We start from the raw sequence: 57,671 nt of genomic DNA on the forward strand, positions 1-57,671 counted from the left end.
GGCCGGGCAAGCGCGCCATCCATCTGGCCTGGATCTTCCACCTCGTAGGGGACGTCCACCAGCCCCTTCACGCCGCGTCCCGGGTCACGGAGCGGCGCGACGAACGGGAAGGCGATCGTGGCGGCAACGGTTTCGGTCTTGACCAGTGGAACCGCAACCTCCACGCCTTCTGGGATGGCGCCCTCGACGGCCGGTTCAGGGCTGAATACAGGGATCGGGCCCTGGCTCGACTCGACGCGCCTACCGACGGGCCGCCGCCCGAGCAGTTCTGGAGGTTCTTCGGAGAGGCCCGCGACCGAGAGTACGAGGCTCACAAGGACCGGGTCGCAGCCGAGGCTCGCGCGCGCCACCCACTCGACGACGCCGTCCGGGCGAACCTCAAGTCAGGCGATTTCGAAGCCTGGGCAGCGGAGTCCAACCGGATCGTCCGGAACGCCCTCTATCCTCCCGACCTCAAGCGGGGCGAAGCACCGTCCGGCGCCTACGCCGACCGCGCCTATGACATCTCCCTGCAGCGGGCCGCCCTCGCCGGCTATCGCCTGGCCGACCTGCTTACCACCCTCCTGGCGCCGTAGGCGCATCCCACGATCGCTTCCGTGCGCTGCCGTGCTACTACGGGCTGCGGGGAGTAGACGCGCGTTGCCCCGTCTGTTCGTTGCCCTCGACCTGCCTCCTGAGTTGAAGGCGGCTGCCCGCAGCCTGCAGTCCGGCCTGCGCAATGCCCGCTGGCTGGACGACGCCGGTCTGCATCTCACGCTGGCGTTCATCGGCGAGGTCGACGGTTCGGCTGTGGAGCGGGTCGAAGATGCTCTGGCCGAGGTCGAGGCCGAGCCGATCCATGTCGAGCTTCACGGCCTTGGTTGCTTTCCCGGGCGCGGCGCCCCACGGGTGCTCTGGACGGGCGCGGCGCCGAAGGCCGAGCTTGCAGACCTTGCCAGTGCCGTTACGCGGGGCCTACGGCGCGCCGGCGTGACTCTGAAGCGCCGGAGGTTCGCTCCCCACGTCAGCCTGGTACGATTCCGCTGGCCGCCTCCGCCCATTGACCTGGAGAGGTACCTGGCCGCCCACTCCCTGTTCCGGAGCCCGGTCTGCGAAGTCGCGTCGTTTCATCTTTACTCCAGCATCCTGCACCCGTCGGGGGCGCGCCACACGATCGAGGCGACCTTTCCTCTCGAGCGAAACGGCTGGTGAACCGCGCTACGCGGCCGGCAGTCGATTCAGGAAGCGGCGGATCGACCCGACGAGGCGGTCCGGAGCGTCGTAGTGGACCATGTGGCCGGCGCCCTCGATCTCTTCGTGCCGGCCGCGGCGAAAGAGGGCGACGCGGCGGGCGATCTCTTCGGGTTCGGGGGTGGCGTGCTGTTCGTCGATGCCGCGGCGGCTGCTCCAGAACTCGTTGGCGAGGGCCGCGGTGAGGATGAGGGTGGGGCAGGTGACCCAGCTCCAGCGTTCCTCGGAGGCTTCCGGCACGTTCGACATCCAGGTCGTCACGACCTGGGGATCCCACTTCCACTCCAGGCCGCCGGAAGCCAGAGGGCGGGTGCCCAGGTCCACGAACTCGTGCGCGCGGTCCGGGTCGAGGCGGGGATGCACGCGCTTCAGCAGGTCCCAGGCGTGGTCCTTGGAGGAAACCATCCGGTGCTTGCGCGGGTGGGTCAGCGACTCGACTCCCATCCTGGCCCGTTTCTGCTTGACCTCTTCGGGGAAGCGGTTCAGGGCGTAGGGCGGACCGAGACCCTCGATCAACACGATGGCCCGTGGCAGCTCGGAGAAGATCCCCGCCCACTGGGCCACGACCTGGCCTCCGAGGCTGTGGCCGATGACGATCGGTCGCTCGAGTTCGCAGTCGAGGAACACGGCGTGCAGGTCCGCGATGTGGTGCGCCATCGTGTAGATGCCGGGATGCGCGCTCTCGCCGTGGCCGCGCAGGTCGTAGGCGATGACCCGGTGGTCGGCGGCCAGGGCCTCGGCGACCGGCGCGAGCGTGAGCGCGAAGTCCTGGATGCCGTGCGCCAGCAGGATCGGGGGGCCAGAGGCCTGACCCCACTCGTAGATCTCGAGTTCGGTGCCGCTGGCCTCGATGCGTCGCTGCCGGTGGGTCGCCGGCTCGAACCGGTGCGGCGGTTGGGATGCGGTCAGGGTCAAGGAGGGGCCACCAGCAGGAAACCGCTGTCGGCGAGCGTCCGGTTCAGCTCCGCCAGCGGGCCGGCAAGAGTAGCGTTGAAACGGTCCTCCTGCGCGGCCAGTTCGTCGCTGAGCATCCGCCACACCGCGGCCTGCTGATCCGTGGGCCGGGCGTCGGCCTGGCCGACCGAGCGCGCCAGGTAGGTGAGTCGGGCGTAGAGCCGGCGCGGCCAGCGCAGGGCGTCCTGGCCGGTGCCGGTCATCCGGAGGTCGAAGAACTCCCCCTCGGTCGCCCGGAGCTCCTCGCGCAGCGAGCCGGCCTGGTTGGTGGCTCTGAAGACGTCGATGTCGCCCCCGCTCTCCGACAGGCGATCTTCGAGTTGTCGCAGGTCGCGGCGAAGGCGCTCGGCTTCGTTGATGAGGTGGACGGCTCGCTCGATGCCGTCGTGGATCTGGGCGAGCAGGGCGTGCTGCGCCTCCAGGTCGCTGGGCGACGCGGTGGAGTCCGGGTCGAGCAGGAGGTCCATGTCGACCGTTGACGCCGGCTCGCTGTCGTCCGGCTCGCCGTCGTCGGTCGGGAGGACCAGTTCGAGCAGGTAGTTGCCCGGAGCGGCCAGCATCGAGAATCGGCCGCCGTCGGGCAGCGGCCGCCAGCCTCGGTCAGGCATCTCCCAGTCGGGCCGCTCGTCGGGCTTCGAGCGCAGCCGGACCTCGGCCGTCGGGGCGTGGCGCAGGTCCCAGGTCACGCGGTGAAGACCCGCCGCCGCGGGCAGGTCTTCCAGGGTGCGGACGAGGTCGCCGCCGGCGTCGCGGACGCGGATCGTGGCGATGTCACCGGCGTCGGTTGACGTCGGGATCCAGTAGTGGAGCAGGGCGCCGTACGGCGGGTTCGTTCCGGTCGCCGGCACGTCGGGTTGGGCCATCGGCGCGCCGCGGGTGCGGAAACGGTAGGTAACACGTGGCGCCAGCAGCGTCGGCCCGCGGCTCGCCAGACCGCGCGCGACCTCGCGCAGTGCCGTCAGGTCGTCGAGGACCCAGATGCCGCGGCCGTAGGTGGCGACCACCAGGTCGTCGAAGTGCTCCTGCACCTCGATCCAGTGGACGGGCGCCGGCGGCAGGTTCGGCTCACCGTTGCTGCGCCGCGAGAGGCTCCGCCAGTTCGTTCCATCGTCGAAGGAAACGTGGAGCGCGTTCTCGGTGCCCAGGAACAGGAGCCCGGCCTGCTCCGGATCCTCGCGGACGGCGTGGACGTTCGCGAGCGGTCCGCGCGGCAGGCCGGCCGCGAGGTCGGTCCACGTCGCGCCGTAGTCGTTCGTCCGGAACACGTAGGGCGTCGTGTCGCCCTCCTGGTGACGGTCGACCGCCACATAGGCGGCGCCGGCGGCGAAGTCCGACGGGTCGATGTTGCGCACGGTGCCGAGGGGCGGCAGGCCGGGGAGGTTCGCGGTCACGTTGGTCCAGGTCGCACCGCCGTTCCGGGTCAACTGGACCTGGCCGTCGTTCGTGCCGGCCCAGAGCAGCCCGGGCTCGAGCGGGCTCTCGGCGATCGCGAACACGACCGGCGCGATCGTCGGTCCGGCGTCGTCGAGGGTCAGGCCGCCCGTGCGGCGCATGAGAGCCGGGTCGGCGGTGGTGAGATCGGGCGAGATCCGCTCCCAGCTCTGGCCGCGGTCGCGGCTCCGGTGGACGTACTGGCTTCCGGCGTAGACGGCCTCCGGATCGTGCGGCGAGGTGGCAAAGGGGGCAGTCCACTGGAAGCGGTACTCGAGTTCCGAGGCCGGCGAGCTCTCGATGGCCAACGGCCAGACGCTGACGTCGCGGGACTGGCCCGAGCGCAGGTCGTAGAGCTCGAGCTGTCCGTCGTAGCAGCCGGTCCAGACCAGGTTCGGGTCGGCGCGGTGGACCATCGAGAAGCCGACCTCGCAGCCGCCGACGGAGTGCCACTCGCCGACCGGGATGCCCTGGGTGCGTCCTCCGTAGAGGACGCGGCTCGGCCCGCGCATCGAGGGTCCGTCCTGGCGGTTGCCGTAGACGAAGTAGGGCCGGCGGTCGTCGGTCGATACGTGGTACATCTGCGCGATCGGCAACTGGGGCCGGTACCAGGAGCGCCCGCGGTCGTTCGTGACGCTCACGCCGCCGTCGTGACCGACGATCCGCCGGTCGGGATCGAGCGGGTCGATCCAGATATCGTGGTGGTCCCAACCGGGCTGTTCAAAGCCCTCGCTTTCGACCGTGCGGCCGCCGTCGAGCGAGATGGACTGCCGGGTGGCGACGAACGTGACCTCGTCCGCGCGGTCGGGCGCCGCGGCCATGCGCGTGTAGTAGAGCGGCCGGGTGATCAGGTTCAGGTCGCGGCTGATCAATCGCCACGAGTCGCCGCGGTCGTCCGAGCGCCAGAGGACGCCGGCGAAGGGATCGGAAGGAGCGAAGTCGCGGTTCGAACTCGTCTCGATCAGGGCGTAGACGCGGTCCGGATCGTCGGCCGACGTGGCGAGTCCGATCTTCCCGAGCGGCGGCTCGGGCAGGCCCGCTCCCTCGAGGCGCGTCCAGGTGTCGCCGCCGTCCTTCGAGCGGTAGATGCCGCTGCCCGGGCCGCCGCTGGTGCGGCCGGAGGTCCGGATCTCGATCTGCCAGGCCGCGGCATAGACGAACCGCGGGTTGTCGGGCGCGAAGGCGAGATCGACGACGCCGGTGTCCGCGTCGATGAACAGGACGTGCTCCCAGGTGACGCCGCCGTCGGTGGTGCGGAAGACGCCCCGGGCCTCCTCGTCCTGCTCCTGCGGGCCGTAGGCGTGGCCGAGCGCGGCGACCAGGGCGGTGTCGGGATCGTCCGGGTGGACCAGGATGCGGCCGATCCTGCCGCTGGCGTCGAGCCCCAGGTGTTCAAAGCTGTCGCCGCGGTCGGTCGAGCGGTAGACACCGTTGCCGATCGAGATGTTGCTGCGGATGAAGCTCTCGCCGGTCCCCACCCAGATCACGTTGGGGTCGGACGGGGCGACGGTGACCGAGCCGATCGAAGCCGCCTCCTGGCGGTCGAAGATGGGTTCCCAGCCGACGCCGCCATCGTTGCTGCGCCAGAGCCCGCCCGAAGCGGCGCCGGCGTAGTAGACGTTGCTCTCGCCGGGCACTCCGGCGACGGCCGAAACCCGGTTGCCGATCGGCCCGACGTGGCGGAACGCGAACGGATCGAGAAGCTGCGGCAGAGCGTCCGCAGCCGGTTGGGCGGCCGCGGCGGCGGCGCCGAGCAGGAGGGCGAGAAACGCCCTGTGACGGATAGGCGTCTTAGTAGCCGACCTGCTTGTTGACCACGTTGCGCAGCGGCCTGCCGGTCGCGAAGCGCGTGATGTTGTCGCGCAGGAGCTGCGTTCGACGCTCTTCCAGCCGGTCGGAGATCGTCGCCAGGTGCGGGGTGATCGTCACGTTCGACATCGTCCACAGCGGGTGACCGGTCGGCAGCGGCTCGGGATCGGTCACGTCGAGGCCGGCGGCGCGGACCTTGCCGCTTTCAAGCGCCGCGACCAGGGCGTCCGTGTCGACGATCTTGCCGCGCGAGATGTTGATGAAGTAGACGTCCTGCTTCATCAGCTCGAACTGGCGGGCGCCGATCATGCCCTCCGTGGCGGGCGTGTGCGGCACGGAGGAGAAGACGACGTCGGCCCGCGGCAGCAGGTCGTCGAGTTCGTCGGGCTTGCCGACGTAGGCGACATCGCGGTGGATCGGGATGTCCTTCGGATCGACGCCGATCACGGTCATGCCGAAGGCCGCGGCCCGCTGCGCGATCTGGGTGCCGATGCCGCCGAGGCCGATGACCAGGGCAGTCTTGCCCCGGAGCTCGATCATCGGCAGCGCGCGGTCCGTGTTCCAGCCTTCCGGCATCTGGGCGTTGAACGCCTTGATGTTGCGGGTGAAGTTCAGGAGCAGGGCAAAGGCGTGGTCGGCGATCTCCGGGCCCTGGATGATCTTCGCGTTGGTCAGGGTGATGTCGCTGTCGCGCAGGTCGGGAATCTCGAGGAAGCCCTCGACACCGGCGGAGTTGCTCTGGATCCAGCGCAGCTTGCTGTCGGCCGTCAGGAAGTTCTCGATGCCGCGGTAGCCCGCGATCAGGCCGTTGCAGACGTTCGGGTCGAGGCCCTCTTCCAGGGCGACCAGGTCGAGGTTGTCGTGCTCGTCCTCCAGGTCTCCGAGCGCATCGGTAAAGAACGCCGGCATGCACACCGTGACGGTCTGCCCGAACGCGCCGGAGGCCGCGAACAGGAGGAGAAGAACGGTGAGCAGAACCGGTCTGAGATCCAGCGCTGGACGGTGGAGCATGGGCGTGTCTCCTGAGCGATAGGCGGTTGTAAACGGGCGAAGTGTGGAGCGTAGCAGTGCCTGCCGCGGGCGGTTCCTCAGGTGTTACCATGCCGCCGCTCTCGGCCCCGAGAACCGACGCCCCAAACCGACAGGAAGCGAGCCAGATGACGACCGACGCCCTCCGCGAACGCGGCGATTCACTGGAGGATGCCTTCTTCCGCAACATGGACAGGGAGCTGATCGACGAGCTCCGCGCGAAGAAAGAGCGTGAGCAGCAACTTGATGAACTGGCTGCGGCTTCGGGCATCGCGCACCGTGACGTTCTCGGCGCCCTGCTCGATGCGGGCATGCACGGCGAGGCGCTGGTGGCGGCGGGTCTGGTGCCGCTGATCGAGGTTGCGTGGTCGGACCACGCGATGGACGCCGCGGAGCGGGACGCGATCATGCAGGCCGCCAGGGACGCCGGGGTGACTCGCGGGTCGACTGCTGCCGAACTCCTCTCCGCCTGGCTGGAGCGGCGTCCGGGAGCGGAACTGCTCGAGGCCTGGAAGGGCTATGCGGCCGCGCTGGTCGCCGAGCTCGACGAAGCGGACGCCGCGAGGGTGCGCGGCGACATCATGAGCCGGGCGCAGGCCGTCGCTGAAGCCGCGGGCGGCTTCCTCGGTCTCGGCAGCGTGTCCCGCGAGGAGCGGCGGATGCTCGCCGAGCTGGCCGCGGCGCTCGGCGGCTGAGGCGCTACCAGCTCGCCTTGATCACGCCCGGACGGGGTTGCTGCCGCCGCGGAGCGCCGCGCGTAGGTTCCCGACGAGCGCTTGCGCTTCGCCGGTCCGCTACCAGCTCGCCTTGATCACGCCCGGGAGCTCGCCGCGGAGCGCGAGGTCGCGCAGGGCGATCCGCGACAGGCCGAACTTCCGGTAGTAGCCGCGGGGCCGGCCGCTGACGGCGCAGCGGTTGCGGACACGAACCGGGCTGGAGTCGCGGGGGAGCTTGTTCAGCAGGCGTTGGGCCTCGAAGCGCTGGTCGGGCGGCAGACGCTCGTCCTTCGCCAGCGCCCGCAACTCGTCGCGGCGCTCCTTGTATCTCTCGACGATCTGCTTGCGGCGGTCGTTCTTGGCGACTGATGCCTTGGTGGCCATCTGTTCCGTGTTCCCTTGGCTGATTTCGATGCCGACGTGGCCTGCCCGGCGCGTCCGCTGCCGCGGCGCGCAGGGAGCGCGTACCTTAGCAGGTTTCCCCGGGAGCGTCTGCGCTGGCACCTGGCGAGCCGGCTCGTCCCGTTCGCGCAAACATTCGCTCAGGTTCGCTAACAAAAGCCCCTTGACCGTCAGAGCGGACTCGGACAACGTGACGCTGACCATCTACAGGTGTGACGGTCATGTCGGAATCGGTACGTTAGAGGGCGGGCGTTGGTCCGATGAGTCTTCGACGGCAAGCCCTGAGGCAACTGAGACGGGAGGTTTGTGTCATGGGTGGAGCGTGCGAATCGGGACGTCTCGCAGCGAGTTGGGCACCGGCTCCAGGGATCAGTAGATGGGTGGTCGCGGCGCTCGTGCTCGGTGCCCTGACCGTACCTTCAGCCGCCCAGGGCTCCGACTGGCCGCAGTGGCGCGGGCCGAATCGCGACGGTCAGGCGGTCGGCGCCGAACTTCCAGCAGAGCTGCCCTCGGCACTCCACCAACTCTGGAAAGTGCGGGTCGGCGGTGGTCAGTCCTCTCCCATCGTGGTCGGCGATCGCGTTTTCGTGCACGCGCGGCAGGGCGAGGAGGAGGTTGTGCTCGCCCTGTCGGCGGCGACCGGCGAGGAGCTCTGGCGGCACAGCTACGTTGCCTCCTACGCGCCCAGAACCGCGGCAATCCAGTACGGCCCGGGTCCGAAGTCGACCATGCTCGCTGAAGGCGATTCGGTCTACAGCTTCGGTATCAGGGAGCGTCTTCTGGCCGTGGACGCCGGTTCGGGCAATGTGCGCTGGGAGAAGACCTTCGACGATCTCTACGAGGAGCCGTACCCGGTTTGGGGGACCGCCTCGTCGCCGCTGGTCGAGGGCAACCTGCTGATCGTTCCGATCGGCACCACGGGCAACGAGCAGCAGGGAGATGAGGGCGCGCTGGTCGCCTACGACAAGACGACCGGCGAGGAAGTGTGGCGCGTCGACGGACCGCCGGCATACGCCTCGCCCGTGGCGTTCGACCACGGCGGTGTGCGACAGATCGTGACGATGGACGACGTGTCCTTTTTCGGAGTCGGCGCCACCGATGGCGATCCGCTGTGGTCGCTCGACTTCACGACTGCCTTCCAGCAGAACACGCCGACCGCGGTTCGTTACGACGGCAAGTTCATCCTCTCGGGTTACCAGTGGGGGACTGCCGCGATCAGGGTCGAACCGCCGGCCAAGGCGAAGGGCGACTGGTCGGTGAGCGAGGTCTGGAAGACGACGGACGCGGAGCTCTACATGGACTCCGCGGTGCTCGTCGGCGACCACCTGTACTTCCGTTCGAACAAGAGAGCCGGCACCTTCGTCTGTCTCGATCCCGCCACCGGAGAGATCGTCTGGCAGGGGCCCGGCCGGTGGGCCGCCTATGCGTCGGTGATCGCCGTCGGCGACCGCCTCCTCGTGCTGACGGACGAAGCGGAACTCAAGGTGATCGCGGCGGATCCGTCGGCGTACCGGGAACTGGCCTCCTGGGAGGTGGCCGACAGCACGACCTGGGCCCACCTGGCGCTCTCCGGGTCACGGGTCTACGTGAAGGACGAGGAACACCTGGCCGCCTTCGATCTGGCTTCGACCCGGGTCACGGAGGCCGGTGAGCGGTCCACCGCTACGACGTCCGCGACGGCTGATGCCGCCGGAGGCTCCAAGGAGGACACCGAGGCCGTCAAGGTCGCGGTGCGGGCCATGCTGAAGGCCATGGCGGACGGCGACATGGACCTCATGTGGACCTATCTGGGCGAGGACTTCAGGTCCTACAGCGGCGCCGACAAGGATGTCTTCCGCGACTATCTCGGGTCGACCGCCGGCAGCAGGACTCCAAGCGACGAGATGGTGGTCGAGTGGGACGGCGCCACGGCCAAGGTCACCGGAACCCGGTGGATCACATCCGCCGGGCTGGACTTCGGACTCGAGATGCTCGTGAACAAGCGTGGCGGCAAATGGCTTGTCACCTGGATGGACTTCGACTCCAGGCGTATCCATGGTCAGGAGTAGCGATGGGCGGGCCGGGGCGCCCACCGTCCGCAGGTCTCCTACTGGCACCGGCGGACGACCATCGCCACTTCGGCAAGCGCGTCGAGAGTGAGGCCCTCGTCGCAGAGCTGCCGCAGCGCAACGGCGACGCCGTCACCGTGCTCCCCGGCGAGAACGTTGGGGAGCCGGTCGCGGAGATCGCGGTCGCACCAGCGGGCGGCGACCTCGAAGCCGTGATCCTCATAGACCGAAGCCGGGTGGCCGCCCATGAGTACGGCCAGCGCGCGGTAGGGCGGCAGCGCCTTGGCGACGGTCGCCTCGACGCCCGTGGCGTCGGCCCAGCGTACGAACTGCTCGAGAAGCGCAACGCCGATGCCCCTCCCCTGGTATCGGGGATCGCGGGCACTGCCGCTGGTCAACTGGCCGACGTGGTAGCAGAACAGGTTCAGCGTCCCCGGTGGCAGGGTGGGGGCGTTCGCCTGACCGAAGTCGCCCCAGTAGGACGGATCCATGATGCCGGCGGGGGAGCGTAGTGCCGGGTCGTAGCGGCGGAACTGGAGTTGGCCTACGTGCTGTTCGCCATCGAAGGCGAGGATCGCGCTCGCCCCAAGGTCGGCGATTCGGCTACGGATCACGGCCTCCGGCCCCTGGCAGTCGATGGGGACGCTGCCGAGATCGGACATCGTCATCGGGCGGTAGTGAATCACTGCGGCCGAAGTTATCGTGCCGGCGGCGCTGCACGCGGCTGCCGGCATCACGACCAATCTGAGACCTGGCAATCAGAGAAGGGAGCGCAGCGATGGATATCATGCAGGCAACCGAGGCTCACGCTCAGAAGTGGGCGGACGAGGTCGCGGACCTCGTCTACGAGACCGGACCGACCACCTACGAGTACCAGTTCGGCGGCCGGGAGTTCTACGACGAGATCGTCAAGGCCTCGTGGTCCAGGGCAGGCACGCTGTTCGGCTACGACTGCACGACGATCGCGGTCGAGAGCGACGAACTCCTGGCGATCGAGATCGGCTTCCGCGGTCCGGAATTCGCCGCGCGCAAGAAGACGCTGGGCGCGCTGTGGGCGCCGCTGATCGAGTCGGGCCGAGTCACGAGGGAGCAGCTCGGCGAGATCGGACGGGCCGCCTATCTGGCCAGCTACCTGAACGTCGCGATTCCGTCGGCGGTCTACTACGTTCACGCGCTCGCCGTCGTCGAGTCCCGGCGGGGTGAGGGGATCGGCAAGAAGCTGATGCAGCGGGCGATCGACGACTCGAAGAGCGAAGGTCTTCGCGGTCTGCACCTCGATGTGCTCTCGGGTACTCCAGCGGTCCACTTCTACAACTCCCTCGGGATGGAGTGCCTGACCGAAACGGTCGCGCCGATCCCGCACCGGAACGGCATCCCGATGGAAATGCGGATGGCGCTGGACTACTAGGAGTCGCCTAAGGGGAGTTGGGCCTGCTGTCCGGCGGGAAGAAGAGAGTCCCCAGCCCCTTCTCCAGTTCCGCGCAGGCCGCGGCTTCGCCCATGTTGCAGGCGGTGGAGAGGAGGTCCTGGGCCAGGGGGATGTCCTTTGGCACGCCGTGGCCGTGCACGTGGGCGTAGCCGAGCAGGAAGCAGCTCATGCTCTCGCCGTCCTCGCAGCCGGCGGGGAGCTGTTCGATCGCGTCGGACACGCCGGCGGAGGTCATCGACACGTTGCCGTCGAAGACCGCCTGGATGACGACGTTCTGGCAGCCCTTTTGGAAGCCGCCGCGACATGCCTGGTCGAAGTAGGAGACGCCCTCCAGCGGATCGAACGGCATGATCTCACCCCGGTTGTAGAGCACTCCCAGCATGTTGCACTCCTCGCCGCCGCCGTTGTTGCACGTGAGTTCGAGCTTCGTGACCAGGTTCTCGCAGGCGAACCGCTTGCCCTCGTCGCAGGCTTGCTGCCAGTACTTGAAGTCGTCGCCCTCGTGCGCGCGGCCGACGAAGTTCGAAGCCAGCATCCAGCCGAAGAGGCCGATCCAGACGGCCATGAAGGCGTAGTTCACCCGCCGCGGCTTCGTTGCCTGGAGCAACGCCGAGAGGCGGAAGCTCTCCACGCGGCGCGACTTTCCGAGCCGGTCGAGCAGCGGCACGCAGAGGTTGAGCACCGGGACGAACAGCAGCTTGTCGTAGAAGAGGGGGACATCGACCTGGCGCAGGAACTCGAACAGGCCGAAGACGCTCAAGCCGTAGAGGGCCCCGAACACCGCGCTGCCCAGCCTGCTGCGGGGCGACGTCGACGGATCAGTGACGAGGAGGTGAAGGCCCAGGAACACCGCGATCGGAATGCTGGCGTCGACGAAGAAGTGGACGCCCGTGACGCTCGAGTAGACGAGGTTGGCCACGACCAGGGCGGCCGCCGCGAACAGGGTCACGATCGTCACTGAGAAGAAGAACTGGACGACCAGTCCGGCCATAAAGATCGCGACGTACATGTGGGGCGCGTTGGCCAGGGTCGTCGCGATCTCGGCGCCCCAGGTGAGGTCCGTCGTCCCGGAGAGGATCAGGCCGAGCGAGAAGACGGAGAGGGCGAAGCCCGACGGGTTGAAGATGTGCCGCTTGCGGCCGTCCCGGTTCCAGCGGAAGAACTCCTTGCCGAGGATGCCGACGGCGATCATCGCGAACTGCAGGTAGAACCACTCCTCCTTGAAGCAGAGGAAGAAGTTCGTGCTCAGAATGATCGGAAACTGCCCGAAGCCCAGGTGCCAGGTCTTTCGTCTCGACCAGCCCACGAGCATGTCGAAGGCGTAGGCGAAGACGATCTGCGCCAGGATGAGCGCTGCCTGGTGCCGCATCTGCTCCCAGTAGAAGGCCCAGTAGACGTAGATGCAGGTCTGCACGAAGGCCTGCACGTAGTGCGAGGGGATCAGGGAGACCTTCAGTTTCAGCTCGCGCCCGCCCTGGCCTGAGTCGGCCAGCAACCGGCCCTGCAGAAGAGCGAGCACGCCGCAGGCGCCCCAGAGCGCCCAGGTCAACTCGTTGCTTGCGCGAAACTGCGGATGCAGCGAGAACGCAAGCAGCAGGAGAGTGAAGGACGCGGGCAGCCACCAGACGGGCGGCAGCCGCTGAGCTTCCCTGACGTTGGCCATTCGGGACCTCTTTCCCTTTGACACTATAGTCACGACCGGACCTCCGGCCTGGGTGTGTCCGAAGGAGAACGATGCGATCGAAGGCGAGACTGCGCCGGCGTCGTCCATGGGCCCGAAGCATGGCCCTCCTGCTGGTGGTGCTCGTGGCCGGCGCGTTTCTGGCAAGCCGCCTGGTCCGCGACAGCTCCGCGGAGGCGGCTCTCGACGACGCCCTCGTGACAAGCCGGATCCCTGGCCGAACCGAAGAAACGAGACGGCGCTTTGAACGCCTGATCGAGGACTATCGCGGCAGCCGGGCGGCGTGGGCCGCGCACGGTTACCTGGCTGCGCTGGAAGCTGCGAGCCACCGGGTGGCGGAAGCCCGTGCGCTTTGGGAGAGGCTGGCCGAAGGCGGCCCGGGCGATCTGGCGGCGGACGCCGAGATGAGCCTGATCCACCTGGATCGCGAGGAGGGTCGACTCGAGGACCTGGCGGACAGGCTGGAGAACCTGATCGAGGACGGAGACAGCAGCCTGCCGGAGGATGTCCTCCTGTTCGAGCTTGCCCAGACGCTCGAGCAACTCGGGCGGCACGAGGAGGCTCGCCGGATCAAGCGCTTCGAAGAGGTGGTCCCCGAGCGACCTCGGGTTCAGCGCTGATGCGTGAGGAGCGCGGGCGGGACTAGGCGACGGCGCCAGGTGACGCGACCTTGGGATCGTTGACGCCCATGCCGTCGAGAAGCTCGTGGAAGCGCGACTCCGAACGGAGCTCGTCGAACGCCGGATGGACCTTCGCCCACATGGCCACTCCGCGCTTGACCCTGATCGCTTCTTCCAGCCAGCGCAAGGCCGCGTCTTTTTCGCCGAGCCAGGCGTGCAGTATGGCCAGCGAGTCGTAGTGAGCATCCTCGTTGCGGGCCCGCTTCAGCAATCGGGCCGTGCTCCAGCGGAGCACTCCCCGCTCGCCTTCCTTCTCGAGGATTCTCCCGATCGTTTCGGCGTCGTTCGGACGACCGGCGTTTCGCAGGTGGACCTGTCGCTCGCGGACCGCCTCGTCCGGGCGGTCCATGGCGCTGTAGCAGGCAGCGGCCAGTGATCGCGTCGCCGGGTACGTGCTGTCGATGGCGAGCGTCCGGCGCGCCTCGGAGAGCGCCTCCTCGTAGCGACGCGACAGGTAGTAGACGAAGCACAGGCTTCGGCCCAGCATCGGCGCGAGCGGATCCAGGTGCGTGGCGGTCTTCAGCTCCTGCTCCGCTTCCTCCAGGCGGCCGACCGGTGCCAGGAAGTATTGCCCGTAGGAGAACCGGGCGTTGGGGTTCCCGGGATCGAGTCGCAGCGCGCGCAGGTAGGCGCGCTGCGCCGCGGGCCAGTCCCACTGCAGGGCGGCCCGCAGGAGGCCGCAGGCCCGGTACGCGGTGGCGGTCGTGTCGCTCAGTGCCAGCGCCGTTTGCACCGCTTCTTCCGCTCTTGACGCCGCTTCGCCGACGCGCAGGAAGCCGTCGACCGCGAGCGTTCCGTAGCACAGAGCGAGGACGGCATGACCTTGCGCGAAGTCCGGCTGCATTTCGAGCGCCCGGTCCAGCAGTTCGATGGCCTGCTTGACCCGATCGCCCTTCTGTGTGCCGAGGTGATAGCGGGCCTCCAGGTAGAGCTGGTACACCTCCTGGCTCTGCGTCGGACGCTTGACGATCGGGCCGGGATGCGGCGCCAGGAGCTTCCTTCGCAGACGGTTGACGATTGCCCGCGCGATGTCCTCCTGGATCTCGAAGACGTCTCCGAGTTCCCGGTCGTAGCGCTCGGACCAGAGTTGGGTGCCGTCCGACGTACGGATCAGGTGCGCCGAGATCCGGAGGCGCTCGCCCGCTTTTCGCACACTGCCTTCCAGGATGGCCGAGACGCCCAGTTTTTCGCCGACCTCCGGGCTGCTCAGGTCTCTCAGCCGGCGATCGAAGGAGGAGGTTCTACCGACGACCCGCAAGCCGTCGACGCTCGCCAGGGCATCGATGAGTTCCTCCGCCACCCCATCGCAGAAGAACTGCTGTTCGGGATCCGGGCTCAGGTTGAAGAAGGGCCGGACCGCGACGGACCCCTCCAGAGGAGCTTCCACCGGCGCAATGAAACGGTAACCGCGACCCGGAAGCGTGACGACGTACTGCGCCTTGTCGTTCTTTCCCAGGCTCTTGCGCAGTACCGAGAGGTTGTGTGTGAGGTTGCTCTCATCGACCGCGGTGTCCGGCCAGACCATCGCCATCAACTCCTCCTTGTGGAGGAGGCGGCCGTGGTTCTCGACCAGCGCTCTCAGGGTGTCGAAGACCTTCGGCCGGAGGGGAACCAGCTTCCCCTCGCGGAGCAGGCGGCGCTGCCCGAGGTCGAGCAGGTACGGGCCGAAGAGGTAGGTGCGACGATCTGGAGGAAAAGACACGGCCGGTAAAGGAGTCGGCAGAGCCTAGCAGCGCGGCCGACGGCTTCGGCCGGTCGCGGTGTCCTGACGAGTGAGCCGCCGGGCGGCTCTAGTCGTCCTGAGGTTGCTCGGAAAGCTCGGCGATGATCCGTCGCCGCACCTCGGTCGGGTTGGTGACGGGCTGGCTGCGCAGCCGTCCGACCTCCGCGGCCTCGTAGGGCTTCAGGTCCTTCGCGTTCTCGGGATCGAAGCGGCGGACGATCCAGGTCATCAACCGGGCCAGGGCCTCGTCGTCGATCAGAGCCTGGGAGGCGCCGGGCACCTGGACCAGATAGTCCCGCCATTCGGGGCTGGCGATGTACTTGCCCACCTCGCCGGGCAGGGGAGGGACCGTGCCCTCCACGCCGGCCCCGTCGGCCATGTGGCAGCCCTGGCAGTGCAGCATGTAGTCGAGGTGGGCGAGACGGTAGATGTCCGCGTCGTCCGCCTCGGCCCCGGCGACGGCCGCGCTCGCGCACACGACGAGGATCGTGAGCAGAACGAGAGGGCGATGCAGGTCGCGCTGTACCTCGGAATGCACGGGTGGTGGAGTCCTACTCGGCGACCGAGAGTATCCGCGACATCGTGCAGTGGTAGCCGAAGGGCGCGCCGCCGTTGCCGCACCACAGCACCGAGTTCGAACGCTGGGGGTGATAGCGCATCGTGTCGCCTTCGTTCGTGTTGCAGTAGCAGCGCTGGCAGGGGAAGGCGCCGCAGCAGTCGTGGTAGGCGACGACGTAGCTCTTGCCGTCCGCCGGATTCAGGCAGGTGCCGGTCCAGGTGATGGGCGCGGCTTTGGACCCTGGCGGACAGGAACTCGTCGAACCGCCGCAGCATCCGCAGAGCCAGCCGTCGACCGAGCAGTACGCCCAGTAGTCGCACTGCATGGGATCCTGCATGGGTTCGGCAGCGTCGTCCCCGGCTTCCTGCGCGAACGTCCGGTCCACCGGCAGCAGCGGCAACAGAACGCCGCCGGCGATGGCGCTACCGATGGAGCCCAGCACCGATCGCCGGGAGGTCTTGTCGGCCAGACGAGTGGCCGCGCGAACCGAGATGTTGTCGAACCAGTTCATGGCAAACCTCACGATGGTTGTTGTGAACCCTCCGCGATGAGCACCCGGCCTTCTTCCTGGTGCTCGAGAAACTCCTGTATCGAACTGACGCCCAGCCTCTTCGCCTCGAACAGGCTCTCCACGTGCTCCCGGCTGTTCGTGAGCCCCTGAGCCGCGACGATCCCGTTCTCGTCGAGCAGGACGCCATACGGGAGCTTGCCGATCTCATAGGTCATGCCGAGTTCCGGCGAGAGCACGTAGGCGAAGTCGTCGAGCCGGCTCCTGGTTCGAAACTCGGCGTGCTGCGCCGGGTCGCCGTCGCTCGCGAAGACGAGTCGCAGCCAGTCCGACTCTTTCCGGGCGATGGATCGGAGGGCCGGAAGGAGCTGCGCACACACCGGACACTTGGGTGTCAGGAACGTGATCAACGTGCTCTTGCCATCCGGATCGGGAGCGCCCAGGACGATCGCTTCGCCGTCCAGGGCGTCGAGCCGGAACTCCGGCGACTTCTCGCCGACGCGCACCGTCTTGCTCAGCGCCAACGCGCCGACGGGGCCGATCCGCTGGTGGATCACGCCGACCTGACGGGCGAGCGCGAAACTCACCACCGCCAGACAGAGAATCGCGACTCCCATGATCGCGAACAGGATGCCGACGGAGGTCGTCAAGACGTCCCTTCCCGGAGCAAACCGTGGTTCGCGATGAGCACGTCCGCAGTAGCGTACATGGCGATGGCGAACAGGCCGAGCGAGAAGGCGCCGGCATGGTCGGCGAACTCGAGGGGTCGCGCGGCAGCCTGCGGGACCAGCAGCAGGGCCACGGCGATCAGCACGAGATTCCTCAGCACCAGGGCCCATCCCGCTGGCTGCCCGGCCGTCCCGGCCCAGGAGCAGCCGCAGTCCTCGGGTGCGATGCCGCGCGCGATGCTCACGGACATGCCGAGCGCGTACACGCCGAGCAGCGCGGCAACCAGACCCGCAGCCGCCGCTCCCGAGGGATAGGTCGCACAAAGCCCGGCGGCGACGAACTCCGCGGCGATCAGGACCGCGGTCACGAACGCGGCGAGCACGGGCGAACGGGGCAAGCCGAAGCCCTGCAGGTAGCGGGACGTGATCGCCGCGGTCGTCCGCAGGTCGCGCAGCTTGTGCACGGCGGTGCCGAGGAACAGCAGCGTGAGCAGAACTCGCGCGGCGATCTGGACGACCGGGTCGATCCCGAGGCTCATGGATGAGTCAGTCCCAGGGTTGCATCATGACGAGGACGCCCCTGACCTCCACGTCGGGGTTCAGGGTGCGCGTCACCTCGCCCGTGTTCGCGTCGTAGATGTCGACGTGGCTGTAGGTCGACGCGTAGAGGAGCGGCGCGTCGTCCTGGCTCACCGCGACCGCGGCCGCGGCCTTGTCCATCTTGTAGCGCGCCAGTCGTTCACGGCTCTCGATGTCGAACACCCAGGTTTCGAAGCCGAAGCCGCGGTGGAAGTCGTAGCCGCCGGGCTTGCGCTCGAGATCCGGGACGACGGACATCAGCAGGAAGATGCGGCCGGAGGCTTCGTGGATCGCCATGTGCTGGTTCGGCGCGGCGGGCACCCAGACGCCCGCTTCGTCCTCGTCGCGGAACGTCCAGGGTTCCTGGAAGCTGATCCCGCCGCCGCTCGTGTCGACGGCGTGCATCACGCCGCGCACCGAGGCGAAGTACCAGACGTCCCCCGATCTCGCGCCAGTGGGGTGCAGGGGGTCCCCCTCTGCGTCGAAGAAGCCGGGGTGGGTTTCTCTTCCGCTCTCTGCGCCGTTCTCGTCCAGGTCGACGGTCAGCACGGATCCGTCGCCGCACAGCGAGAGGAACCGGCGCGGGCCGGCCGCCATCGTGTGTGCGCAGCCGCCCGTCTCGATCTCGCCGACGTACTTCCGCTCCTGCAGGTCGACGACTCCGAAGCTGAGGGCGGGCGTGAAGAACGACTGGATGAGGAAGCGATCGTTGTCCGTCAGGGTCGTCAGGTTGGCGCTCGCCAGCCCCCGCATCGCCTTGGGCGGGTCGATCGGGATCTCGCCCTTGATCTCGAGCGTGTTGGCATCGAAGATCTCGACCACCTCGACGAGGTCGCCGTGGTAGCCGCGCGACATGTAGACGGCATGGTTGTAGATCTCCTCGCCCGAGCCGGGGATCTGGGGCAGGATGCCCTGGTAGCCGAGTTCGATCGTGCCGAGAAGGGTGCCGCTGTCGGCATCGATGAGATCCGCGTGCGCGTAGTTCGCGAAGGATGCGATCCAGACCCAGTGCGCTCCGTCCGGTTTCTCTGGAAGGGTCGCGGTGGTCAGCGGTTCCGGAAGGGAGGCCGGATCGATCTGTGCCGAAGATGGGTTTCCGGCCAGTCCGGTCGAGACGACGAGCGCCAGCGCGAAGAACGTCCTCTTCATACCTACTCCTTTCGGGTCCAGAACAGCTCGTACTCGGTTTCCCACGTGTCGCCGCCGTCGGTGGAGAGCACGGAGAGTTCGCGGAGGCGGCCGTCGGGCAGCGTGAAGAAGCTGAAGCGGCCGATCGTTCCTTCGTCCAGGTCAGCCGTCTCGAAGCGGAACTCGTCGTCCATCATGTTCCCGTTCTCGAACCGCATCCTCTGGCCGCCCGGCTTGCCGGAAGCGGAGAGGTAGCTCCAGTTGTCCCGCGTGTCGCTGTAGACCAGTACGCAGAAGAAGTCCCGTATGCCCTCCATGCGGGTCATCCACTCTTCGACGAGATAGCAACCCTCCGGCCCCAGCTCCCAGACGACCTCGGCCATCAGTGCGCCGTCGCCGGTGTGGACTTCCCACTCGCCTACCAGGTGGTGAGCGGCCTTGCAGGCTGGATTCGCCGCCTCCTGGGAGTCGGCGGCCGCGGCCGGGGTGGCAAGGAGCGTGACCGTTGCGGCTCCGCATGCGAGTAGTCGCGTGAGACCCATGTCGTCCTCCTCCCGAAGGCGCGTTCCGACGGTGCCGGTGACCACCTTCTCGACTGTGTTCAGGTCGAATCACTGTGACGGAGAAGGTGCTGCAAGTCAAGGCAGATACGAGCATTTCAGGTTCGCTCAGATTCGCTAAGAAAAGTTCCTTGACTCGGGTGGGGAAGGCCGTAAACCTTACGGTGTTTGAAACTGCGCCAAGGGAGGTCCGTATGCCGTCTTCTCCTCGTCTAGCCGCGAGGCTCGTCTTCGCTCTGGTTCTTCTGGCGCTCCTCGTGTCGACTGCGGCCTACGCCCAGAACGTCGGTTCAGTGCGCGGAACGGTCCGCTCCGCGGACGGCGAAGCCCTGCCGGGAGTCCTGGTGCAGGCCACCGGCGACATCGTGCGCGGTGAACGCACGTCCGTCTCAGGTGTCAATGGCGACTGGCTGATCCCCGGACTCCCGCCTGGCTTCGTGACCCTGACCGCGACGCTCGAGGGAATGGAGACCGAGACGGTGGAAGGCGTCCGCGTCTCGATCTCCGGCGTGGCGGTCGTGGACTTCTCGATGCGGGTCGCTGGAGTGGAGGAGGCGATCACCGTGACCTCCGAGGCGCCGATCCTCGACGTGACGAGCTCGTCGGCCAGCAGCAGCTTCCAGGCCGACCTGATCGACGCCAAGCCGACGACCCAGCGCAACTTCCAGGAACTCGCCCTGATGGCACCCGGCGTGTCGGCGAACGGCAACGTCGGGTCGGTCGGCGTCTACTCGGGGTTCGTTTCCGCCTACGGCCGGGACGAGGGGTCCGTGGCCTGGAACGTCGACGGCCTGGACATCAGCTTCCCGGATACCGGCAACATCTTTGGAGCCTGGGCGGATCCAGACACGATCGCCGAGGTGCAGGTGCTCGGCGTCGGAGCGCCCGCCGAGTACGGGAACATGACCGGCGCCGCAGTCAACGTGGTTACGAAGTCGGGGACCAACACACTCCAGGGGCGCGTGGCCTACACCGGCGAGTTCGATGAGCTGACCTCCTCGGGGCCCCAGGTGGAGGACGCAGCGGGAGTCGAACGCGGTTTCGTGAGGGACACCTACAACAGTTGGACTTTGTCGGCGGGCGGCCCGGTCAAGAAGGACAAGCTGTTCTTCTTCGCCGCGGTCGGACTCAAGGAGGAGCTGTTGCTTGAGCCGGGAGCGACGCCGAGCATCGACATCCCGGTCAGCACCTTCGACCACTACAACCTGAAGCTCGACTGGTCGGTCAATCCTTCGCATACGCTGACGGGGGCCTTCCAGTTCGAGGACTACGCGCGCTCGTACGGCAGCAGCAGCCGCGTGATCACGAATCCGGCCGCGGTGGGCACGGAGTACCTCCTGGTCCCCTACACGCGCCTCGGCTACCAGGGGATACTCGGCGGCAACACGATCCTCGAAGTGAACTGGAACGACATCCACAACAAGGACCGCAACGTCTCGGCGACCGGCAGCCTGGAGTCGCCCTTCATCGACTTCAACACGAGTCCGCAGACCCTGAGCGGCGGCAAGACGTATCCCTACATGTACCCCGTGTGGTGGAACCGCGGCCATGCCAAGGTGACCCACTTCGCCGAGGATCTCGCAGGCAGCCACGAGTTCAAGTTCGGATTCCAGTACAGCAGCAGCGGCGAGAAGGCGGCGGCCGTCTATCCCGGCTTCGGTGGCAAGTACTACTACAAGTACGGAGCGAACTACTACGTGTACTCGCGCAAGGAGCACTACTACGGCGCGGACACGGAGGCGTTGGGGTTCTACGTGGACGACTCCTGGCGCGTCAACGATCGCCTGACCCTGAACCTCGGCGTCCGGACCGACTCGGACAAAGGCGAGATTCCGCCCTATCCGATCCTGGAGTCCTACCTCTGCGACAAGCTGAACTGCGGCGTGACGACAGGGGAGTTCTCGCCGAAGTACTCGGACGTCGTCGACTACTCGAGCGTGGACCCGCGGTTGGGACTGGCCTATCGGATCGGCGACGGTGACCGGCAGGCCGTGCTTCGGCTGTCCGCCGGCCGCTACCACGAGATGAACGTCGTCTCGAACTGGCAACAGCCCCATCCGGACCGGCCCGTCGCGCGGTTCGGCTACAGCGCGAACCGGCATGGTCCCTTCGTCTACTTCTCTGAGGTAGGCAATGGCACCTTCAGACTGCCGAGGAAGGACCTGAAACGGCCCCAGACCGATCAGTACGCGGTGGGGTACGAGAAGCAGCTCGGCGAGTACGTCGTCGGTCTCCAGCTCATCACGCACGAGACGACGGACATGATCGGCTGGCAGATCGGGGACGACGGCGAGTACGAGGACATGCCCTACGTCAACCCGCTGACGGGGGAGACGATCATGCTGAAGAACATGATCGTTCAGCCGACACTTCAGAAGGGCAACCGCCCCGGGAACGCGGCGAACGCCCCGCCGGGGACCAAGTACCACCAGAAGTACAAGGGCGCCTTCCTCACCTTCGCCAAGCGGCACACCGGCCGCTGGTCGCTGGACGGGTCGCTCGGCTGGGCGGAATCGAAGGGGTTCCAGCCCGACGCGCTCCAGGAGAGCCAGAACAACGCCTTCTACATCGGCAACCAGGGATCGGACCCGAACCATCACCTGTTCGGAGGCGAGTTGGGTCAGAGCGATCGGCCGTGGACGTTCCGGACCCAGGCGACCTTCGATCTCCCCTGGGACCTGCGGCTGGTCACGATCCTGAACTACGAGGATGGCCGCCCGTACCGCCACATGGCACGGGTACGCCTGAACCAGGGAAACGTCACGGTGCCGCTGGAGGCGATGACCGGCGCCCGCCGGATGCCGCCGCGCAAGCAGATCGACATCGGTCTGGCGCGCCGGTTCACGCTGGGCGACGACGTTGGCCTGAAGGTTGACCTGCAGGCGCTGAACCTCCTGGACGACGACGGCCACTACTACTGGGGCAGCTACGGTCGCTATCCGGCTGAACTCGTGCCGTCGAGGTACTTCCTGCCGCGACGGGTGGCGATACGCGTGGGCTTCGACTTCTAGGAGGTTCTGACATGAAGAAGGCTGAAACGCCGTTCCCTTTGGATCGCCGCACTCTTCTGGCCGCGGCCCCGCTCGGAATTCTCGCGGCGGCCTGTGCTCCGGCGGAGGAAGCCGGGGCCGCAGGGGAGGAAGCCGCTGCCGCGGCGGATCAGACCGCCCCGGCGGGTGACGATGCCGGTCTGACGGAGGCGGAGATCGCACACCGACAGACGGCCCGCGACTTCGTGAAGGCCCTCGAAACGAGTGACTGGGAGCGGTTCGCAAGCGTCATGGCCGATGACGCCCGGTTCATCACCCACGCGGCCGAAGGGCCCTGGGCGCGGTCGATGACCGAGGGTGGCGAGGTGATCCTCGAGAACATGAAGCAGTTGATGGGCGGCCTGACCGATCCCAACCTGATGATCACCAGGGAGCGGGTGCTCGGGAACCTCGTGATCCACGAGCGGGATGAGAGCTTCACGACCGAGAGCGGTCCCACGACCTCGAACATCACGGCCATGTACCTCGTCCACGACGGCAAGGTGCAGGTCTGGTTCGAGCTGGTGGGCGACCTGCCGGCCTAGCGCCGCCAGGCCTGTCTCCGACTAGCCGCGGGCCTGTAGGCGCCGCCCGTTCTCTACCGCTTCCCTCGCTTCGGGCAGGCGTCCCTTCCGGTTGAGGATGTCGGCGAGGACGAAGTAGCCGAACGGTCCGAAGCCGCCGTCCGGATCGCGGCGCAACCCCTCCCGGACCAGCAGTTCGGCGCGATCCAGGTCGTCGCCGCGATCCATGTGGAGCTTGGCCAGGTGGTAGTAGCCGAGAACGAACTCCGGGTTCGAGCGGATTGCCGCGCGCCACATCTCCAGTTGGTCCTCCGGCCGGCCGAGCCGGCCGAACAGGTGTCCGAGGTTGAACTGGGCGCGGAAGTGGTAGGGCGCGTGTTCGAGCGCCTGCTCGTAGGCCGCGACCGCTTGTTCCGGCCGGCCGGCCTCCTCGTGAGTCAGTGCGAGGTTGAACCAGGGCTGGCCGATCTCCGGGTTCTTGGCGATCGCTCTCTCGAAGTGAGCGGCCGATTCCCGGCTCCGCCCCAGGAGCGCCAGGAGTTCGCCGTGCTGATTGTGGATCCACGCGGGCGCCACTTCTTCTGCCGCTGCCGCCTCAACGACGCGCAGCGCCTCGGGAAGGCGGTCCAGGTCGGCGTAGATGTCGCTCATCGCGATCGCCGCGTTCGACTCGTAGGGCGCGAGTTCCACCAGCCGGTGAAAGCCCACGAGAGCCTCCTCGAGCCGGCCGAGCCGCCAGTAGCTCGTGGCGAGTCCGAGCAGGGAGGCCTGGTGTTCCGGGTTCAGGGCGAGTGCCTGCTGGTAGAGTTCCAGGGCCTGACGGTTGAGGTCCGCTGACACTGCTTCGTCTCCGCGCCGCGAGGCCTCGTCGGCGCGGCGACCGACGATGCCGCCCAGCATCTGATTCGCGTCGACGATGCTGGCGTCCAGTTCCAGGGCGGCACGCAGGTACTCCTCGGCCCCCTCCTCGTCGCCGCGTCCGATGAAGCTCTGCGCCTCCATGATCGCCCGGTGAACGGCGATTCGCTCCTTGGGGTCCGTTCGCTCGACTCCGTCGTCCTCGTCGACCCCACCGCTGGCACGGCCGGCCAGGTAGCCCAGGGCGCGCAGTTGGGCCAGCGTCTCGGTATCGAGGTCGGGGCGCCCGCCGGGCCGCTCACCCGATGACTTCAGGTCGCGGTAGTAGGCGAGCAGGCGGTCGCGCAGGGAGCGCGCCAGCTCCCGCTCCTGGAGCAGCACGTTGTTCTCTTCGTGGGCGTCCTCCCGCAGGAGGTAGAGCTCGGGGTTCGTCGTCTCGATGAACTTCTCGGACTCGGTCCGGATCGAGCGCAGGGGCGCCCAGTTGTAGTGGTAAAGGGAGTAGTACGACTCCGTGTAGACCTCGCGCGCCGATGCCGGTTCCCGTCCCAGGATCAGCGGCAGCAGGTCGACGCCCTGCGCCTCGGCCGGCACCTCCTGGCCGACGATCGAGAGGACGGTCGGCAGGATGTCGACGTGGCTGACGGCTTCGTCGACGACCCGCCCCTCGAACTCCCCGAAGGGCAGGCGCAGAACGAGGGGAACGTGGACGGTCGAGTCGTAGATGAAGTAGCCGTGGAAGCCTTCGCCGTGCTGGCCCAGGCCCTCGCCGTGGTCGGAGGTCAGGACGAACACCGAGTCGTCCATCACCCCTCGGCTCTCCAGGCCTTCGCGGAGCAGGCCGACGAGCGCGTCGGCGTAGGCCACCTCGGCATCATAGGGGCGGTCGGGATACTGCGACCGGTAGGGCTCGGGCGGCGTGTAGGGATCGTGCGGCTCGAACAGATGGACCCAGAGGAAGAACGGCTGGTCGCGGGGCTCGTCGAGCCAGGCCAGTGCATGCTCGATCGTGTCCGGCCCCTCGTGCTGTACGTGGCCGACGTTGACGGAGGGCTTGTTCGGGTCGAGCTGGAAGTCGTCGCGGTAGCGGTCGAAGCCGCGGCCGATTCCCCAGCGCGAGTCGAGGACGAAGGCGCTGACGAACCCCGCCGTGTCCCATCCGCCGCGGGAAAGCACCTCGGCGAGAGTGGGCAGCGTTTCGTCCAGCGAGTAGCCGACGTTCTCCCGGACGCCGTGGAACGGCGGGTAGGTGCCGGTCATGATCGAGCAGTGCGCCGGCAGCGTGAACGGCACCGCGGTGGCGGCGTTCGAGAAACGCACGCCTTCCCGGGCGAGCCGGTCCATGTGGGGGGTGGAAACCAGTTCCGAGCCGTAGCTGGAGAGCCGGTCGGCACGCAGCGTGTCGATCGTGACCAGGATGACGTTCAACCGGTCGGCGGCGACGTCGCCGGCGGTTTCTTCCCAGGTGGGTAGCGGTTCCCGTGCGACCTCAGGGACCGGTTCCGAAGCATCCCGGGGGGCGTCTCCAGGCGCGCAGCCGACCAGCACGGCCACGCAGATGGCAAGGAATCGTGAGCCGAGCGCCCAGTGAGATGAGCGTAAGCGCCGAAGCGTTCCTTTGGAAATGACCATCTGGCTGACCTGAGGATTCCATCGTACTAAGCTGCTGCAGTTCAGGCGTTACAGGCCCTCAGGGAAAGGAGCAGACTCGATGGAGATCGTTCAAGCAGCGGAGGAACATCTGGACCGCTACGCGGATCAGTTCACCAACCTGATCTGGGAAACCGGCCCCTCGTCCTACGGCTACCAGTTCGACGGCCGGGAGCTGTTCGACCTGATGGTCAAGGCCGCCTGGCGGGTGCCGGGCACGCTGTATTCGTACGACCGCACGACGATCGCGCTGGACGGCGACGAACTGCTGGGGCTCGAACTCGGTTACAACGGTCCCGAGTTCGCGCCGCGCAAGAAAGCGCTGGGCGGTCTTTGGGGTCCGATGATCGAGTCGGGCGAGGTCACGATGGACAGGCTGAACCTGCTCGCTGAGCGCGCCTACCAGTGCAAGTACCTGAACGCGGTGATCCCGTCGAGCGTCTACTACATCTGCGCTCTGGCCGTGGAGGAGCCGCTACGGGGGAAGGGCATCGGCAGGAAGCTCGTCGACCATGCGATCGAGCGGAGCAAGCGCGCCGGCATGCGAGGCCTCCATCTCGACGTCCTGTCGGACGCGGATGCCGTCGGCTTCTACCGATACCTGGGGATGCACTGCCTCGCCCAAGTCGTCGCGCCGATTCCGCACCAGCACGGCGTGCCGATGGAAATGCGGATGGCGCTGAACTTCAGCTAGGAGCTTTGCGGCGCCGGACTCTGGCGGTCACGGGCTGATCAGATCCTCCAGCTCCCGGACACCGCCGTCGAAGCGGTCGAAGGCTCGCTGCGCGCGAGCCCGGTCGGCCAGGTCGCCGCTGCGGTCGAGTTCCGCGGCGCTCTGCATCACGCGTCCGATCGCCTGGCGCGCCTGTCCCCGCTCGCGCGCGCTCAGCCCGTCCAGCCGGTCGAGCAGCGCTTCGGCCAGGTCCCTCGCGTCGAAGGCGGGCACGTAGAGCGTGAGCCACTCGCCGTTCTCGATCTGGCTGCGGACACGGTCCCGCTTCAGCGCCATCAGGGCGGTGATCGCGACCGGATACTCGGGGATCGTCATCGGCGGCCGCTCGTGGCTGTGCGGCCCGGCGCGGATCGCGCCGCCGCCGCGGGAGGCGCCGCCGGCCGGCTCGACCGTGGTCTCCTCGAAGTAGAAGTCGTAGCGCTGCTGTTCGCCGGCGAGCCAGACGTGGGCGAAGAACTCGGCGGGAAGTTCGCCGGGAATCTCCGAGATGAGGTAGTCGCTGCCGATCGCCGGCGCCATCGGGTAGCGGGTCTCATCCCAGTTCTCCGTCTCCTCGTTCCAGGCCTCGAACACGACGTCGCCGCCGAAGTTCCGCGGATCGACCGGCTGCTTGAAGTCGTCGTAGATGTAGAGGCGGAACTCGCCGTTGTTCGGCAGCGCTCCCTCCAGGTGGTGGTAGTTGTTCGCCGCCATGAAGAACTGACCGCCGTGGAGCGGGTTGTGGTCCATGTGGGCGGCGGCGTTCGGGTCGGCCGGATTGGCCGCGAGCCCCGGCACGCCACCTTCGCCGCCGGCCGGCAGGTCGGTGCCGCCGAGGCCGGCAGCCAGCATGCCGCCGCGGGACTGGGGCTCGTCGCGCGGCACGAAGATCTCCGGCAACACGAGGTGGTCGTCGAGCTCGTAGTCGACGTGGAGCGCGAAGGGCTGGACGAGGGGGTTCTTCGCCCTGCCGACATCGAACGATCCGATCAGCTCGACCCGGGTGCCGGGCGGGGCGTGGATCGCCTCCTCGAACAGGTAGCTGGCCGGAAACTCGGGGTCGTACTCGGGAACGTAGAGGACGGTCTGCGCGCGCTGGTCCGGGAAGTGGACGCGGACCTCCATCGCCTCGAGCCGGTCGCCGACGTGCGGGTGGAGCCCGATCAGACGGGCGCGTTCGGTCAGGGAGATGCTCACGGTCTGCGGCCGTGCGGCCCGGCGGCCCTTCAACGCGACCTCGCCGCCGGCCCGCGCGCTCTCCACCCAGAGCTCGACCTCGTCCTCGGTCCGGGCCAGGAACAGACCGAGACTCGAGCGGTCGCGGACTTCGATCCGCGAGTCGTCGTTCGGACGGCGCCGGTACTCGATGACGAGTTCGATCTTCGAGCCCGTTCTGAGCCGCTTGCCGGCGCCGTCCGGCAGCAGCACCGGGTCGTCGCCGCGGAGCCACTGGCCGAGGAACTGCGGGCCGGCAGTCGCGGTGCGCATCCGGGTCGGCTCGGGTTCGTCCTCGTCGCGGAACGGGTCGTACGGCACCTGGACCTCGACTTCGAGTTGCTCGGGCTCCGCGTCGTCGGGCTGGTGGACCCAGGCCGCCATCCGGTAGACGACGCCAGGGTTCTGCGGCCGGAACTCGTAGCCCGTGATCCAGGCGTCCTCCTCGAGCTCGACGGCGAGCACCTCGCGGTGCGAGGCGGTCTGCTCCCCGGACGCGACGACCGTCCCAGCCGAAGGCTCGAGCACCACGTCCGGGTAGCCGAGCACCCACTCCTCCTCCGTGAACTCCAGCGGCGGCGGCAAGTTGCGCCGGGGCCCCTGGGGTCCGCCGCCCTGCACCCAGGCGACGACGATGTCGATCTCCTGCTGGCTCATCCGTCGGGAGTTCCGGAAGTGGTCGTAGCGGGCGTCCGCGGTCCACGGCGGCATGCGGCCGGTCATCAGTTCTTCTTCGATCGCCACCGCCCAGGCGCGGGCGCCGGGCTTCGCGTCGTTGCCGTAGGTGGTCAGGTCGATGTAGTCCGGCGCCGAGCCCTTCGGGTTGTGGCAGGGCATGCAGTAGCGGCGGAGGATCGGCCGCACGTCGTTGGCGAAGTTGATGTCGGTCGTGATCCGCACGTGGGCGGGCGCCGGGTCGGTGGCGATCCCGGTCAGCGTCAGGGCGGCCAGCGCGACGGTGGCCGCGGCGGCGAGGCGCCGGCCGCGGCGCGTCGTTCCGCGGCGCCTCATCGTCCGTCCCCGGCGTAGAGCGTCAGGTCGCCCTCGTTGTCGGCGAGGAACAGCGGCCGGAAGTCGTAGCCGAGGCTCCGCAGGCGGTCGCCGCCGCCTTCCTGCCGGTCGACGACCGCGGACACCGCCGCGACTTCACAGCCTTCGGCCTCGACCGCTTCGATCGCGCGGATGATCGAGCCGGCGGACGTCACGACATCGTCGACCACGGCCACCCGGCGTCCCTTGACGATCAACTTGCGTCCGTCCGGGTGGTACGAGGCGTCGATTCGGGCGCTGGTGCCGTGGCCCTTCGCCTTGTTGCGGACGAGGAAGCCGAAGAGCGGAGTGCCGTCGAGGTCGCTGGCCACCGAGGCCGCCGTCGCCAGGTAGGCGCCGCCCACTTCGGGTCCGCCCACGGCGTCGACGCCGAAGGACCGGAGCTGCTCGCAGAGGGCTTCGCCGATCAGCCGCGAGCCCCGCGGCGACAGCACCGTCGCCTTCGTGTCGCAGTAGTAGTGCGAGCGCGCGCCGGAGGTCAGGACGAAGTCTCCCTTGGCGATGCTCCGCTCCTGGAGCAAGGCCTGCAGTTCGTGCAATCGCGGGTCGTTCTTTGGGTCCGGCACGGCCGGAGAGGGTATCAACGAGCTGCAGGGATAGGCTCTCGCGCGTGGTGGATCGAGGCACTTCAGGCGCTCCCGCTCGTATCGGGGTCGTCACCGTGTCGGACCGCGCGTCGCGCGGGGTCTACGAGGACCGCGGCGGTCCCGCGATCCGCGACTATCTCGCGGAGGTTCTGACTTCGCCCTGGGAGCCTTGTGCGCGGGTTGTCGAGGACGAGGTGGACCAGATCGCGGCGTCGCTCCGCGCACTCTGTGACGACGAAGGGTGCTGCCTGGTCGTGACCACCGGCGGCACCGGACCGGCTGCGCGCGACGTGACCCCGGAGGCGACTTTGGCCGTGTGCGAGAAGGAGATGCCGGGCTTCGGCGAGCTGATGCGGCAGGTGTCGCTCCTGGCGGTGCCGACGGCGATCCTCTCGCGGCAGACGGCCGGTATTCGCGGGTCGTCGCTCATCGTCAACCTGCCGGGGCAGCCGAAGGCGATCGGCGAGTGCCTGGACGCCGTGTTCCCGGCGATCCCGTACTGCGTCGACCTGATCGGCGGGCCGTACCTGACGACGAAGGAGGAGCGGATCAAGGCGTTCCGGCCGAAGTCGGCGAAGAAGCCGGCGGGCTGAGAAGGATCGACATGGAGAAGCAAGGCATCTGGCCGGTGCTCTGGACGACTCTGACCGTGCTGCTCTTCGCGCTGACCGCGGCCTGCGGAGCGCCCGGCGGAGGCGGCGAGGAGGCGACGGTCTACCGGGACACCTGGGGCGTCCCCCACATCTACGCCGAGTCCGCCGAGGCCGGGCTCTACGCCTCCGGCTGGGCGATGGCCGAGGACCGGCTGTCGCAACTGCTTGAGAACTACCTCTTCGGCCTCGGCGAGTACGCCGCCGCCTTCGGACCCGGCAACAACGACGCCTGGGTGCGGTCCGATCTCGAGTCGCGGATGTGGGACCACTACGGCACGGCGAAGCGCCACTACGAGGCGAAGCTGAACCCGGAACTCCGACGGCACCTGGCCGCGTTCATCGCGGGCATCAACGACTACCTCGACGCGCATCCCGACGACGTGCCGGACTGGTGGGGCGACCGCCCGGTCGACGTCTACATGCCGGTGGCCTTCAGCCGCCAGTTCATCTGGAGCTGGCCTGCGGGGCAGGCGCGCTCCGACCTGCGGGCGGTCGGCATCGACTCGAGCTTCGACGTCGATTTGCGGGCCTCCAACGAGATCGCGCTGGCGCCCGACCAGACGACCTTCGGCGCCGCGGCGCTGATCATCGACCCGCACCTTTCCTGGCTCGGCCGGCACCGCTACTGGGAACTGCGGCTCCACGCCGGCGACATCCACATCAGCGGCTTCGCCACCTCCGGCTTCCCCTATGTGAACCTGGGCCACAACGAGCGCGTCGCCTGGGCCCACACGACCGGCGGCCCGGACACGGCCGACGTCTACGAACTGACTCTCGATCCGGACGATCCGGGCCGCTACCTCTACGACGGCGAGTGGCGGCAGATGACGAGCCGGACGGTCAAGGTCGCCGTGGCGGGCGAGGCAGCGCCGCGCGAGGCAACGTTCTGGTACTCCCACCACGGCCCGATCGTCGCCCGCCGCGGCGACCGCGCCTACGCCGCGGCCCTCGCCTACGAAGAGGAGATCGGCTACCTCGAGTCCAAGTACTGGTTCATGGTCGCCGAGGACTACAAGGGCGCTGCCGCGGCACTGGACGTGCGCCAGATCATGCCGCAGAACGTGATGATCGCGGACACCGGCGGCAACATCTACTACCAGCGCACCGGCCGGGTGCCGATCCGGCCGGACGGCCACGACTGGAGCCGTCCCGTCGACGGCTCGACCTCCGAGACCGAGTGGCTCGGCATCCACCCCGCGTCCGAGCTGATGTCCCTGCTCAACCCCGAGCGCGGCTACATGCAGAACAACAACATCGGCCCGGACACGATGCTCGTCGGGTCGCCGCTCGTGCCGGAGCGCTATCCGGCCTACCTCTACAACCAGCCCGCCCTCTACACCCACCAGCGGGGCGCCGTCGCGGTCGCGCTGCTCGAGGCGAAACGGGAGGCCGGCGAAAAGTGGAGCGAGGAGGAGATCGTCGAGCTGGCGCTCAACCGGTCGGTCTACCAGTTCGAGCGCTGGGTCGAGGAGCTGAGACGTGCGCAGCCCGCGGTTTCGGGCCGGCGCACGCCGAAGCATGGGGTCGTGATGAGCCCGATCCTGCGGTGGGACGGCGTCGTCGAGCCCGACTCTCGGGGCGCGCTCACCTACTTCCGGTGGCGCGAGGCGCTCCGCGGCCTGGCCGGCGATGAACGAATGAACGAGATGACATCGAGGGTCAACGACTACCTGGAGCTGTTCCGCGAGGCGCCGGAACCACCCGGCCTGCGGGACGAAGACCTGCCGTTGCTGGTTGAGGCGGTCGACATCGCGGCGGAGGCCTACCTGTCAGGCCCGGGCGGTCAGCGTCCGGTCTTTGGCGACGTCTTTAGGGTCGGCCGCCAGGACTCGAACGACGAAGTCTCCTGGCCGGTCGGCGGCGGCTCGCTCGGCGAAGCGGGAATGGCGACCATGCGCTCCGTCGGATTCAGCCCGCCACGCGCCGACGGCCGGCGCTGGGGCAACCGCGGCCAGACCTCGACCCAGGTCGTCATCCTCAGCAACCCGATCCGCAGCTATACCCAGCCCCCGATCGGCCAGAGCGACCGCCCCGACTCGCCGCACTACCGCGATCAGGCCGAGAAGCTGTTCTCGGTCGGCGCGATGAAGCCGAGCTGGTTCGCCCGAGAAGAACTGCTCACCGACGGCGGCAAGAATGTTGTTTCCGAAGAGCGGCTGGTCTACCGGCCGGAGGAGTAGGAGCCTCGATGCGTCATCGTCAAAGGGCCTGGTGCACAGCCGCGGTCGCTGTCGCCGCGATGGTGACCCCGGCAGCCGCGTCGGCCCAGTCAGGCCACAACCTGGAGCGTCCAGAACACTGGAAGGTCCGGTACGACGGCTCCGACGAAGCGGCCGAGAGGAACTTCGTTGTCATGCGCCCCGGCTGGCACGTCTACGCCGGCTCCGGCAGCCTGCTCTGGGATCCCGGCCGCTTCGCCTCAGGCAACTATGCCGTCAAGAGCACGATCTACCTGTTCCCGAAAGGCGACCCCGACCGGTCCGGGTCAACCCGCGTCGACACGCCCTTCGGTCTCTTCCTCGGCGGCCGCGACCTCGAAGGGGACAAGCCAACCTACGTCTCGTTCCAGATCGACAACGCCGGCCGGTTCCGCGTAGCCCGACACACCGGCGACGAGATCCAGGAACTCGCGCCCTGGACAGCTCACGACGGCGTATCCGTCCTCGACGACTCGGCCACCTCGCCCGCGGAGAACGTCCTGGAAGTGGACGTCCGAGGCGAACAGACGATCTTCTACATCGGCGGCGAGGCCGTCGCCGACTTTCCGTCCGACGAACTCGATTACAACGGCCTGATCGGCCTAAGTGCCGGCGAAGGCCTCAGCCTCCACATCACCGAGATCGCGATCGGCCCGAATCGGCGAGACGAATAGCCCGACCAAGTCCAGCCAGTTCGGACGTCTGCGGGGGAGGCTCCCAGCGGACTCGAAGCGAGCGACGCCCGGCGCCCTTGCATCAAACGACGACCTACCGGAGCGAGCGGAGTGGAGTGAGCGCCGGCCTCTCATTCTCTTTTGAGCGCGCACCCATGTGGCGCGTTTCTGCGCCGCATGCGTCGCAGTCCGTGCGTCCGCTGGCGGACGCACGGATGCCACGGCCGCTGGGACCATCCCCCGGACTCCCGGACTGGCGGGTGCTACTCGCCGCTACTCGCCGCCGGTGCTGGACGCCTTGCCGGCGCGCCAGTCGTCTTCGAGGATGCGCGCGCCGCGTAGCGTGCCGCCCATCGAGTAGTTGCCCTCGTGGCAGGCGTACTCGTAGACCCGTTCTGCATCACGCTTCCAGATGTACTCGCCGGACCAGGGGGCTTCCCAGGTGGCCGGATCGTTCATCGTGAAGTGATAGAGGATGTTGCCGTCCGGCTGGAGCGTCAGGCGCTCGGTGACGTGGAGGTCCTTGGTCGCGCCGCGCAGGAAGCCGTCGGGCCGGAAGTGGACCGAGTCGATGACCAGGGTGTCGCCTTCCCACCAGCCGACCGAATCGCCCAGCCACCGCCGCTCCTCGGGGCTCGGGTGCTCGTCGTTCAGGCGGATGATCCGGGCGTCGTGGACCATCTCGATCAGGATCATGATGTGGTCCTCGGTCTGGACCACCCGCTTGTAGTTGTTGTAGCCGCTCGGGAAGGTCGGCGTGGCGCCGGTGAAGCCGAGGATGCAGCGCTCGCTGATCGGCAGCGACTCGGGGCCGTCGTAGGGGCCGGCGATGTCGAGTTCGAGCCACCATGCGGTGCCGGTGTTCGGACGCCGTAGCTTGGCGCGCTCGGCGAATCTCGCCTTCGCTGCCTCCGTCGTTTCCGGCATGCGGCCGTTCGGCGGGTCGATGATGATCGAGGTCCGGAACTTGCCGTCCACCGCGAACGTGTCCGTGCCGCGGTCGAGCCAGAAGCTGTTGTAGCCGCCGACGTTGCCAGCGGCCCCGGGTGAGCCGTCTCCGCCTTCCGGCGGCGCCTCGCGGTTCGGATCGGAGACCTGGTGGCGTTCGGCGCGCCCCTTGGCCGCGTCGACGGCGATCTTCTCGGCCTCTTCCGGCGTCAGGTACAGGTTCTCGCCGTACTCCTCCGGCCGCTGGAGCGGCGTCAGCGTGGCGGCGTCATAGGTGCCGGTCAGATCGGGCTTGCCGTTGGCCGCCCGCTTGATCTCGCCTTCGGCTGCCAGGGCGGGCGTGGCGAGCAACAGCGCGAGGATGGCGGCCATCGCCGCCGAGAACTGGACTCTCATTCTGCGTCCTCCTGTTTCGACTGGAAGCCGAAAGTGTAGCGGAGGATGCGGGATTCAGTCCCCGCTGCCGCCGCCGGTACTCCCGGCCTTCGCGGCCGCCGCGTCAGCCTCGAGGACCCGCGCGCCGCGCAGGGTGTTGCCCATCGCGTAGTTGCCCTCGTGGCAGGCGTACTCGTAAACGAGCTCCGGGCGGTTTCTCCAGATGTACTCGCCGGACCAGGGCGTCTCCCAGGTGGCGGGGTCGTCCATCGTGAACCGGTAGAGGATGTCGCCGTTCGGCTGCAGGGTCAGACGTTCCGTGACGTGAAGCTCTTGCGTCGATCCGCGCAGGAACGTCCTGGGGTGGAAGTTGACCGAGTCGATGACGAGGGTGTCTCCCTCCCACCAGCCAACCGAGTCGCCGAGCCACTTGCGCTCTTCGGGGCTGGGGTGCTCGTCGTTCAGGCGGATGATCCTGGCGTCGTGGTTCATCTCGATCAGGATCATGACGTGGTCTTCGGTCTGCACCACGCGTTTGTAGTTGTTGTAGGCGCTCGGAAGCGTCGGCGTGGCGCCGGTGAAGCCGACGATGCAGCGTTCGGTGATCGGCAGCGACTCGGGGCCGTCGTAGGGGCCGGGGCCGTCGATGTCGAGCCACCAGGCGGAGCCGTCGTTCGGCTTGCGGAGCTTGTCGCGTGCGGCCCTTCTCGCTTGGGCCGCGGGGGTCGTCTCCGGCATGCGGCCGTTCGGTGGGTCGACGATGATCGACGTGCGGAACTTGCCGTCCACCGAGAACGCTTCGGTGCCGATGTCCAGCCAGAAGAAGTTGTAGCCGCCGACGTTGCCGGCGCCGCCGCCTGAGCCGTCGCCGCCGGCCGGCGGAGGCTCGCGGTCCGGGTCGCTGACCTGGTGGCGGTCGGCCCGGCGCTTGGCCGCGTCGGTCTCGATCTTCTCGGCCTCTTCCCTGCTCAGGAACAGGTTGTCACCGTACTTCTCGGGCCGCTGCAGCGGAGTCAGCGTGGCCGCGTCGTAGTTGCCGTGCAGGTCGGGCCGGCCGTTGGGCATGCGCTTGATGTCGTCCTGGGCTCCGGCCACGGGCGCCGTGATCAGCAGCAGGGCGATGGCGGTCAGGGCCGCGAGGATTCTCATTCTCTGTCCTCCAGGGTTCCTCAGTCGCCGCTGCCGGCGCCGGTGCTAGCGGCCTTGGCGGCCAGCGCGTCGGCTTCGAGCACGCGGGCGCCGCGCAGCGTGCCGCCCATCGAGTAGTTCCCTTCGTGGCAGGCGTACTCGTAGACGTCCACGGGGCTGCGCTTCCAGATGTACTCGCCGGACCAGGGGACGTCCCAGGTGGCCGGATCGTCGATCGTGAACCGGTAGAGGATGTTGCCGTCCGGCTGCAGCGTGAGCCGTTCCGTGACGTGGGACTCCTGGGTGGCGCCGCGCAGGACGGCCTTCGGGTGGAAGTTCCGCGAGTCGATGACGAGCGTGTCGCCTTCCCACCAGCCAACCGAGTGGCCGAGCCACTTCCGCTCCTCGGGGCTGGGGTGCTCGGCGTTCAGGCGCACGATCCGGGCGTCATGGACCATCTCGATGAGGATCATGATGTGGTCCTCGGTCTGCACGACGCGCTTGAAGTTGTTGTAGAGGCTCGGGAAGGTCGGCGTGGCGCCGGTGAAGCCGACGATGCATCGCTCCGTGACCGGAAGCGTCTCCGGGCCGTCGTACGGGCCGTGGCCCTCGATGTCGAGCCACCAGGCGGAGCCGTCGTTCGGCCGGCGCAGCCGGCGACGCTCGGCGGACCTCGCCTTGCCGGCCTCGGTCATCTCCGGCATGCGGCCGTTGGGCGGATCGAAGATGATCGAGGTGCGGAACTTGCCGTCGACCGCGAATGCCTCCGTCCCGGTCTCGACCCAGAACCGGTTGTAGCCGCCCACGTTGCCGGCGCCGCCCGAGGTCCCGTCGCCGCCTACTGGCGGGGGCTTGCGGTTCGGATCAGAGACCTGGTGCCGGTCGGCGGCGTACTGGGCCGCATCCGCCTCGATCTTCGCCGCGTCCTCGGGGCTCAGGAAGAGGTTCTCGCCGTACTTCTCGGGCCGCTGAAGCGGCGTCAGGGTGCCGGCGTCGAAGGTGCCGGTCAGGTCGGGTTTGCCGTTGGCGGCGCGCTTGACGTCGCCCTGGGCGGTCAGCGCAGGGGCCGCGATCAGCAGCGCGAGGATGGCGATCAGCGCCGCGGGGACTCGGACTCTCATGTTGGGTCCTCCGGATGAGGGTGGGGTAGGCGGAGTGTAGCGGAGCAGGAGCCTCGCAGTGACTGACGGTCCATCACAGGATGATGCTCACGGCACCGTGCCAGGAGAGGTCTTCCATATCCAGCACCGCGCGCCGGTAGGCGATTCTGAGATCCTCGCCATCTCTCCTCAGGATGTACTCGACGCTGCCGACGTAAGGCGCTCCTTCGCCGCTCCGGAACCGGTAGACCAGAATGTTCGCGGAGACCGACAGTTGTCTGTCGTCGGTTTCTTCAACCCGCACGTTGGAAACAAACCGGCGGGTCCGCGACCGCGGATTCTCGCGGTGGGAATGGCGGCTGTTCAATCGCGCCACCCGAGCGCGTAAGCGCATGATGTCGTCGTCGATGAACACCAGGTCGCGCCCGGGATCCCCTTCCGGCAGATCCGTGGAGGGAACCATGTACCGAGCGTCGTGCGTGAACAGATCGACCCATTCATCCAGCCTCCAGTCATCCAGAAGTGCCGCTTCCCTGAACAGGAACTCCTCCACCATTCCTCGCAGCGCGGGGGTGCTGGTGGCGGTCATCGCGCGCCGGCCCGGTGCCCAGGGTCGTCAGCTTCCGAATCAGCCGTTGCGGCCTGCGATTCCGTGGGCTGCCCGTCCTGTACGTTGGTCGTACTCCGGCCCAGCATGTTCGCGTGCCACTGTCGCCAGAATCCCCGCATCTGGAGTTCATCCGACGTTCCGGGGCTGGACTTCAGCATGCCCCTTGAGATGTCGGACCACTCGTTCTCGGTAGCGCGGAAACCGGTCTGACACGACTCCAGGGCTTCGACGTCATCGGGTGTGGCGAAGCCACCCGGTCCGAGAAAGGTCAGGTAACTGTCGAGTCGGGTGGCCAGCGCCGCACCTGATTCCTCCCTGGGCACGAGATGCCAGGCTGTGACGTCCATTCTGTCCGGTGCGACGGGTTCGATGTAGCGGATGCTGATCGCCACGAAGTCCATGATCAGCAGGTTCGGATAGATGAGGAGATTCCGCGAGGTGTCGGCCATCCGGAATGCGCGTTCCTCTCCGTACTTCCGTACCAGCCGGCGCCGTGCTCGCGCTATCCGCTTCTTTGCCGCTTCGCCGAACACCGGGTGCCAGCGGGCGATGGGACGGCCGTTCCGGGAGATGTTCTCGGACACGCAGTGACCGTTGCCCAAAGCCCGCCCGGCGCCGGGCGGGCGGGCCGCCAGGGTGTCTCCGCTGTCGTCCGTCCCAAGACCAGCCATGTAGTCCACGTAGGTCCGATGGGTAGGGATCAGGTGGTATCCATCGAGGCTGTTCTCGGCCAGCAGCTTCCAGTTGGCCTTGATGGCGTACTTGTTGGAACCGGGAACCACCCGCATCCCTTCCTGGGTCTGGTCGACGACCAGGTCCAGATAGTCCCTGGCTCCCGCCAGGTAGGTGCTGAGTTCTTCGACATGCGGGTTGAAGCTCACAAAGAAAAAGCCCCGGTAGCTGTCGACTCGTGCCGGCTCCTTCAATCCGAATTCGTCTGGGTCGAAGTTGGGACCGTAGGCGTCCCTGCCGGGGACGCCGATCAACTCGCCCTCGGTGTTGAAAGACCAGGCGTGGTAGAAGCACCGCAGGATCTTGGCGTTTCCCGCGTCGCGGCGGCAGATCATGGCACCTCGGTGCGGGCAGGAGTTGAGGAACACGCGTACCTGACCGTCCTTGCCGCGCACAAAGAACAGCGGGCGACCGGCTACCGTGCGGCGACGGTAGTCCCCGGGGCGCTCCACTTCCGATTCGTGTCCCAGGTAGATCCAGCACCGCTCGAAGATCAGTTCCCGCTCCCGCTGGAACAGATCCCGGGAAGCCATGCACGACCGATGGACCCTGAAGACTCCGCGCTTCCGGTCGTCGATGACCAAGTCACGGATGTCCATTGGCTCGGCCGCGTTCTTCATGTTGGTCCTCTGGATGACGGTGGGATGGGCGGAGGGCAGCGGAGTCAGGAGCCTTCGATTCGTCGCCGCGGCAACGGCCGTTCCGGCACGTCCTCCAGGAGACCGCCGTGGCCGAGCGACGTGATGTCGCGGCGCGTCAGCCGGTCGCCGACGAGCAGGCGGGGCAGCACCAGGTCGACGATGTTCCGCTTCGGGCTGCGGGCGCAGCCGGGGGCGCCGAGGACCGGAGTGTCGCCGAGTTCGGCGAGCAGCAGCAGGTTGCCGGGGTCGACCGGGGCGCCGTAGCAGATGACCGAGCCGCCGGCGGTTTCGATGGCGCTCGGAGCGAGGTCGTGGCGGTCCTGGATCGCCGTTTCGCCGGCCAGGATCAGGAGGTCGACGTCCGGGGCGAGTTCGGCCGCCGCGGCCGCGAGCTCCTCGGTCTCCTGCTCCCGGTCGATCGGCACGAAGCGCACGTGGGTGAGTTCGGCAGCGAGGCTGTCGAGCCGCTGTCGGAAGGCCTTCTCGAAGCCGGCGACCAGCCGTTCGCGGCCGGCGGAGCGGCCGGCTGCGACGGTCCCGGAGACGATCAGCCCCGCGGTGCTCGGCGGCAACGGGTCGAGCCGGATCACGGGGCTCGTGGCCACGCTCTCGGCGGCGGCAACCGTCCCCTCGGGCAGGGCGTAGGGGAGGATCTTCGTCGTCCCGACCATCTTGCCCTCCCTCGCGACGCTGTGGTTGGGCAGGGTGGCGAGGGTGACGCCGTCGCAGTCGTTGATGCGGTCGAGAGCCGCACCGTCGACGCGGAGCACGCCGAGGGTCTGCGCGTGCAGATTGACCCGGCCGGTCGTCGGTCCCCGCAGGTCGAGACCCTTTCCGGCAACTGCTTCACTGACCCGGCTGGCGGCGTCGTTCTCGTCGACGTCACCGGGTTCCAGCCGTGCCGCGAAGACCCGGTCGCGGCCGAGTCCGGCCAGCAGCACCAGTTCCTCGTCGCCGAGCGCGCGGCCCTTCCGCAGCACGCGGCGACCGTCGTTGTCGTAGACGTTGTGGCCGAGGATTGCGCCGTGGGCTTCGGTGAGCGGCGTCGCGTCGAACTTCATCGCTGGCGTGAAACTACACCGCGACCACCGAGTACGCCGGCCGTCCCGGCGCGACGATAAACTGCACCGCCCATGGCCTCCGACAACTACGGCCGCATCGACGGCTGGCGCGACGAGTTGACCGAATGGCGGCGTGACTTTCACCGCCATCCGGAACTCGCCTTCGAGGAGGAGCGGACGGCGCAGATCGTGACGGAACGGCTGCGGTCGTTCGGCATCGAAGAGGTCCATCACGGCATCGCAAAGACCGGAGTCGTCGCCACGATCCGTGCCGGCAGCTCGGATCGCGCCGTGGCGCTGCGGGCCGACATGGACGCGCTGCCGATCCATGAGCAGAACCAGTTCGGGCACTGCTCGACCTCGCCCGGAAAGATGCATGCCTGCGGGCACGACGGTCACACCGCGATGCTGCTGGGCGCCGCCCGCTACCTCGCGGAGACCCGGAGCTTCGACGGCACGGTCCAGCTCATCTTCCAGCCGGCGGAAGAGAAGGACGGGGGCGCCGGAGTCATGGTGCGGGAAGGGCTGTTCGAGCGTTTCCCGGCCGACAAGGTCTTCGGCCTGCACAACTTTCCGGGCGTGCCGACGGGCGCCTTCGCGACGAACAGTGGTCCCTTCATGGCCGCGATCGACCAGTTCGAGATCGAGATCCGGGGCCGCGGCACGCATGGCGCGTGGCCGCACAGCGGCATCGACCCGATCGTCGCCGCGTCCCAGGTCGTGCTGGGACTCCAGACGCTGGTGTCCCGCAACGTCGATCCCCGGCGGCGGGCCGTGGTGTCCGTGACGATGAGCCATGCCGGCGAGGCCTTCAACGTGATTCCCGAGACCGCGTACCTCGCCGGCGGCGTGCGTTCCTTCCTGCGCGAAGTGCAGGACACGCTCGAACTGGGGCTGGAGCGGGTCGTCCACGGCGTCTGCGCCGCCCACGGCGCCTCGGCCAAGGTGGACTACGAGCGCTACTACCCGGCGACGGTCAACGCGCCGCGCGAGACGGAGGAGATGACGGCCGCGGCGCGCAGCATGGGCTGGCGGGTCGACACGGAGATGGAGCCGCTGATGGGCTCCGACGACTTCGCGTTCCTGGCCGAGGAGCGGCCGGGCTCGTTCATGATGATCGGCAACGGCGACAGCGAGATGCTGCACACGCCGCGCTACGACTTCAACGACGAGCTGCTGACGATCGGCGCCAAGTACTGGGCGCGGCTGGCCGAGAGTCAACTTTCCTAGCGGCGCGCGGAAACAAAGCCGGCAGCCGGGGCGTATTCCTTGTTGAAGGCGGGCGGCGGCCGGCAGTCAGTTCGGCCCCCCGGGTCAGTTCGGTTCCCGTTCAACGGGTACTCCCTCCAAGAGTGACGAGCATTCCCTCGAAGTACGCCGACCGCCGCCTGCCGTGCCCCACAACGGCCCCACTGACGACTAGCGGATTCCAACCGATGAACATGAGTTCGATTAACCATACGAAGGCTCCCCTGGCGGCGTCTGCGTCTTTCCTTCTTCTTGCCTGCGTCCTGCCGCTCCTGGCGGGTTGCGCCGTGGGCAGCGGCATGGCGGGCGAACCGCCCGCCGCCGGCGATGCGACCCTGGCCGCCGACGATGCGATTCCCGTCGCGGCGCTGCCCCTCTTCCGCGGCCGGATCGAGTCCGTGCTCCGGTTCTCGACCAACCTCGAAGCCGAGAACGTCGTCGACGTGCTGGCCGAGGCCGAGCGGCACGTGACGAACCTCCTCGTCGAGGAGGGCGATACCGTTCGCGCCGGCCAGACCATGCTGCTGCTCGAGGACGAGGCGCAGCGCACGGCGCTCAGGCGGGTCGAGAGCCAGCTCGAACGCTCCCGCCTGGAGTACGAGCGCCAGAGGCGTCTCTTCGAGCAGGACCTGATCAGCGAGCAGGCCTACAACCAGGCGCGCTACGACATGGAGCAGCTCGAGCTCGCGCTCGAGGACGCCGAGCGGGAACTGGGCTACGCGACGGTCCAGGCGCCGATCTCCGGCGTCGTCACCGAGCGGCTCGTCAACGTGGGCGACCACGTCGAGACCCACGCCAGGCTGTTCCAGATCGTCGACTTCGACTCGATCGTCGCCCGGGTGTTCGTGCCCGAGCGGCAGTTGGCGGGCCTGTTCGTCGGCCAGCCGGCTCGCGTGCTGGCCCAGTCGCTCACGGGTTCGCGCGAGGCGGCGATCGAGCGCATCTCGCCCGTGGTCGATCCCCAGAGCGGCACGGTCAAGGTGACGCTCGGCATCCCGGCCAACCAGGGCCTGCTGCCTGGCATGTACGTCGAGGTCGACCTGGTGGCCGCCGCTTTGGAGGACACGTTGCTGGCGCCGAAGCGGGCGCTGGTCTATGACCAGGAGCAGGTCTTCGTGTTCCGGGTCGCGCAGGACGACGACGGTCCACGCGCCGAGCGGCTGCTGGTCCGGGTGCTCATCGAGAGCGAGGACGTCGTCCACCTGGAAGGCGACCTGACGGACGGCGAGCGTCTGATCGTGGCCGGGCAGGCGGGACTGAAGGACGGCGCCCGGATCCGTCTGCTCGACCCGACGGAAGCCCTCGGCTCGGTGGCGGACCTGGGTGCGGCCTCGGCCCCGTCCTACCAGCCCGCGAGCTGACCGCTAACACGCAGAGAGACGGGAGCGCCGCATGAAGGCTGCGAAGTCGTTCCTTACCCATCGCCCGGTCGCGGTGTCGATGGTCTTCCTGGCGGCGGTCGTGTTCGGCCTGCTGTCCTACCAGGGACTGCCGGTGACCCTGATGCCCGAGCTGTCCTACCCGACGCTCACGGTGCGCACCGAGTATCCGGGCGCGGCGCCGGAAGAGGTCGAGAACGACGTCTCGAGACGTATCGAAGAGCAGCTCGGGGTGGTCGGCGGCCTGCGCCGGATGAGCAGCATCAGCCGCGCCGGCGTTTCCGACGTCGTGCTCGAGTTCGCCTGGGACACGCCGATGTCCGACGCGGTGCAGGAGACGCTGGAGAAGCTCGATCTCGTCCTCCTGCCCGACTCGGCGGAGCGTCCGCTCATCCTGCGCTTCGACCCGGGTCTCGACCCGGTCCTCGAGCTCTCCCTGTCGGGCGAGGACGAGCGCTTCGAGGGCGAGGAGGGCCTGCGCCGCCTGCGCCGGCTGGCGGAACTCCAGGTCAAGCGGGCGCTCGAGCCGATCGACGGCGTCGCCGCGGTTCGGGTCCGCGGCGGCCTGGAAGAAGAGATTCACGTGCTCCTCGACGCTCAGGCGCTGCAGCGCTCGAGGCTGTCCGTCCAGCAGGTGATCGACCGCCTCGGGCAGGAGAACATCAACGTCGCCGGCGGCACGCTCAAGGAGGGGCGCACCGAGTACATGGTGCGCACGGTCAACGAATACGTGAACCTGGACCAGATCCGGGCCACGGTCGTGGCCAGCGTGGAGGGGCGCGAGGTCCGTATCGGCGATCTGGCCGAAGTCCGCAGATCGCACCGGGACCGCGAGATCCTGACTCGCACCGACGGCGCCGAGAGCGTCCAGCTCGACGTCTACAAGGAGGCGGACGCGAACATGGTCGCACTGGCCGACCGCGTGCGGGCGCGGGTCGGCGAGCTGGACCTCGAACTGGAACGGGCCAGGGCGCGCGGCGAGACGGTGGAGCAACCCCGGAACCTGCTGCAACGGCTGACGGGCGGGGGCGGCGGCAGCGGCCGGCGTGGTCCCTCGCTTGGCGGTGCGACCCTCTCGGCCGATCTCTACCGTTCGGAGGGAGCCGTGCTGACGGTCGTCTCCGACCGCTCCGAGTTCATCGAGGGCAGCATCGCCGAGGTTCGCAACACGGCGATCCTGGGCGGCATCCTGGCCGTCATCGTCCTCTACCTGTTCCTGCGCAACCTGGTCACGACGCTGTTCGTCGCCGTGTCCATCCCCATTTCGCTGCTGATCACCTTCGCGCCGCTCTCGGCCGCCTCTGTGTCGCTCAACATCATGTCCCTGGGCGGCCTGGCTCTAGGCATCGGCATGCTCGTCGACTCCTCGATCGTCGTGCTGGAGTCCATCTTCCGGTGCCGGGAGGAGGGGGACGACCTGGTCGCGTCGGCGATCCGCGGCGCGAAGGAGGTCCGTTCGGCGGTGATCGCCTCGATCCTGACCTCGATCGCCGTCTTCCTGCCGATGGTGTTCGTCGAGGGAATCGCCGGCCAGGCGTTCGGCGACCTGGGCCTTGCCGTCGTCATCTCGCTGCTGGCGTCAATGGCCGTTGCCCTGGCCTTCATCCCGATGCTCGCCAGCCGCCGCGGCTGGACGCTGCCGGAGCGTGGTGGCACAGCCTCCCGGTTGCGACGCTACGCGGCGTGGGAGGCGTTCCGGCGGGATGCGGCGGCGCTTCTTGATTGGGCGCGATCGCGGAGTCCTCTGATCGGCTGGCCCGGTCTGGCGCTCGCGATCCTGTTCGTCAGCGTCAGGCTGGTCGTCGGCAGCGTGCTCGAACTCATCGCCAAGGCGATTCTGCTGCTGCTGGCCGGGCTGGCGTTCCTGGTCGTGCGCCTGGTCGGGCCGGTCCTGGTCAAGGCGTTCACCTGGCTGAGCCGGGGGCCGCTGGTCGTCGTGCGGCGCCTGCTCGACTGGCTCAGCGGCGTCTATCCGACCCTCCTCGATCGCTCCCTGCGGTTCCCCGTCGCGGTCGTGGCGGTGGTGGCGGTCACCCTGTGGAGTTCCTGGTGGCTTCTGGGCCGCCTCGACAGCGAGCTGCTCCCCGAGGTGCGCCAGGGCGAGTTCACGATCGAGGTTTCGCTGCCGGTGGGCACGCCCCTGGCCGAGACCGAGCGCACGCTGGCCGCGGTCGAGAGCGCGATCCTCGAGGAGGAGCGCCACATCGAGCGGCTGCTCGTGACCTACGGCTACGACGTGACGAACACCCAGCGTTCCGACGAGGGCGAGCACAGCGCGCGCTTCAAGGTGTTGCTCGGACCGGTTCAGGCGGGGGTGGAGGACGAGATCGTGGAGCGGTTGCGGCGGCGCTTCGAGTCGGTTCCGGATGCTTCCTCGCGCGTCTCGCGGCCGGTCCTGTTCAGTTTCAAGACGCCGATCGAGGTCGAGGTCCACGGTGAGGATCTCGACCGCCTCCAGGAGTACGGCGACCGCGTGCGCGACCTGATGGCGGCGATGCCCGAGCTCGCCGACGTCGAAACGACGTTGAAGCGCGGCGCGCCCGAAGTGCAGATCGTCTACGACCGGGCGATCCTCAACCGCTACGAGCTCCAGACCTCGGTCGTCGCCCAGATGGTGCGCAACCAGATCGAGGGCTTCGAGGCGACCCTCTACAACCTGAGGGACCGGCGGATTCCGATCGTGGTCCGCCTGGCCGAGGAGGACCGCCGCTCGACCGACCAGTTGAACGGCCTGGTCGTGAACCCGGGCGGCGAGCGCCCGATTCCGCTCCACGCGGTCGCCGACGTCGCCGTGGGCGAAGGGCCGTCCGAGGTGCGAAGGATCGACGGCAAGCGGGTGGCCGTCGTCGAGGCCAACCTGGGCGCCGCTTCGCTGGGGCATGCGGTGGAGCGGATCGAGGAGGTTCTGGCCAACGGAATCGAGTGGCCGGCGGACATGGGCTTTCTGGTCGGCGGCCAGAGCCAGGAGTGGCAGCGCTCGAGCGCCAGTCTCTGGCTGGCCCTCGGGCTGTCCGTGTTCCTGGTCTACGTGATCATGGCGGCCCAGTTCGAGTCCCTGCTGCATCCCCTGGTCATCATGTTCTCGATTCCGCTGGCGTTCTTCGGCACCCTGGCCACCCTCTACGTGATGGACGTCAACCTCTCTATCGTCGTTTTCCTCGGCATGATCATGCTCGCCGGGATCGTGGTGAACAACGCGATCGTCCTCGTCGACTACATCAACCGGCTGCGCGCGCGCGGCCTGCCCCGCCGCCGGGCGATCGTCGGCGCCGGCCTGGTGCGGCTGCGGCCGATTCTGATGACCACGGCGACGACCACGCTCGGCCTGCTGCCGATGGCGCTCGGCCTCGGCCAGGGCGCCGAGATCCGTACGCCCATGGCGCTGGCCGTGATCGGCGGCCTGGTCGCCTCGACGGTGCTGACCCTGATCGTCGTGCCGACGATCTACGAGATCTTCGAGCGGCTGCGAGAGGCGCTGTCGTTTTCGCGTACTCGCGTCGCCCGCCCGGCGCCCGCCCCGGCCGAAGCCGCCGGGCCGGCCGGAGCGGTGGCGCCCCAGGTGAGTCGCCCATGATCCCCGGCGGAATGACCCCAGGGGGATTGGGCAGGTCCCTGCCCCGGCTTTCCCTGGAGCGCCGCATCGGCGTCCTCGTGGTCGTCGGCGCGGTCCTGGTCATGGGGCTGGTCGCGGCCCTGTCGCTGCCCATCGAGCTGATCCCATCGGGCTACAGCTCGCCCTTCCTGCGGGTGACCGTCCCGTGGCGCGACGCGCCGCCTCAGGAGGTCCTGGACAAGGTCACGATCCCGCTGGAAGAGGAGCTGGCGACGATCCGCGGCCTCGAAAACCAGTACTCGTTCTGCGCCGTCGGCTTCAGCCAGGTCTTCCTGAGCTTCGCGCACGGGACGGACATGGACGTCGCCTACCGCGAGGTCAGGGATCGGATCGAACGCGCCCGGGCACGTCTGCCGGAGGATGTCCAGCAGGTCTTCATCCGCAAGGACGACGACACGCAGATGCCGGTGGCGATGGTCGGCGTCCTCGTCGACGAGGGGACGGCCGACACCTACAACCTGATCCAGAACGAGGTCATCCTGAAGCTGGAGCGGCTGCCCGGCGTGGCCTCGGTCGACGCCCAGGGCCTGCTGGAGCGGGAAGTGCTGATCGAACTCGACCGGCAGCGGGTCGAGGCGGCGGGCCTCAACATCTTCGAGATCGCCCAGGATCTGCAGTCGGACTACTTCACCCTGGCGTCGGGCAACGTCCGCGCCGGCGACCGCAAGCTGCTCCTGCGGTCAGTGGCGAGGTATCCGGCGCCCCAGAACGTCAGGGACATGTTGATCACCGACACGGTGCGACTGGGCGACATTGCCTCCGTTAGCTACGACGTGCCCGACGACGAGTTCCGGGTGCGGGTGAACGGCCTGCCCGCGTACGCGATCAGGGTGCAGAAGGAAGGCGAGGCGAACGCGCTGGACGTGGCCCGCGAGGTCGAACGCGTGGTCGAGGAACTGGCGGCGAATCCGCGCCTTGGGGCAATCGAGGCGGACGTGATCATGAGTTCGGGCGAGATCATCCGCGACTCCATGGGAGTGCTCCTGTCGAGCGGCCGGATCGGGGCGATCTTCGCGGTGATCGTGCTCTTCTTCTTCCTCCGCCGGCTGCGGATGAGCCTGATCATCGCCTTCTCGATCCCGCTCTCCATGGTCGTGGCGGTGGTCGCGATGTACTTCTTCGGCGAGACCTTCAACGTGATCTCGCTGCTCGGGCTCATGATCTCGGTCGGGCTCCTGGTCGACAACTCGGTCGTGGTGGCCGAGAACATTCATCGCCTGCACCAGAGCGGCGTGGCGCGCCGTCAGGCGGCGCTTCAGGGGGCCGGGGAGATCGCGCTGGCGATCACCACCGCCACCCTGACCACCGTGATCGTCTTCCTGCCGGTTTCGCTTGTGGACGGCCAGGGCCAGTTCATGCTGCTTCGGCTCGTGATCCCGATCACGGTCTCTCTGCTCGCTTCCCTGGTGGTGGCGCTGGTCGTCGTTCCGCTGGCGGTCTACGTCACGTTGCCGTCGCGGTCGCCCGGAGAGACGGGACCGTTGCGCCATGCCCGGAACGCGTCGAACGTCGTCCTGCGAGGGGCCTACGAGGCGAGCTTCGGCTTCCTGAATCGCCTCTATCGCGGCATGCTGGCCTACGGGCTGCGACGGCGACTCGACGTCGTCCTCCTCCTCGTGGCGGCGATGGCGCTCACCCAGGTCGCCGCCAGCGGCCGGCTCGAGGTCGTTCCCATGTCGGAGGACGACCAGGCGTTCTTCAACGTCGAGGTCCGGCTGCCGCGCAACATGTCGTTCGACGAGACGATCGAGTACTTCGCGCGCGCCGAGGAGAAGATCGACGGCTTGCGCGAGGAACTCGATCTCGAGTACCTCGTCTTCTTCCATGAGCGCACCTGGGGCCAGATCCAGGGGATCATGGGGACCGGCGCCGACCTGAAGATGCGCGAGGTCACCGAGCGGGTGATCGACCTGATGCCCGAGATGCCGGGCGTGCGCTTCCACACCGGTTTCGCCTCGGAGCAGGAGACGACCGACAAAGCGCTCGAGACGCTGACCCTGTTCGGCGAGGACGCCGAGGTCCTGGAAGACGTGGCGACCGGCGTCGAGGACCGGCTGGCCCGCGTCCCGGGTGTGCTGGCGGTCAAGAAGTCGGCCGACGAGGCCCCGAACGAACTCGCGCTGGTTCTGGACAGGGACCTGGCCATGCGCCAGCAGGTCAACCCGAGGACACTGGCGGTGATGGTCGGCTATGCGCTGCGCGGCCAGGCGCTGCCGCGGATCTACTACGGCGGCCGCGACATCCCGGTACGCATCCGCTTCGAGGAGGAGGACCGCCAGAGTCTCGCCGAACTCCGTGACTTCTCGGTGCCGGCCGAGAGCGGCGAGGCGCTCGCCATCGGCACCCTCGTCGACGTGCGTCAGCAGCCATCGGCTACCCGGATTTCGCGCCGCGACAAACAGACCGCGCGCCGGATCACGGTGGAGCTCGAAGAGGGCCGGGAGAGCGAGGCGCGGCGGGCGGTGCGCGCCGTCGCCGCGCAGACCGATCTGCCCGAAGGCGTGGCCTGGGCACGGCTGGTGCGCAACGTGGCCGCCGAAGAGACCCGGAACCTGATGATCGCGGCGCTCATGTCGATCGCCTTCGTCTACCTGCTGATGGGCTTCCTTTTTGAGAGCTTCGTGCTGCCCGTTGCGATCCTGGTCACGATTCCGCTTGCCAGCATGGGAGTCACCTGGATCCACCTGCTCGCCGGCCGCGACCTCGACTTCCTGGGCCTCGTGGGGCTGATCATCCTGATCGGGGTCGTCGTCAACAACGGGATCGTGCTCCTCGACTCGGTCAACCGGCTACGGGCCGCGGGCATGGAACGCACCGAGGCCCTGCTGGAAGCCGCCAACCGTCGCTTCCGGCCGATCATGATGACCGCGCTGACGACGATTGGCGGCATGGTGCCGCTGCTCTTCGGCCAGCCGACCCAGATGGGCCTGAGCTACAAGAGCTTCGCGCTGACCCTGATCGGCGGCATGGCCGCCGCGACCCTGCTGACCCTGCTCGCCGTGCCGGTCTTCTACACACTGATCGAGGACGGCCGGGCGTGGCTGGGGCGGACGCTTGCCGGCGCGCTCGCGCCGAGGCGGGGAGCGCATCCGGTGTCGTGAAGATCCATTCGATTGGATGATTTGGCGAGATTCTGGCAAGAAATCCGTGAGAACTTCGGCATAGCTGCAACGCTGTTATAGTCCCGCTCCACATAGCGACAGGTAGCTCTCTCCGGTCAGGGCAGCCGTGGGTTCGGATGGTCCCGAAGGGCCTCCGAGGCTCTTCGTTCCTTCCGATTCCTCCGGCTTGACCGCCCCGGGGAGTCGGATGAACCCTCACCCTTAGTGGCTGGCCAGCCACTAAGGACAAGGAGGATCGGCTCATGAAACGTACCCTGGCTCTGGTCGCAATTCTCGTTCTCTTCGGCCTGGCGCCGCCTTCTGTTGCGGACAGTCCCGAAACGGGGATCGTCCTTGGACGGGCGGTGGACACGAACGGGGCTCCGATGCCCGGCGTAGCAGTGACCATCGCTGGCGACCGCGGTGAGAAAGTGGCGATTACCGGCACCGAGGGCGGCTATCGCTTCGCTCTACTGACTCCGGGGTCGTACACGGTGAGGGGGAGCCTGGACGGCTATCGCGATGCGGAGGCGGCGGTCAACGTGACGCCGGGCGCTCGCTCCGAGATCAACCTCATCATGGGTCTTGAGGCAGCCGGAGAGATCACCGTTACGGCGGAAGCCCCCGTGATCAATCGCTTCGAGTCGACGTCAGCGGGCACCGTGACGTCCGACGTCGCGACGAACGTCATGTCCGTCAACACGAACTACTACAGCTCTTTGGCCCTGTTGCCTGGCGTGACATCGGACGGCGACTTGGCCGATGAGTATCCCGGGTCAAACGGTGCGCGCTGGATGGAAGGGGCCGTCTTCGTGGACGGAGTTGACACTACTTACACCCGTCGCGGTGGCTCGCGGATGTACCTGCCACACATCGCAGTCTCTTCGACCACGCTGCAATCGACGACCGGCGGCGCGGAGTACGGCCGTGCGGTCGGCGGCATCACCAACGTCGTGACCAAGTCGGGAACCAACCGGTTCCACGGCGACTACTTCGTTCATCGCCAGCAGGGCGACTGGGTTTCCGAGTACAAGTCCCATCCGGAGTTGGCAGAACGATGGAATTGCAGGCGTCGCGCTGTCGTGCAACCCCAGAACGACTGGCTCCGGCCGTCGTGTCAGCCGGACTTCTTCCATCGGAACGAACGGGAGAAGGACTACTCGGACCTCACATTGCAGGGCTCGATCGGTGGCCCGATTGCCCGTAACAAGGCCTGGTTCTTCGCAGCCGCGGCCGATACCAACACGTTCAGCAGCCAGGAGACCTTCAGCGGCGATATCGTGGACAACAGCGCCTACGTGGGCAGCCGGATCGCGAAGCTGAACTTCCAGCCGAGTCCGTCGCACGCGCTAGCTGCGTACTACACGACCTCGCCGCTCGATGTCACCTTTGTTCTCGGCGACGTTCCTTCCGACCGCTACACGGCTACGCCGCACGAGTTTGGCGGCGAACTGGTGACGGGAAGCTGGAACTGGAGTGCGCGCTCCGACCTGTTCCTCGAGTTCAAGCTCGCTCTCCACGACTCCAGCGAGCACAAGGCTCTCAACGCCGGCGAAGGCTATGACCTGGAGTCCGCGCTCGCGGAGAAACAGCAGGATCCGCGCTACCCCGCCAACAACCAGGGACCCCACAGCCCCGGCAACAACTTCCACGGCTACGTCGGATATCGGGGAGGCGAACAGCATTGGTGGAACGGTTGGATTCTGGACAACGGTTTCGGCCGCAACGACTATCCACGTGATCAGGCGAACGCTCGTGTGACCTGGTTTGCGAGTGATGCGCACGAAGCCCTCTTCGGCTTCGACTGGCAGGATGTCGCCTGGGAACAGAACCTGCAGCGAAACAACCTCTACGTGGGGAACGTGTTCGACGCCTCGAGCCCGTCCGGTTTCGATAGCTGCAGCATTATCCGCATCGGCTACCGCCTCTGCTATCTGGAGGACTACAGCCCGGCCGACCTCGAGGGAGAGCCGATACTCCACGGCACGAAGTCGTCCAACACGGCCTTCTTCGCTCAGGACCGGTTCTCAGCCGGGGATCATTGGACGTTCAACCTCGGACTCCGGTACGAAGACCAGGTCCACCTGAACGACGTCAGGCGCACCGTCATCGATTCCCAGGACCTCTCGCCGAGGATCTTCGCCGCGTACGACTTCCGAGCCGACGGTCGGACTCTGCTAAGCCTGAGTCTCGGCCGGGCGTACCAGCACCTGCCGCAGGATCTCTCCAACAACCATCTCCTGGAAGGTTGGAACGGTACGAATGCCTTCGACCGATTCATCTACTGCGACGATCTTGCGGCTTTCTTTCTCAGGCATGTGTGCAGGGGAGTTGGTTACACCGGGCTGATCGGCAAGCTGCGCCCCGGCACGATGTGGCGCCAGATTGACGCGGGTGTCATTCCTCAAGTGGATATCGACCCCTACTTCAAGGATGAGATCGATCTGAGTCTGCGGTGGGCGTTGAACCCCAGGTGGTACTTCCAGGCCAGCGCAATCTACTGGACTTTCGAGAACTCCATCGGCACAACCGAGCAGAGACTTCCCGACGGGAACTACTTCCGGTTCACGGAAAACTACAAGGACTACGAGAAGGTCCTCGGTCCACTCGGCGTCGTAGATCCGGAGGTGCTGGCTAACTTCGATGAAGGAAGGCGGACCTACAGGTCGCTGCAGCTTCAACTGAACCGGAATTTCAGGAACAACTGGGCGCTTTTCAACAACCTGACGTACGCCGACGCCAAGGGCCACTTCTGGGGCGGTCTGTTCAACAACACGAACTCGGACTACGGGCGGAACCTCGATGTAGTCCTGACCCAAGGGCACATCGATGGTTGCGCGGCGGACCAGCTCGTGCTGGAGGGCGGCCAGCCGGTCATTGACGCGAACGGCAACCAGATCGTGAAGCCGTACCCGGTAGATTGCCAGGCGATCCTGGAGCCGTTCCTCGGTCAGGCAGTGTCCACGATCTACCGCTACGGTACGGCACGGGAGAACAACGAGTACGTGTGGAACAGCTTCGGCTGGAAGACCTGGAACCTCGGCAACACAGGCCACTCGTTCACTTTGGGCGGTTCCTTCTCCTGGCGTTCCGGCAAACCCTGGCAGCGCCAGGGCGGGGCATTTCTAGGAGGCTGCGACAACGCGTTTGAAGGCTGCGACCCGGAGCAGGCGATCGTGGGTCGAGGCACAGCACTCTTCCTGGAGCCGCGTGGGACCCGAGACCCGTTCAATCCGATCTGGAATCTCAACCTCACCGGAATATGGAGCTTCCGTATCCGGGGGGACTTCACCGGGAATCTCCGTGTCGATGCCACCAATGTGACGAACAACCAGGACGGCCAGCGAGTCAACGCTCAGGGTGAGTTCGGTTCGTCGCGTTACATTGACTGGCAGCGTCCCCGACGGTTCTCGCTGTCTGCGACGTTTAACTTCTAGACGGCTGAATGTGGTTACGAAGTGGTCGAAAAGTCGTAGCTTGGGTTAGGTGTGCAGGAACACGAGATAGGGAGAAAGGAGAATGAAGAATGAGTCTTCTGGACACTAGAATGGTTGTGTTGGTAAGCTGCGCCGTACTCTCGGCTGGGTTTGCGGTTCCCCAGGGGAGTGGGGAAACCGAAGTAGGCACTGAAGCAACTGAGCCACGTAGAGTTAGTGACAAGACGAATGTTGAAGCTCGAGGTGGCGGCAGGGGTGAGCCAACAGCAGTCTTGGAGTTCTTGAGCTTTCCAACGCCTGGTGGCCCAGCTCCAGCTGACAACTGCACAGTCGGTATTGACCAGGAGGGACTTCCCGGAAACTGCTTCACACACATGTCGCTGATTTGGGTAGCGGAGCATCAACTCAATCTCTGCCTGAGCGCTTTGCAGAATGTTGACGTGGCGGCGGGTTCTTGCGATCAGTATCTTGGTGCGATGGAGTCGGCACGTGAGGCCTACAATCAGTGTCGAAGCGTGAGTAGTGGCCCGACGTACGAGTGGGTGTGTCCGGTCACAGATTCGGGTTAGCGGTTGGGGTAGCCCGGGTTTCTTGGACGTTCGTGTTTAGGAGTGATGCAGCTTCGCGGTAGCTGTTCTCGAAGTTGACGGGTGAGCGGTAGCCGATCGCGGAGTGACGTCGATGCGTGTGTACCAGCCTTCGACGTACCGGGCGAGCTCGGCCCTGGTTTCGGCGTAGTTTCCGGAAGCTGGCCTGGTCGAGCAGCTCGCATTCGAGGCTGGCGAAGAAGCTTTCGACCATCGCGTTGTCGTAGCAGTCGCCGACGGAGTCCGTCGAGAGGGCGACGCCGGCGGCGCGGCAGCGCTTTCCGAAGGCTAGCCCGCATGTTTCACCGATGCGGCCTGCGGGCTGGTTTCGGGGCAGCGGAGACGCTTGGGCGTTCGGCGGTGGGCTGGCGGTGGTCGGCTGAGCTTGCCCCGGTTTCGTGGACACTTCATCCTTGGAGTAGGAGGTATCCGCGATGCCGAGAGCGCCCCTGCTAGGCTCTCTCCGTTGCGCGGGTCGTGGAGTGCTGGCAGGAGCGGTGAGTGCCGTCGCGGATAGGCAGCTACGTTTCGTAGGCGAAGGTCTCCCCCGGTGGCTGCGCTTCCGAGACGAATCGGGATCCCGGTGCCGAGATTCTTCGAGCGCTCACCGTAGTTGTCGGCCGCCCAAGTGCGAGAATCCAGGTGGTTCGTCCACCGGCCGTCGCGGGGCAGTAGCGTCAGGTCGCCGACGGGAATCGTGGGCTAGAGGTCGGCACGAGGAGCTTCCGGAGCCTGGCTTTCCCCGGCGTGCCGCAGTGCACTTCCAGAACGTCCTTGCCGGGCAGGCCCGAACATCAAGTGAGCCGTGGGCCAGCATCCGGTGCCCCCTGTTTGGGCCGGTTCGGCGCTACCTCGGCCCGACGGTGCCTCTCGTCGACAGCAGCTCGCCGGTCAGCGGGTCGTAGACCGCCGCGACGAAACGATGTTCGCGCTTGCGGATCTTGAGGTCCATCTCGAAGATGAAGAAGTCGCCGCGCGCGGGTTCCTTCGGGATGACCACCGGGATCTTCACCGCGGGCGGCGCCGCCTGGTCGCCCCACTTGTTCATCAGGCGGATCCTGAACTCCAGTTCGTTCATCCACTGGCCGTTCACGGGCAGCAGTTCCACGTCTTCAAGGGGAAACGCAATCGTCATCGGTACGTCGAGCTGCCGGAATCCCGCCTTCTTCGGCTCGCCGAAGCTGACTTCGAGCGATTCGGCGCCGGGGGAACCGCCGAGCAGCAGGGCGCCCTCGACCAGCATCCCCACCTCGGTCGCCCTGGACATGTCCAGATAGTGCTCCCGTGTTCTCACCCGGAGGTCGGGGTGGCCGGGTAGCCGCACGGCGATGTCGTGAAGCCGGTCGTCTTCGTTGCGGGGAGGTTCGAAGCCGAGCCAGTAGTAGGAGCGGGTGTCCGCCGCCGTCTCCGCGAGGGCCTTCTTGCTGAAGGAGTTGATCATCGGCAGGCCACCCGTCTCTTCGGCCAGAAACTGGAGGACGTTGTGGAATCGCCGCTCGGGTACCGCCCACCAGCTTGCGTACCCTCCGATGGCGCCGGTGAAGACTGGCGCCACGCCTGCCGCACCGAAGCCGGCGATCGGAGGACCTGGCGAGCCCTGGAAGCCGGGAGTATCGATCGGGTAGAGGCTGTAGCCGACCAGGTTCGCGGCGTTCACGAGAGGCCCGTAGAGCCGGTCGAGTGTTACCCCGCCGGACGCCGCCGCGTAGGCCGACCTGAAGTTCCAGGTGTCGGACACGGTGGTCCACCCCTCGATCAGCAACAGCATGACCTTGCGGCCCGGCGCGTTGGCAAAGCTGCGCACGGCGCCGGCGGCGGCCATCACCGATCGCCGGGTTTTGTCGCCTCGCTCCGAGCCCATGCCGTGCCGGTACAGCAGACCGTACGGCCTTCGTTTCCTTGCCTCCAGCAGCGCGGTCTCGATGTCGGCGCGGTCGCCGGTCCAGTCCGTGATCAACACGAGTTCCCGGCCGTCGTGGGCCACGACGGCGACGCGGTCGGCGGGGTCGAGCTGGACGAGGTCCTGTTCGAGGCGGTTCAGCACGCGGTTCCTGCGCTGCTTGATGGCGAACAGGTCGTCGATGAAGACGAGGTAGCTCGTGCCGACCGGCTCGTCCGGAGTCAGGGCGGGAACGTTGCCGACGCCTTCGTCGGACGCTTCCAGCGCCCGGCCCTCGTCGACCTCCGTGAAGTAGTCGACCGCCACGGGCCGGCGGTCTACGCGGAGTTCGAAGTCTCCCGGCTGGAGTCCCCGGATGCGGTTTCCGCTCCTGTCCGTCACGACGACTTCGACGTTGACCACGCGGACGTCAATCACGTCGGAGAACAGGTCCGGCAGCGGACTGTCCTGCGCGGCCGCCGGTAGCGCGGTCAGCAGGCATGTGACAGTCGCCGCGGCGCGGAGTCCTGGCAGGTTCGGCTTCATGCTCATCAGGTTACTCTCGTCTTTCGGCCGGGAGATCATGGTCGGCCCGGTCTGGGGTTGACAACCCCGCGGGCCGACACCAGCGTCCTGTCCGTGAGCGGATCGTAGACGGCCGCGACGTATCGGTACTCGCGCTTTCGCAGGCGGAGGTCCGTCTCATACACAAAGGTCTCGCCCGGCGCCGGCGCCTCGGACCTGACCACAGGGACCTTCTGAACCAGCTTCCTGGAATGGATGTCCCATTTATCCACCGCCGAGATCCGGAACTCGAACTCGTTCATCCACTTCCCATCCATGGGCAGCAGGGTCAGCTCATCGAGCGGGACGACTACTTCCACCGGGACGGAGACCCTGAGGAATCCGGCCTTTCGGGGCGTCCCCAGGCGCACCGCCAGGGGGTCGGCGCCGGGAGCGTTGCCGAAGAGCATCGACGCCTCGAGGCGCATGTCGATCTCTGTGCTCTTCGACATGTCCAGGTAGTGCTCGCGGGACCGCACGCGGAGTTTCCTTTGTCCGACCAGCCGCACCCTGATGTCGTGCAGCTCGTCGTCCCGGCTCTGCGGAGCGTCGAAGCCGAGCCAGTAGTACGAGCGTGTGTCCGCCACGGTCTCGCTGAGCGCCTTGCTGCGGAAGGCGTTGAGCATTGGCCGCCCTCCCGTTTCGTCGGCGAGGAAGCGAAGAACGTCGTGTTGCCGCTCCTCGTACGAGCCGATCATGAGCGCCTGCATCGACGGCCATGGCGGCGGGTACATTGTGCTGCCGCGCGTGTCGCCCCCTGAGTAGGCGTAGTAACCGCCCGGGGGAATCGGTGGGAGTCGCCCGTAGGAACGTTGCCTGTACTGCAGACCCGCAACGTCGACGGGGTAGAGGCTGTAGCCGACCCGGTTGGCGGCATGGACCAGCGGGCTGTACAGGCTGTCGATGTTCGGTCTGGCGAGTCCCGAACCCAGGACATCCCAAACCGCGCTCGGGGCGCTCCAGCTATCCGCCAGCAGGAGCATCACCTTGCGGCCCGGTCCACGGGTGACGCTTCGTATGGTTGCCGTGGCCGCCATGACGGCGCGCCTGGTGGCTTCGGCGCTCTGGCGGCCGAACGTCGGCCGCATCTGCGCTTCCAGGAGCGCGGTGCGGAGCTGGTAGTGGGAGTTCGTCCAGTCCGTCAGCCGGGAGACGCCCGTTCCGTCGAACGCGACGATCGCCGCGCGGTCCGCCGGGTTCAGCAGGCGGAGATCCTGGTCCAGGCGGCTCAGCACCCGGTTGCGGCGTCCGCGGATGGCCGACAGGTCGTCCACGAAGATCAGGTAGTTCGTACCGACCGGCGCGTTGTGCGCCAGAGACGGTACGTCCGCGACGCCGTCGCCGCCGGCGGTCCTCGCGTAACCCTCGTCGACCTCGGTGAAGTACGCGATGCGCACCGGCTGGCGGTCCACGAGGAGCTCAAAGTCGTCTGGCTCGAGTCCGCGAATCCGGTTCCCCTTCCTGTCCGTGACAACGACCTCGACGTTGACGACGCGAACGTCGACCGAGTCGGAGAACAGATCCGGCAGCGACGATTCCTGGGCAGTTGCGGGGAGCGCGGCCAGGACCAGTGCGGTCGTGAAAGCCGTGCCGAATCTGAATGGGGACAATGGCCTGATCATGCCTACCTCGGCCTGATCGTTTCGCTGGCAGACAGGATCGTGCCGCTCACCGGGTCGTGGACGGCCACCACGATGCGGTGTTCCCGCTTTCGGAGCACCAGTTCCGTCGTGTACCACCAGTGCTGGCCAGGCTCCGGTTCCGCCGGGCCTGAGATGCGGACCGTCTCGACCGGCGTCTCGGAGCGGTCGCCGGACTCGTTGATCACGCTGACGCGCAACTCGACCTCGTTCATCCACAGGTCGCCCATCGGGAGGAGGGTGATGTCGTCGAGCGGAATGAACACCTTCATCGGCACCAGGATCTTCCGGCCCCGGGCGGGTTGCGAGGCGCCGAACTCGACCGTCAGTGTTTCCTTCCCCGCTACGCCGCCGAAAAGCAGGGATCCCTCGACCATCATGGTCACTTCAGTGCTCTTCGACAGATCGAGATAGCTTCGCCGCGACCTGACCCGAAGATCGGGACGGCCAACCAGTTGCACTTCGATGTCGTGGAGCGTGTCGTCCTCATTGCGAGGCGGCTCGAATCCGAGCCAGTAGTAGGAGCGGGTGTCGGTCGCGGTCGCGGCCAGGGCGACGTCGCGAGAGGCGTTGATCATCGCAAGCCCGCCGGTCTCGCGGGCGAGATAGCCGAGGGCAGCTTCCTGGGACCACTCGCTGTAGAGATCGGTCGGGAGGGCGGAGAGGTTCGGTTCCAGCGCCAGGCTCGGACTTGGAGTGTAGGTCGCGGTCGGGTCGCTGGTTCCGGCGGGGGCGTTCGTGAAGGCCGGATCGAGCCCTGGAAGGTCGACGGGGTAGAGCGTGTAGCCGACCAGGTTGGCGGCGTGGACGAGGGGGCCGTAGATGCTCTCGATGCTCGGAGGCCGCCAGTCGACCTGATCGAAGTTGTCCCTGTTCCACTCGGGTACGCCCCAGCCGTCCGTCAGCACGAGCATCACCTTGCGCCCCGGCGGATCGGCGTAGCTCCGGAGGGTGGCCGTGGCGGCGAGGACGGACTGTTGGATCTCACGCTCCCGCTTGTTCAGATGCAGCGTCGACATTGCTCGCCGGATACCTTCGCGGGAGCGGACGAGAGCCTGCGATGTCCGGTCCGCCAGTGCCGGTTCGACAACGGCCGGTTCGATGTCCACGATTCGCATGATGCCCAGCGCGTCGCGCTCGCGCGCCTCGCTGAGAGCGTCGCGGAGTACGTCCCGCGAGTCGGTCCAGTCCGTCAGTTCGGTGACGTTCTGGCCGTCGAACGCGACCAGGGCGACGCGATCGTGGGCGCGGAGCTTCCCCAGGTCCTGCTCCAGTCGGTCAAGTACCCGGTCGCGGTCCCGCCTGACCGCGAAGTACTCGTCGATGAAGACGAGGTAGTTCGTG

42 protein-coding genes and 1 pseudogene (2 of these 43 only partly in view) are annotated in these 57,671 nt (G+C 67.4%); 17 read left to right on the top strand and 26 right to left on the bottom strand.

Annotated elements, in window-relative coordinates; translation table 11 throughout:
- On the top strand, positions 1–575 hold the 3' portion of the coding sequence (locus OXI49_04175; GenBank protein MDE2689686.1) for a S1/P1 nuclease. It extends 427 nt beyond the left edge of the window; only the last 575 of its 1,002 coding nucleotides appear in the window; its start codon lies off the left edge, out of view; the stop codon is at positions 573–575.
- 64 nt (positions 576–639) lie between these two features.
- A complete protein-coding gene (gene thpR, locus OXI49_04180) occupies positions 640–1,191 on the top strand; it encodes an RNA 2',3'-cyclic phosphodiesterase (protein ID MDE2689687.1) in 552 nt (183 codons plus the stop codon).
- Between the two features lie 6 nt (positions 1,192–1,197).
- On the opposite strand, the gene OXI49_04185 is transcribed toward thpR, so the two are convergent.
- The 3 genes from OXI49_04185 to OXI49_04195 form a co-directional block, all read right to left on the bottom strand.
- A complete protein-coding gene (locus OXI49_04185) occupies positions 1,198–2,145 on the bottom strand; it encodes an alpha/beta hydrolase (GenBank protein ID MDE2689688.1) in 948 nt (315 codons plus the stop codon).
- A complete protein-coding gene (locus tag OXI49_04190) occupies positions 2,142–5,252 on the bottom strand; it encodes a sialidase (protein ID MDE2689689.1) in 3,111 nt (1,036 codons plus the stop codon). The genes OXI49_04185 and OXI49_04190 overlap by 4 nt, the downstream gene beginning before the upstream one ends.
- Before the next feature lie 154 nt (positions 5,253–5,406).
- Positions 5,407–6,435, bottom strand: coding sequence for a D-2-hydroxyacid dehydrogenase (locus OXI49_04195; protein MDE2689690.1), 1,029 nt, complete (start codon positions 6,433–6,435; stop codon positions 5,407–5,409).
- Between the two features lie 146 nt (positions 6,436–6,581).
- Between OXI49_04195 and OXI49_04200 the strand changes: the two genes are divergently transcribed.
- Complete coding sequence (locus tag OXI49_04200) at positions 6,582–7,148, top strand: hypothetical protein (GenBank protein MDE2689691.1); 567 nt, start codon at positions 6,582–6,584, stop codon at positions 7,146–7,148.
- 99 nt (positions 7,149–7,247) lie between these two features.
- Here OXI49_04200 and rpsN read toward each other — a convergent pair whose 3' ends face one another.
- Positions 7,248–7,553: a 30S ribosomal protein S14 gene (rpsN, locus tag OXI49_04205; GenBank protein MDE2689692.1), complete on the bottom strand. Its 306-nt coding sequence runs from the start codon at positions 7,551–7,553 to the stop codon at positions 7,248–7,250.
- Between the two features lie 398 nt (positions 7,554–7,951).
- Here rpsN and OXI49_04210 point away from each other — a divergent pair, with 398 nt between their 5' ends.
- Positions 7,952–9,619, top strand: a complete 1,668-nt coding sequence (locus OXI49_04210) for a PQQ-binding-like beta-propeller repeat protein (GenBank protein ID MDE2689693.1) — start codon at positions 7,952–7,954, stop codon at positions 9,617–9,619.
- A gap of 38 nt (positions 9,620–9,657) precedes the next feature.
- Here the strand turns inward: OXI49_04210 and OXI49_04215 are convergent, their stop codons facing one another.
- Entirely contained in the window at positions 9,658–10,305 is a 648-nt protein-coding gene (locus OXI49_04215) for a GNAT family N-acetyltransferase (protein ID MDE2689694.1), read from the bottom strand.
- Positions 10,306–10,397: 92 nt separating this feature from the next.
- Between OXI49_04215 and OXI49_04220 the strand changes: the two genes are divergently transcribed.
- A complete protein-coding gene (locus OXI49_04220) occupies positions 10,398–11,027 on the top strand; it encodes a GNAT family N-acetyltransferase (GenBank protein ID MDE2689695.1) in 630 nt (209 codons plus the stop codon).
- A gap of 7 nt (positions 11,028–11,034) precedes the next feature.
- On the opposite strand, the gene OXI49_04225 is transcribed toward OXI49_04220, so the two are convergent.
- A complete protein-coding gene (locus OXI49_04225) occupies positions 11,035–12,711 on the bottom strand; it encodes a tetratricopeptide repeat protein (GenBank protein MDE2689696.1) in 1,677 nt (558 codons plus the stop codon).
- Between the two features lie 119 nt (positions 12,712–12,830).
- On the opposite strand from OXI49_04225, the gene OXI49_04230 reads away from it, so the two are divergent.
- On the top strand, positions 12,831–13,349 hold the full coding sequence (locus OXI49_04230; protein ID MDE2689697.1) for a hypothetical protein: 519 nt from the start codon (positions 12,831–12,833) through the stop codon (positions 13,347–13,349).
- Positions 13,350–13,371: 22 nt separating this feature from the next.
- On the opposite strand, the gene OXI49_04235 is transcribed toward OXI49_04230, so the two are convergent.
- The 7 genes from OXI49_04235 to OXI49_04265 all read right to left on the bottom strand — a co-directional run bounded on the left by OXI49_04235 (position 13,372) and on the right by OXI49_04265 (position 19,116).
- Entirely contained in the window at positions 13,372–15,111 is a 1,740-nt protein-coding gene (locus OXI49_04235) for a winged helix-turn-helix domain-containing protein (GenBank protein ID MDE2689698.1), read from the bottom strand.
- An 88-nt stretch (positions 15,112–15,199) separates the two neighbouring features.
- On the bottom strand, positions 15,200–15,670 hold the full coding sequence (locus OXI49_04240; protein ID MDE2689699.1) for a cytochrome c: 471 nt from the start codon (positions 15,668–15,670) through the stop codon (positions 15,200–15,202).
- A gap of 13 nt (positions 15,671–15,683) precedes the next feature.
- Positions 15,684–16,202: a hypothetical protein gene (locus OXI49_04245; GenBank protein MDE2689700.1), complete on the bottom strand. Its 519-nt coding sequence runs from the start codon at positions 16,200–16,202 to the stop codon at positions 15,684–15,686.
- 8 nt (positions 16,203–16,210) lie between these two features.
- Entirely contained in the window at positions 16,211–16,849 is a 639-nt protein-coding gene (mauD, locus tag OXI49_04250; GenBank protein ID MDE2689701.1) for a methylamine dehydrogenase accessory protein MauD, read from the bottom strand.
- Positions 16,846–17,406 carry a hypothetical protein gene (locus OXI49_04255; GenBank protein ID MDE2689702.1) on the bottom strand — a complete coding sequence of 187 codons (561 nt, stop codon included), beginning with the start codon at positions 17,404–17,406 and terminating at the stop codon, positions 16,846–16,848. Before OXI49_04255 ends, mauD begins: the two co-directional genes overlap by 4 nt.
- Before the next feature lie 7 nt (positions 17,407–17,413).
- Positions 17,414–18,595, bottom strand: coding sequence for an amine dehydrogenase large subunit (locus tag OXI49_04260; protein MDE2689703.1), 1,182 nt, complete (start codon positions 18,593–18,595; stop codon positions 17,414–17,416).
- A 2-nt stretch (positions 18,596–18,597) separates the two neighbouring features.
- Positions 18,598–19,116, bottom strand: coding sequence for a hypothetical protein (locus tag OXI49_04265; GenBank protein ID MDE2689704.1), 519 nt, complete (start codon positions 19,114–19,116; stop codon positions 18,598–18,600).
- Positions 19,117–19,328: 212 nt separating this feature from the next.
- Here OXI49_04265 and OXI49_04270 point away from each other — a divergent pair, with 212 nt between their 5' ends.
- Positions 19,329–22,145, top strand: a complete 2,817-nt coding sequence (locus OXI49_04270) for a TonB-dependent receptor (protein MDE2689705.1) — start codon at positions 19,329–19,331, stop codon at positions 22,143–22,145.
- Between the two features lie 11 nt (positions 22,146–22,156).
- Positions 22,157–22,708 (top strand): nuclear transport factor 2 family protein, encoded by a 552-nt coding sequence (locus tag OXI49_04275; protein MDE2689706.1) that lies wholly within the window; start codon positions 22,157–22,159, stop codon positions 22,706–22,708.
- A 21-nt stretch (positions 22,709–22,729) separates the two neighbouring features.
- Here the strand turns inward: OXI49_04275 and OXI49_04280 are convergent, their stop codons facing one another.
- Positions 22,730–25,093, bottom strand: coding sequence for a sulfatase-like hydrolase/transferase (locus tag OXI49_04280; GenBank protein MDE2689707.1), 2,364 nt, complete (start codon positions 25,091–25,093; stop codon positions 22,730–22,732).
- 163 nt (positions 25,094–25,256) lie between these two features.
- Between OXI49_04280 and OXI49_04285 the strand changes: the two genes are divergently transcribed.
- Entirely contained in the window at positions 25,257–25,889 is a 633-nt protein-coding gene (locus OXI49_04285) for a GNAT family N-acetyltransferase (GenBank protein MDE2689708.1), read from the top strand.
- 27 nt (positions 25,890–25,916) lie between these two features.
- On the opposite strand, the gene OXI49_04290 is transcribed toward OXI49_04285, so the two are convergent.
- Both OXI49_04290 and pyrE read right to left on the bottom strand, forming a co-directional pair.
- Positions 25,917–28,133: a hypothetical protein gene (locus OXI49_04290; protein ID MDE2689709.1), complete on the bottom strand. Its 2,217-nt coding sequence runs from the start codon at positions 28,131–28,133 to the stop codon at positions 25,917–25,919.
- Positions 28,130–28,738, bottom strand: a complete 609-nt coding sequence (gene pyrE / locus OXI49_04295) for an orotate phosphoribosyltransferase (GenBank protein ID MDE2689710.1) — start codon at positions 28,736–28,738, stop codon at positions 28,130–28,132. The genes OXI49_04290 and pyrE overlap by 4 nt, the downstream gene beginning before the upstream one ends.
- 44 nt (positions 28,739–28,782) lie before the next feature.
- On the opposite strand from pyrE, the gene mog reads away from it, so the two are divergent.
- From mog to OXI49_04310, 3 genes are read left to right on the top strand one after another with little or no spacing between them, the layout of a single operon-like run.
- Positions 28,783–29,352, top strand: a complete 570-nt coding sequence (gene mog / locus OXI49_04300; protein ID MDE2689711.1) for a molybdopterin adenylyltransferase — start codon at positions 28,783–28,785, stop codon at positions 29,350–29,352.
- Positions 29,353–29,363: 11 nt separating this feature from the next.
- Entirely contained in the window at positions 29,364–31,592 is a 2,229-nt protein-coding gene (locus tag OXI49_04305) for a penicillin acylase family protein (protein MDE2689712.1), read from the top strand.
- An 8-nt stretch (positions 31,593–31,600) separates the two neighbouring features.
- Positions 31,601–32,284: a hypothetical protein gene (locus tag OXI49_04310; GenBank protein MDE2689713.1), complete on the top strand. Its 684-nt coding sequence runs from the start codon at positions 31,601–31,603 to the stop codon at positions 32,282–32,284.
- Between the two features lie 273 nt (positions 32,285–32,557).
- Here the strand turns inward: OXI49_04310 and OXI49_04315 are convergent, their stop codons facing one another.
- The 6 genes from OXI49_04315 to OXI49_04340 all read right to left on the bottom strand — a co-directional run bounded on the left by OXI49_04315 (position 32,558) and on the right by OXI49_04340 (position 38,879).
- Positions 32,558–33,628 (bottom strand): hypothetical protein, encoded by a 1,071-nt coding sequence (locus tag OXI49_04315; GenBank protein ID MDE2689714.1) that lies wholly within the window; start codon positions 33,626–33,628, stop codon positions 32,558–32,560.
- A 54-nt stretch (positions 33,629–33,682) separates the two neighbouring features.
- Positions 33,683–34,756: a hypothetical protein gene (locus OXI49_04320; GenBank protein ID MDE2689715.1), complete on the bottom strand. Its 1,074-nt coding sequence runs from the start codon at positions 34,754–34,756 to the stop codon at positions 33,683–33,685.
- 20 nt (positions 34,757–34,776) lie between these two features.
- Positions 34,777–35,856, bottom strand: a complete 1,080-nt coding sequence (locus OXI49_04325) for a hypothetical protein (protein ID MDE2689716.1) — start codon at positions 35,854–35,856, stop codon at positions 34,777–34,779.
- Between the two features lie 73 nt (positions 35,857–35,929).
- Positions 35,930–36,424: an aromatic-ring-hydroxylating dioxygenase subunit beta gene (locus tag OXI49_04330; protein ID MDE2689717.1), complete on the bottom strand. Its 495-nt coding sequence runs from the start codon at positions 36,422–36,424 to the stop codon at positions 35,930–35,932.
- Positions 36,421–37,797, bottom strand: a complete 1,377-nt coding sequence (locus OXI49_04335) for an aromatic ring-hydroxylating dioxygenase subunit alpha (GenBank protein MDE2689718.1) — start codon at positions 37,795–37,797, stop codon at positions 36,421–36,423. Before OXI49_04335 ends, OXI49_04330 begins: the two co-directional genes overlap by 4 nt.
- Positions 37,798–37,841: 44 nt before the next feature.
- Positions 37,842–38,879: a molybdopterin-binding protein gene (locus OXI49_04340; GenBank protein ID MDE2689719.1), complete on the bottom strand. Its 1,038-nt coding sequence runs from the start codon at positions 38,877–38,879 to the stop codon at positions 37,842–37,844.
- A 72-nt stretch (positions 38,880–38,951) separates the two neighbouring features.
- Here OXI49_04340 and OXI49_04345 point away from each other — a divergent pair, with 72 nt between their 5' ends.
- The 5 genes from OXI49_04345 to OXI49_04365 all read left to right on the top strand — a co-directional run bounded on the left by OXI49_04345 (position 38,952) and on the right by OXI49_04365 (position 51,657).
- The gene (locus OXI49_04345) at positions 38,952–40,109 is read left to right on the top strand and encodes a M20 family metallopeptidase (protein MDE2689720.1); all 1,158 of its coding nucleotides are present in this window, start codon (positions 38,952–38,954) and stop codon (positions 40,107–40,109) included.
- Between the two features lie 206 nt (positions 40,110–40,315).
- Positions 40,316–41,488: an efflux RND transporter periplasmic adaptor subunit gene (locus tag OXI49_04350; protein ID MDE2689721.1), complete on the top strand. Its 1,173-nt coding sequence runs from the start codon at positions 40,316–40,318 to the stop codon at positions 41,486–41,488.
- Positions 41,489–41,519: 31 nt separating this feature from the next.
- Entirely contained in the window at positions 41,520–45,080 is a 3,561-nt protein-coding gene (locus OXI49_04355) for an efflux RND transporter permease subunit (protein ID MDE2689722.1), read from the top strand.
- Positions 45,081–45,091: 11 nt separating this feature from the next.
- Positions 45,092–48,220, top strand: coding sequence for an efflux RND transporter permease subunit (locus OXI49_04360; protein MDE2689723.1), 3,129 nt, complete (start codon positions 45,092–45,094; stop codon positions 48,218–48,220).
- Between the two features lie 263 nt (positions 48,221–48,483).
- Positions 48,484–51,657 carry a TonB-dependent receptor gene (locus OXI49_04365; protein MDE2689724.1) on the top strand — a complete coding sequence of 1,058 codons (3,174 nt, stop codon included), beginning with the start codon at positions 48,484–48,486 and terminating at the stop codon, positions 51,655–51,657.
- Between the two features lie 636 nt (positions 51,658–52,293).
- Here the strand turns inward: OXI49_04365 and OXI49_04370 are convergent.
- From OXI49_04370 to OXI49_04385, 4 genes and pseudogenes are all read right to left on the bottom strand, one after another.
- A pseudogene (locus tag OXI49_04370) lies at positions 52,294–52,536 on the bottom strand (integrase core domain-containing protein).
- A gap of 555 nt (positions 52,537–53,091) precedes the next feature.
- On the bottom strand, positions 53,092–54,675 hold the full coding sequence (locus tag OXI49_04375) for a VWA domain-containing protein (protein MDE2689725.1): 1,584 nt from the start codon (positions 54,673–54,675) through the stop codon (positions 53,092–53,094).
- Positions 54,676–54,704: 29 nt separating this feature from the next.
- Entirely contained in the window at positions 54,705–56,297 is a 1,593-nt protein-coding gene (locus OXI49_04380; GenBank protein MDE2689726.1) for a VWA domain-containing protein, read from the bottom strand.
- A 14-nt stretch (positions 56,298–56,311) separates the two neighbouring features.
- Positions 56,312–57,671, bottom strand: the 3' portion of a protein-coding gene (locus OXI49_04385; protein ID MDE2689727.1) for a VWA domain-containing protein. The gene runs 311 nt beyond the window's last position; the window shows 1,360 of its 1,671 coding nt (coding positions 312–1,671); its start codon lies beyond the right edge, outside the window; the stop codon is at positions 56,312–56,314.

The sequence above is a fragment of the Acidobacteriota bacterium genome (assembly GCA_028875725.1).
Taxonomy (GTDB): Bacteria; Acidobacteriota; Thermoanaerobaculia; order Multivoradales; family Multivoraceae; genus Multivorans.

Excerpts from the sequence above, each read along its gene's own strand:
- OXI49_04355 (MDE2689722.1), top strand. The coding sequence starts at position 41,520 with ATGAAGGCTGCGAAGTCGTTCCTTACCCATCGCCCGGTCGCGGTGTCG.
- OXI49_04275 (MDE2689706.1), top strand. The coding sequence starts at position 22,157 with ATGAAGAAGGCTGAAACGCCGTTCCCTTTGGATCGCCGCACTCTTCTG.
- OXI49_04360 (MDE2689723.1), top strand. The coding sequence starts at position 45,092 with ATGACCCCAGGGGGATTGGGCAGGTCCCTGCCCCGGCTTTCCCTGGAG.
- OXI49_04270 (MDE2689705.1), top strand. The coding sequence starts at position 19,329 with ATGCCGTCTTCTCCTCGTCTAGCCGCGAGGCTCGTCTTCGCTCTGGTT.
- OXI49_04315 (MDE2689714.1), bottom strand. The coding sequence starts at position 33,628 with ATGAGAGTCCAGTTCTCGGCGGCGATGGCCGCCATCCTCGCGCTGTTG.
- OXI49_04290 (MDE2689709.1), bottom strand. The coding sequence starts at position 28,133 with ATGAGGCGCCGCGGAACGACGCGCCGCGGCCGGCGCCTCGCCGCCGCG.
- OXI49_04365 (MDE2689724.1), top strand. The coding sequence starts at position 48,484 with ATGAAACGTACCCTGGCTCTGGTCGCAATTCTCGTTCTCTTCGGCCTG.
- OXI49_04200 (MDE2689691.1), top strand. The coding sequence starts at position 6,582 with ATGACGACCGACGCCCTCCGCGAACGCGGCGATTCACTGGAGGATGCC.
- OXI49_04325 (MDE2689716.1), bottom strand. The coding sequence starts at position 35,856 with ATGAGAGTCCGAGTCCCCGCGGCGCTGATCGCCATCCTCGCGCTGCTG.
- OXI49_04320 (MDE2689715.1), bottom strand. The coding sequence starts at position 34,756 with ATGAGAATCCTCGCGGCCCTGACCGCCATCGCCCTGCTGCTGATCACG.
- OXI49_04195 (MDE2689690.1), bottom strand. The coding sequence starts at position 6,435 with ATGCTCCACCGTCCAGCGCTGGATCTCAGACCGGTTCTGCTCACCGTT.
- rpsN (MDE2689692.1), bottom strand. The coding sequence starts at position 7,553 with ATGGCCACCAAGGCATCAGTCGCCAAGAACGACCGCCGCAAGCAGATC.
- OXI49_04350 (MDE2689721.1), top strand. The coding sequence starts at position 40,316 with ATGAACATGAGTTCGATTAACCATACGAAGGCTCCCCTGGCGGCGTCT.
- OXI49_04345 (MDE2689720.1), top strand. The coding sequence starts at position 38,952 with ATGGCCTCCGACAACTACGGCCGCATCGACGGCTGGCGCGACGAGTTG.
- OXI49_04310 (MDE2689713.1), top strand. The coding sequence starts at position 31,601 with ATGCGTCATCGTCAAAGGGCCTGGTGCACAGCCGCGGTCGCTGTCGCC.
- OXI49_04220 (MDE2689695.1), top strand. The coding sequence starts at position 10,398 with ATGGATATCATGCAGGCAACCGAGGCTCACGCTCAGAAGTGGGCGGAC.
- OXI49_04305 (MDE2689712.1), top strand. The coding sequence starts at position 29,364 with ATGGAGAAGCAAGGCATCTGGCCGGTGCTCTGGACGACTCTGACCGTG.
- OXI49_04335 (MDE2689718.1), bottom strand. The coding sequence starts at position 37,797 with ATGAAGAACGCGGCCGAGCCAATGGACATCCGTGACTTGGTCATCGAC.
- OXI49_04245 (MDE2689700.1), bottom strand. The coding sequence starts at position 16,202 with ATGAACTGGTTCGACAACATCTCGGTTCGCGCGGCCACTCGTCTGGCC.
- OXI49_04330 (MDE2689717.1), bottom strand. The coding sequence starts at position 36,424 with ATGACCGCCACCAGCACCCCCGCGCTGCGAGGAATGGTGGAGGAGTTC.
- OXI49_04225 (MDE2689696.1), bottom strand. The coding sequence starts at position 12,711 with ATGGCCAACGTCAGGGAAGCTCAGCGGCTGCCGCCCGTCTGGTGGCTG.
- OXI49_04230 (MDE2689697.1), top strand. The coding sequence starts at position 12,831 with ATGGCCCTCCTGCTGGTGGTGCTCGTGGCCGGCGCGTTTCTGGCAAGC.
- OXI49_04375 (MDE2689725.1), bottom strand. The coding sequence starts at position 54,675 with ATGAGCATGAAGCCGAACCTGCCAGGACTCCGCGCCGCGGCGACTGTC.
- OXI49_04265 (MDE2689704.1), bottom strand. The coding sequence starts at position 19,116 with ATGGGTCTCACGCGACTACTCGCATGCGGAGCCGCAACGGTCACGCTC.
- OXI49_04340 (MDE2689719.1), bottom strand. The coding sequence starts at position 38,879 with ATGAAGTTCGACGCGACGCCGCTCACCGAAGCCCACGGCGCAATCCTC.
- OXI49_04260 (MDE2689703.1), bottom strand. The coding sequence starts at position 18,595 with ATGAAGAGGACGTTCTTCGCGCTGGCGCTCGTCGTCTCGACCGGACTG.
- OXI49_04285 (MDE2689708.1), top strand. The coding sequence starts at position 25,257 with ATGGAGATCGTTCAAGCAGCGGAGGAACATCTGGACCGCTACGCGGAT.
- OXI49_04255 (MDE2689702.1), bottom strand. The coding sequence starts at position 17,406 with ATGAGCCTCGGGATCGACCCGGTCGTCCAGATCGCCGCGCGAGTTCTG.